Consider the following 57,671-nt stretch of genomic DNA (forward strand, 5'->3'; position numbering starts at 1 on the left):
AAAAGGGAATGTAAAAAAAGTCCGGATCGCAAAAACGCGAGTATAAAGGCGAACAAAGTTTGTGCAAACTCACGAGAAAGACACGAAATGAAGAAAACACGCAAAATTTTGCGCGTTTTCTTTTGATAAATGCGTTTTTGCTATGAACAAACTTCGCCTCTCGACGTACCTTTGTACGCCTTCGGGTAACCCCAAACCGCGATGCAACGCGGTTTGGTCTCAGTTTGTCCATTCCAAACATTTTTTCCTATTCCCTAAAAAAGGGCTGTAATAAATTTACAGCCCCTTTTCCGTTTTTTATATTATGCATATAATCTTGCTTCGTAAACACCGACAAATTTCTGACCGTTGGTTTTTAAGAATTCAACCTTTACTGCATCGGTTTCAACGCCTTCCAAATCAAGTGCGTTATAACGTTGGTGGTTGTCTCTTACCTCCATTACCTGCACAAACTCGCCGTCTGCATTTTTGCAGTATACATTGTAGTCGGTTACAAGCGCCTGCGCACTGCGCTCGGGACTTGTTGCAGTATTGCGGATACAAATATCCAGATCGCTGTCAAAAATGAGTACCATTTCACGAATATTCTTCTTTTCAGGAAGAGATAAAGTAAACCACTCGCCTTCTACCTGCTTGGACTGCCAGATATTGGTGCCGCCATAGGGACGCGCAAAGCCGTTTATAAGGTTTTCACCGGCAAACACCGCTTCATCGGTACCTGCTTCAAAGCAAAGCGTTTTGTGCAGTCTTGACCAACTTTCTTTCATCTTGTCAAGGGTGTCAATATCAATTAACACATCCGCATCATGGAACTCATGATAGCAGCAAACCACACCGGCAACTGTCTGCTCGGAGGTTGCAAAAATAATATCTTCGTTTTCTTTCATGCCGATAAACAGGTTGCAGGGTTTGGAAACCTTTACATCCAGCGGAAGTGTAATCCATTGAAAACCATCTGTTTTTTGAAGTTTTATGCTCTTCTCGGTAAGCAAAACAGCAGGATTGTAATTCTCGGGTTTTGCAGGCTCGGATGCGCTATAGAAAAGCTCTGTATCCTTTTTAACGCTCATAAGGAAGCGGACGGACTGCATTTCTTTTTTAACAGGGATAGACAAAGATAAACCCTTATCCATCTGAATCTCGCCATCCTTATCCGTCATGGAAAGACCTTTAACAGACGATACGGTAACAACAGCATCTTTTGCTAAGTTTTCTTTGTCATCATATTTCTTGCCTACGATATACTGGTCGTACTTAAGGAGTGTCTGCTGTAATTCCTCCAGATGATTTTCATAAACACCGCGGGGTGTGGTGTTGTATTTTTTACAAAGGTAAGACGCAACCGCGTTTGCCTGTCCTAAAGTTGCAAGGGTCGCCATAACGCGTGTTGTACCAAAGCCTACATGGGAAGTAGACATACATCTGCCCTCAATAAAGAGGTTTGAAATATCTTTCGAATACCCGCAACGGTACGGAATCTGATAAATACCTTTTAAGAATACATGCTTATTAACAGGCTCCTTAGCATAAAATCCACGGATGGCATGCAGGTCAATTGACCAGCCGCCATGTCCTACACTGTCCTCAAAATCCACCTGATTTACAATATCGCTTTCGGTTAAGATGTGGTCACCCATAATACGTCTCGATTCACGCTTACCCATAATAGGTGCTACAAATTCCAAATCATAGTTGTCTGCATCATATTCTCCGCTGTTTTTAATATAATCCCAGATGCCGTAAACTAAATTTCTGTGATGCTGAATGATGGTTTCGCTATCTTCTACATTATCCAGTTCACCGTCGATTTCGTAAAACCAATGGAATCTGCCGAAATTATTTTTGGGAATCACACGGTATTTCAAAACATCGGTTTTGGTAAGGTCGGTTGCAAACTTAGGCGCTTTGTATTCAACTTTATGTCCTACATCCTTTGCAAAGAAAGCCAGGGTGCTGGGGATAACAAACTGATCGGGTTCATCGGGTGCAATACGTTCGTTAAACTCCGCTTTTCCTTCTCTGCCATAGCGGTATTCCGCGCCCGCCATATAAGCCAAGAAACCATCGCCGGTATCATCTGCAAAAAGCGGTGCTTCAAAGGCAAAAATTTTGCCTGTTGTATTCTGGTCACCGTAAGCACGGATGATTTTGCCGTCTTCCACATCTGCTTTATACACATTGGTGTTTAGGAAAAGCTCAATATTTTCTTCGGCCAGAAGTGCATCCATCATAACGGCATCCCATATGTAACGGTTACCGTCGGGATTGCGATAAAGGTTTTCCAGCATCAACTCTTCCATAACGCCGGTTTCTCTTGCGAAATAGTTATACTTTTGTGTGCCCGTTGCACCGGATACACAAACGGTTACCTCTGCACTACCGTTGCCACCCACATAGCCACGGTTATTAATGAGCGCAACCTTTACGCCCATTCTTGCCGCCTGAATGGCATGTACAACACCGGGGATACCTGCGCCAACAATCACCAAGTCCTTTTGTACGCGTACTGCATTTGCTTCCATATTCATTTCCTCCTCTTTAGCTTTGCGTTTCAATCCAATGTAATGCACAACGGATGCCGTCTGCCGCGGCGGACATAATGCCTCCTGCATACCCTGCACCTTCACCGCAAGGATATAGACCCTTACAGGAAACAGACTCTAACGTCTCCTTGTCCCGTACAATGCGTATGGGAGAGGAGCTTCGGGTTTCGGGCGCGGTAAGCACCGCATCGTCCATTGCAAAGCTTTTTAATTTTTTATCTAAATTGAATATACCGCTTTTTAATTTTTCTGTAATACGTTCGGGCAGAAGCTTGTTCAAATCGCACTCTGCAACTCCGGGCTGATAAGTAGGCTTCACGCCCGAAAAAGATTTTGTAACATTACCTGCATAAAAATCAGATATGCATTGTGCCGGTGCATGATAGCTTTGGCTGATGTTATATGCCGTTTGTTCTATTTTCCGTTGATATGCAACGCCTGCAAACAAGTCATCACCAAAATCACGCGCATCTACATTTACTAAAAGTGCGCTGTTGGCATTTTCACCTGCCCGGTCGGAATAGCTCATGCCATTGGTGACGATGCCACCCGATTCACTCGCCGCCGCTACTACAAAACCACCGGGACACATACAAAAGGTGTAGCAATCATCCCAAAGCTTGTAATCTGCCGCTTTCAACGCAGGATGATTCCAAAACGAGCCATATTGTGCTCTGTTTATGATTTCCTGCGGATGTTCAATTCTGACGCCCACCGAGAACGGCTTTTGTTCCATGTATACCCCTTTTTGGTGAAGTAGTTCAAAGGTGTCTCTCGCGCTGTGCCCGATGGCTAAAATCACACAATCTGTTTCTATCCAGTCTTTTGCAAAAACTGCCGAAATTTTGCCGTTCTGCATTTTAAAATCGGATACCTGAGTATCAAAAAGATATGTCCCACCGAGATTCTCGATTTCAGAACGGATATTTTTCGCAATTCTTTTTAAAACATCAGTACCGATATGCGGTTTTGCATTCCGCAAAATGTCCTCATCTGCACCAAAACGTACATATTCTTTTAAAATATGGCGGATAAAAGGCGAATGAGTGCCGGTATTTAATTTTCCGTCCGAAAACGTGCCTGCGCCGCCCTCGCCGAACTGGACGTTGGAGTTTTCGTTTAAAGTATCGCCTTTAAAAAAAGCAGCTACGGTATTTGTTCTTTCTTCCACCGCTTGTCCGCGTTCAATAATAATGGGCTTTGCTCCTGCGTGGGCAAGCGTGAGCGCCGCAAAGGTCCCTGCAGGACCCGAGCCGATAATAACCGGTCTGCTTTCCGGTTCTTTTTTTAACTCCGGATAGGAAAATTCTGTTGTATCAAAGATTTTGGCATACTTAATGCGATGCAGAAGCATTTCCTCATTCTCTGCACCGATTAAAACCGAGCACACAAAATGTACATCCTGTTTTTTGCGTGCATCCGTTGCCTGCTTTAAAATATAAAATATATCAGTTACAATACGATAGGTACGCCGAAAGCGCATTTCGAACTCATAATCCGACTCGCTTAATTCTCTGCGGATGCCGTCAATTTTTATCATAGCGTACCTCCTGCGATGGAGATTGCCGCCACATATGCCGATGAAAACGCCCACTGCAGATTAAATCCGCCACAATCGCCGTCCACATCAAGCACCTCGCCTGCCACATACAGTCCCTTATGCTTTTTGGATTCCATCGTATGGGCATCAAAATCCCTTGTATCAATACCGCCTGCTGTCACCTGTGCGTTGTCAAAACCGTTGGTATCGGAGATTCTAAACTCCAGACCTTTAACAACAGACGCAATTGCCTTAATTTCGTGATTGGTAAGGCTGTCAACACCTCGGCTTAAAGGCTGAACGCCTGCACGTTTTAACACATACTGTCCGATTTTTTTATTTAATATTCCCGTAAACAGATTTTCAAGTGTCAAATGCTTTAAAGCTTTTCGCTCTGTCAGAATATCGGTAATTTCTTTAAAAGAAAGGTCGTTTTCTATATCTAATTTTAATGTTTCACCTTTTGCATCCCGGGAAACCTGTAAAACAGGCGGCCCTGATAAGCCGTAGGAGGTAAACAGCACTTCACCGAATTCTTTTCTGTCGCCAACCGTTACAAGTGCATCGGTCTTAATGCCTTCTAATGCTTTTGTGCCTTCACATTTCAGCTGGACAATGGCAGGCGCAAGAGGTGTGCAGACATATCCTAGATCGGTAAGCAAATTATAGCTTCCGCCGCCCGAAAGCTTATTAGAGGCTTTTCCGCCGGGACAAACCAGCACTTTTTCAAACCGCTTTTGTCCTTTGGATGTAGAAAGTAAAAACGCCCCTTTTTCTTTTTTGATGGAGTGTACTTCTGTTTCGGTCTGTGCTTCTCCGATATACAAACGAAGCATATCTAAAACCGAAGATGCCTGCAACGAACGCGGAAAGATTTTATCTCCCTCAGCGATACACAAAATGCCGATTTCACGCAAAAACTCCATCAGATTATACTGATTGAAAGTTTCCAGAGCAAACTCTGCAAAAGCGATATTCCCGTGATACCGGGAAAGGTTTAGCTCCATATTGCTTAAATTGCATCTGCCGTTTCCGGTAGCAAGCAGTTTTTTCCCAACTCTCGTTTCCCGTTCAAAAAGGGTAAACGGTACGCCGTTCTTCTTCAGCACACAGGCCGCAAACAAGCCTGCCGCACCGCCGCCAATAATTGCAACCGACATTTTCTTCTCACCTCCGTAACTGTATTGTATCATATTTCTATATAAAAGAACATGGACTTTTGTTTGGTATTGTATTTTTATAAATCCAGCTTTGCGCGGATGCTTTTCATATATTCACTCGGTGACTGACCGGCGTATTTTTTAAAGAATCTGCAAAAATAATGAATAGAATTAAAACCCAGTTTCTCTGAAATTTCTGTTTCTGAAAAGGATTCTTTGCGAAGCATGGCTTTTGCTTCTTTGATTTTCAGACGATGAATATACTCTAAAACAGTTTGTCCGTATTCATTTTTAAAGCTTCTGCAAAGAGACGTTTTGTTGGTGCTGAAAATAAAACATAGATTATCTAAAGCAAGCTTTTCGTTATAATGCTCTTCAATATACTGTTTAATTTCGGCAATTGGAATGTTCGTCTTTATTTCAAGCACTTCATCCGAAGCCGTCTGACTGTTACGCACCAGAGAAATCAAAAGCATTTCAAGCTTCATTTTAAGCATCTGCTCTGCTCCAAAGGGTATATTTTCACGCAAATGCATTTCTTCTGTACCGGGAATGTCGTAAGGCGGTGCGAACAGAACCGTTCCCTCCTGCATTACCTCAGAAAGCATTCTCTTTTGTTCCGCCGACAAAAGTACAGGTATTCTGGAATAAGGCTCAAGTGCTTGTGCATCACACCGAAAGCCCACAATGATTACGTTTGGTGCCACACTTTCAGTACAGGACAGAGAATGCACTTCGTTGGGTCGGTGGATGATAAGCTGATTGCACGAAAGGGTTCCTTTGTAATTTTTTGAACGCACCTCAACAGAGCCCTTGTCCACAAACAAAAGCTCGCAAAAATCGTGGTAATCGTTTTTGGTATGATACCGCCCGGTAAATTCAAAATAATGCAGATTCGCAATACCTTCTACCGTAATGGCACTTTTCATACTTTTCAACTTATATTCCATCCCACACCCACTTTTGAACAATATTATACAAACTTACTATTGTTTAAATTATACCACCCTGCAGATTTCATGTCAACACCCATTTAAAAAGCTTGTCTCAAAGACAGCACCGTAAGGCGCGAACGGTTAAGAAAAACAGTCCGGTGGACTGTTTTTTCAGTTCGTGGCGCCGCAACCAAAATTGCGCCGGCAGGAATAAGCAATTTTGTGTGTTGCAAGAGGAAAGCACACAACACTAAGTTTGTTTTTGTATGTTCGAACAAACTTGTCTCAAAGACAGCACCGTAAGGCTTAGAGGCAAGCTCCATATAATAGGCATTTTCAGACAGAACGGATAAATCAAGTATCTGTTCGGGCACCGTGTTGAACACAACGTCTGATTTTGCGATACAATCCTGCACATCAAGCATTGAAACAGCCTGAAACCCGCAAATTTTTGCAAGCAACAGACTATCTTTATGACGTGCCGCAACTGAAACAGAAGCGCCCATAGCCTTTAAATAATCCGAAAGAATCTTACCGATTCTGCCAAATCCTACAACCAAACAGCGGGAATTCCATAGCGAAAACGGAATTTTTTCCACCGCAAGAGAAATCGCGCCCTCTGCAGTAAGATACGCGTTTTGTTGCTGAAACCCCTCATCCCTTGCGTAATCAAAAGCCCGAACGCCTTTTTGTTCCGCAAGAACACATATGGATTCAGGCAACATACCACCTAAAAGCGTCTGTCCGCTGTACATGCAAGCCAAAATGTCACCAATATACGGTTTTTGTTTAAAAACACTATTCAGGTGTTTTCCGTCAGCTGTAGCCGGTACAGGAAGTACGATACAAGAATAGTTTTGGTAGACAGGCGTGCTGTCTCCGTCCTCTCCCCATCTGTCTGCTGTGCATCCTGCTTTTTTCAGCATTGCTTCAGTTGCCTGCATCCGTCTGTCCCCACCCGCAATCAAAAAATCCTTTACCATTTTCCGGCCTCCCTCTCTATAAACTATGCTCCGGCATTAAAATGGGTGAAAAAAAGAACCGCCAAGCGGTTCTTTATAATTTTTAGTTTTTAGGAACGATTTTGTCTTTTCCGCCCATGTACATACGAAGGGCTTCAGGAATCAGAACAGAACCGTCTGCCTGCAGATTGTTTTCCAAGAAAGCAATGAGCATTCTCGGCGGTGCAACTACGGTGTTATTGAGTGTATGCGCAAAATATTTATTACCACCTTCACCTGCGACCTTGATACCCAATCTTCTCGCCTGCGCATCACCTAAGTTAGAGCAGGAACCAACTTCAAAGTATTTCTGCTGACGTGGAGACCATGCTTCAACGTCGATAGATTTAACTTTAAGGTCTGCCAGGTCACCGGAACAGCATTCCAAAGTACGAACCGGAATATCTAAAGTGCGGAAGAAATCAACTGTATTGTTCCAGAGCACATCAAAATATTTCGGGCTTTCTTCCGGCTTACAAACCACAATCATTTCCTGCTTTTCGAACTGATGGATTCTGTATACGCCACGTTCTTCGATACCGTGTGCGCCCTTTTCCTTACGGAAGCAGGGAGAATAAGAGGTTAAGCATTTGGGAAGTTCCGCTTCAGGTGTGAAAGTATTGATAAATTTACCAATCATGGAATGTTCACTGGTACCGATTAAATAGAGATCCTCTCCCTCAATCTTATACATCATCGCATCCATTTCTTCAAAGCTCATAACGCCTTCTACCACACTTCTGCGAATCATATAAGGCGGAATGCAATAGGTAAAGCCTCTATCAATCATAAAATCTCTTGCATAAGAAAGAATTGCAGAATGTAATCTTGCAATATCACCCATCAGATAATAAAAACCGTTACCTGCAACAGAACCTGCGGCGTCTAAGTCAATACCGTCAAAGGTTTTCATGATATCGGTGTGATACGGCACTTCAAAATCGGGTGTAACCGGTTCGCCAAAACGTTCCACTTCAACATTTTTGCTATCGTCCTCGCCAATCGGAACGGAGGGGTCGATGATGTTCGGAATCATCATCATGATTTCTTTTACTTTTGCAGAAAGCTCACCTTCTAATTTTTCACATTCAGCAAGTCTTGCAGAATATTCGGACACCTTTGCCTTTTCAGCTTCAGCTTCTTCTTTTTTGCCCTGCGCCATGAAGTTACCGATATTCTTGGAAACCTTGTTGCGCATTGCACGCAAATTATCTGCTTCTGCTTTGTTTGCACGGTTCTGTTCATCCAAAGCGATTACTTCATCTACCAAAGGAAGCTTTTTATCCTGGAATTTTTTGCGGATATTTTCCTTTACCACTTCCGGGTTTTCTCTTAAGAATTTAATGTCTATCATTTCAACACCTCATTTATTCATTTCATAAAAGATATTTTAACATATTTATGAAAAAAATTCAAGTATTTCTTTAAATTTTAGCCAAAAACACGTTTTATTGCTTCCAGATAACCGTAGCCGTTCAAATCGTCAGGCTCTAAATAACTGCTCTCTGTCCACTCGTTCCAGCTGTTTACCGTAACCATCGGCACGTCATTTTGCTCCGCATATGCCTTTGCAAGCTTTAATGCCTGCTCAAAATTTTCAGGATTGCTTTCAGGCAGAACAGGTCCGTGGAAATTGATATATCGCGGATTGTTGTCCCACCCGATGGATACATGCGGAAAATACGGAATATGAAAATCTGATTTAATTTTGTCATACTCTTTTTCAAGGTCGGGCAAAAGTGTAGGATAGGGTTTTGTGACATTTAAAAAATGCACAAACTGATAATGTGTAAGGGACAAAAAGCCCATTTCCTCTGCCAATGCAGGAGTTACCTCTTTTACATAGCTGTCAACACCCGAAAGATTTAAGCTGTTCGTTCCCCACTTGACAAACTGAAAATGCACACCCTTAAAGCCACGCTTTTTTGCTTCTTCATTTAACCAAGCCATATTTTCCTTTGCTTTTTCCAATCCCCCAAGACCAGATATGAAATTTTGCATGTCATAGATGCTGATTAAAGGCCTTTCGTTTATGCAATAGTAGTTGGGCAACGCAAAATATTTTTCAAGCCAACGCTCACCGATTTTTTTAAATTGTGTTTCCGTTACTGCGCCCTGCCAGATAACCGTACCCGTACCCGAGTTACGAATATCCCAAGTATCATTGGCGTCATGGTTTGCCCACATCAGATAAAACTTCATTTTCTGATTGTTTTTGGCTTTTAAAAAGCCGTCATTCAAACAGTTTTCCAGAAACGGGCGGTCATCATACCAGTACCAGTCATAAATAAACACATTTACGTTATGGTCAAGTGCTGCTTCAATCTGCATTTCCATTACATAAGGGTCTGCTTCATTCACATATCCCCAGAGCGGTTTTCTGTCCCAGAAATAATCGCCCTTTGGCTTACTGTTTTTCACAGACTGCCATTCACCGATTCCCTCCTGCCAGAAAATGCGACTGCGGGGCTCATCCCCCGTGTATGCAGGCCAAATATATGCCGCAACATCTATGTTTTGCATATATTATTTCTCCCCTTCGTAAATTTTTATAATTCCTTTTGCGGTACAGGAAGAAACATCATTTTCGGAAAGTACCACAAGTTTTTTATCACAGCGCCTGTTTAAAATCAGAGCCATCGCTTCTTTAATTTGTGCTTTACCGCCAAGCACAATCGTTTCTGTATCCGCTTTATTAATTTCAACGAGTTCATCATGCAAAACAACACCAATAAAAAAGCTATACGTCTGCTTTGCAGTGCACCCATAAATATTTTTTAGGATTCTTGTTTTAAACAACGCTTTATTGACCCCTGCATTTTCACAGCAGTCATACCCTTTAAGCAGATATTCTGCATCTGTTTCAGAGATGGTTAAGTCCACCGCATCCTTTAAAATGGTGTTTTGCGAGAGGGATGCAATCATTTCGCCTGTCAGCATGGTGGAAAAATCAACGATTCTTCCCTGTGCATCGGTTTGGATGACTTTGGAATGGGATCCGGGCAGGATATAAATGCATTTGCCGTAATCAGGATTTATGATGCCCATCAGCTCTACCTCTTCCCCACGCATCATATCTGTGTCTCTGAAATCCGTGGCATCGGTTTTTACACCGCGGACAAACACAAACGGAACAGACGAAATTTCGGAGATAACCGTTTCGAACATACTGTCATGCAATTCTGTAAGTCCCGCAGGCGTTTGGATATGGTCAAGCTTACAAAGTCCGAATTCAGACGTAATCATGCCGGATGCCAGAATGCGCGTAATATCAGCTTCTGAAAGTGCGTGCTTTGTAAGCAAAGATTCTATCGCACCTTTCAGTTCTTTTTCCAAAAGACCCGGTTGTTCCATATTTGCACGGGCGCCCACACCGAGCTTTATTGTATCTTTCAATTGCATATCCTGCACAAGGCTGATTCTTGTCGTGGTTGTGCCGCCGTCTACCGTGATGTAATTTCTCATACCCCGACCGCCTTTACAAATTTTTCTGCCAGAGCGGTAATGCCTTCAAAATCATCACCATCAATGCATTGCTTATTCACAATTGAAGCACCAATACCAAAGCCCGAAGCACCTGCTTTCAAATAGGTTTTAATGTTTCCTTCGTCCACACCGCCCACTGCAAGCATTTTGATGTGTGAAAGCGGTGCTTTGACAGCCTTTAAATAGGAAGGTCCCAAATCAGATACCGGAAACAGCTTCACAAAGTCTGCGCCCGCTATATGTGCCGACTGAATTTCGGTAGGCGTCAATGCACCGGGCATAGAAACCAGTCCCAATTCTCTTGTTTTCCGAATAACCGACGCATTGGCATCCGGAGAAATAATGAACAATCCGCCGGCATTTTTTGTCAATTCCACCTGTTTTTCACTAAGGACGGTGCCTGCACCGATAAACATTCTTCCTTCAAAATGTGATGCCAGCATTTTAATATTTTCGGCAGTTTCTTCGTCTGGAACAATGCCTCTGGCATCGTATGTAACTTCAAGCAGGCGAATGCCGCCTTTATACATTGCTTCTGCAAGGGGTATCAGCTTTTCTTTTTGTACACCCCGGACAATAACAACCAATTTTTCACGCTCAACAGCCTCAATTACTTTATTACGCATACTTTCACCTTTCCTTTGCTGTTTTGTTTAAGTATAACATTTTAATTGCATACTGTCAAGAAATTCAGCTTTTCATAAGACTTAAAAAAGAAAAAAGCGACCGCCATATACGGTCGCCCAAAAAGGGAGTGTTTGAAATGAAAAACTTCATTGTAAAAGTGATTCCGGCAAGCACCCGCAGGGGGCAGTTCTGATTCAGAACTAAAGATTTGAGGAGTAATGCGAACACTTGCCGTAATTCCTTCTACACTCTTTATTATACATATCAATATGTAAATACCTTGTCGAAAATGTGAAATTTCTTTGAAATTATTCTTTTTCTTTTTTCGACAGCATTAAAATAGCAATCAAAATCATACCAATACCAAGGTAATTCAACGGCTCATCATATAGAAAAAAGCCGAAAAACGCCGCGGTAACAGGCTCAATACAAGCAAGCACCGCCGCTTTAGAGGCATTCACATATTTTAAGCCAATTGTGTAAAACGCAAAAGGTGCAACCGCCGTTATAAATCCAAACAAAAACACAACACCCGAAAGCTCCAGCAACTTTTCGGAGGCAGAAATGACTTCGATTATGCCAGGCAGATCTCCGATGCAAAAGGATACTACCGATGCAAATAAAAACGTATAACATGTAACCGTAAGCCCGCTGTTTTTCTGCAATGCAAAAGTACCGAAAATACTATAGGAGGCATAAAAAACGCCACTCAGTATACCAAGTAAAATGCCAATGAACGAGGTTTTAGTGTCCCCGCTCAACCCCGCAATGCAGGCACATCCCAAAAAAGCAATAACAGCTGCAACGGCTTTTTTTACAGTCAGTTTTTCTTTCAAAAACAGTACCGAAAAAATCATAACCCAGACGGGCGACATATACAGCAATACCGCCGCAACCGAAACTGATGTCATATCAATAGCGGATAAATACAAAGCGGACATACCGCCTACCGAAACTGCACCGCAAAGGATTAGCATGGGTAATTCTTTAAAAGATATTTTCAAGCTTTTTGGACTGAAGATTCCTGTAAAAACCCATAAAACAAGTGCAGCAGACCCAATTCTGAGTGCAGTACACTGTAGGGCTGAAAAACCAAAGGATTGTACCAACTTTAAAAACACGCCCATACTGCCCCAAAGCAAGCCCGAGAGCACAATCAGAAGCACGCCAAATTTTTTCACTTTTTCAAGCCTTCTTTCTTGCAAATGTCATTTAAAACACAAGTGTCACAATTTGCTTTTCGCGCTGTACAGCACGCTCTGCCGTGGTGTACAAGTCTGTGGCAGAAATTCATTTGTTCCTGCTCGGGCAGAATCTTCTTTAAATCCTGTTCAATTTTAACCGGGTCGCTGTTTTTAGTCAGTCCCATGCGGTTTGCAAGACGTGTACAATGAGTATCTACAACCACAGCCGGCTTACCGAATGCTTCGCCAAGCACTAAATTTGCGGTTTTTCTTCCAACGCCTGCCAAAGTCAGAAGTGCTTCCATGGTATCGGGCACTTCACCGTGAAAATCCCGAATCAGCGTTTCACAGCAAGCCTTTAAATTTTTCGCTTTATTTTTATAAAGTCCTAAAGATTTAATCATTTCTTCAATCTCCGGAACAGTTGCGTTTGCAAAATCGTAAACAGTTTTGTATTTTTTATAAAGCTCTTTGGTTACAATGTTAACCCGCTCGTCAGTACACTGTGCCGAAAGCTGAGTGGATATTAAAAGCTGCAGAGGATTTTCCGTTGTTAAGGTGCATTCTGCATCCGGGTACTCCGCTTTAAGCCGCGCAATCAACTCTGCAACATATTCTTTTTTTGTCATGGAAATCTCTCCTTTCCAAAAACAAAGTATACCACATTTCCGGTCAAAAGTAAAGACTAAAAGAAGCACTTTTATAAGTGCTTCTTTTAGTCTTCTGTTCATTCATTGTATGGTATGCTTACGCAGTACCTTTAAGCTCAATGCGCAAATTGTCCGCAATCATAGCAATGAACTCAGAATTGGTGGGTTTTCCCTTGCCCGAGGCGATGGTATACCCGAAATAATGATTTAAAGTATCCGGTTCGCCCCGGTCCCAGGCAACCTCAATGGCGTGCCGGATAGCGCGTTCCACTCTGGAGGGTGTGGTGTTATGATTTTTCGCTACGGTAGGATACAGCATTTTTGTAATGGAATTTATAATTTCAATATCGTTGACGGTCATGATAATGGAGTCGCGTAAATAGCGGTAACCCTTAATGTGCGCCGGAACTCCCACATCGTGAATAATTTTGGTTACCATCGCCTCCAAATCAGGTTTCATAGACTGTAACACCTTTCTGCTTTCCCGCTTTACCGCACTTCTGGTTTTATCCAGAATCACCTGCGGACTTACGGGCTTAACTGCATAATATGCCGCACCACTCTCGAAAATACGTGCCACAAGAATATCCGAAACAGGTGCTGACAGCACCACAAATTCGGGACGTTTCATGTAGCTGTTTTCCATAACCCCAATTGCATCGCATTTGGGTAAAAACAAATCCAGAACAGCCGCATCCGCTTTAAAGTTGTTGATGGCTTCGACAGCTGCCTCACCGTCCGAAACCACCGCCATGACCTTTACATCAGCCGCTTTATCCATAAATTCCTTTAACCGCATGCCATATTCCGCATCCGAAAACGCCAGCACAATCTTTAGTTTTTCCATTTTTCTTTTCTCTCCTTTCTTTTGATTCGACTTTACCATATTTTTCCATTTATGTCAATAATTTCCAAAATATTTGAAGTTTAGATTCCGTTTACGACAGCAAACACCCCTATTCATGCGGTTTTTCCGTCGGGAAATAATTTATTGCAAAAACGGTATTCCTGTGATATAATCATTTTTGTAATCAGCATTATTTAACTGTAAGGAGAAAAAGCATGGAAAAAAGAACTTTTATTTTAGACACCGACTGGTGGACAGACTGTGACGACATTGTGGCGGTCCGCTTGCTTTGTAATCTGCACAAAGCAGAGAAAATTAACTTTAAAGGTATTTGCATCAACACACGCATGGAGCACTCTGTATCTTCCCTTTCTGCGTTTTTGGTAAATGAAGACTTAGATTTACCCATCGGTATATCAAAAGCGCCCATTACACCCGATATGGATGAACCGCTTAAATACCAATACTTCATGAAAGATTTTCCGCATAAGCTCCAAAACGATGATTGTTTGGACGGCGTTTCTTTTTACAGAAAAATGCTGGCTGAATCTGAAACACAAATAGAAATTATCGAAATCGGTTTTCAAAACATTTTAGCCGATTTGCTGGATAGTCAGCCTGACCAATACTCCCCCTTAACCGGCATGGAACTGGTTAAGCAAAAGGTAAAAAAGCTCTGGGCGATGGCAGGCAAATGGGACGAAAACCCCGGCAGGGAATACAATTTCTACTGCTGTGCCGAGTCCAAAAAAGCAGGTGCTTATATGTGTGACAACTGGCCTACTCCCATTGCATTTTTGGGCTTTGAGGTTGGTTGGGAAGTTATCTCCGGTTCAAAACTTGAACCTTCGGATTTCTTAAAAAAATGTATGGTGGTACACGGTTCTCCCAATGGCAGACATTCCTGGGATCCCATGACCGCCCTCTATGCTTACATCGGAGATGCGGAAAAAGCCGGCTACAAAGAAGTGTTTGGCAAAGCAACCGTAAATCCCACAGATGGCTCCAACACATTTGTCGAAGACCAAAACGGTCCCCACAGCTATGTCATTCCACTCTTTGACAAAGCCTACTATGCAAATCAGATTGATGATTTACTGTAAAAAATAAGTTCCCGGTCGGGAACTTATTTTTTTATGCTTGAATGTGCTTGTAAACATCTTCAATAAAGTCAAGATAGCTTTGTGCGTTTTGGGGCATACGGTCAAAACGGATTGTGCCGAAGTGCTTTTCTGCGAGTTGTTTGGTTTCAGCTTTACCAATCTTTTTTTCTAAAAGAGACAAAAGACGAATATCGTTAAGTGCCTCTGCAAAAAGCTTTTGGCGTATCGACTGATACGCTGTTCCATCCATTGCAGGGTATACAAAATAAGAAGTGCCTGCCAGTGCGAAACCTCCCGAAGGATTTAAGGCAGGGTTAAACAGATACTGACTCTGAATTCCGTAATAATTGTTATATCCCCAATGTAAAAATCCTTTGATAGCAAAATAATACAGATGCATGCCCATTACGCGGTTTCTTTCTCTTTGAAGCGGAATGATGCGGTTTGCTTTTCCGCCGTTAACATCTCCGCCGATATAATATGCCCATAAATTTTTGCATTTACCGATAAAATCATGCACATGGCTCGTACCGGCAATCGGCATATCGCAAAGCCCCTGTTCGTAAAACGCCACACAACTCATGGCGTCGCTCACCAAGTAGCCTTTAAGCATATCTATAACACTTTGCCGTGCCGCTTTGTAGCTTTCAATATTTCCGTAATTCGGCTCATCCGAAATGTGAAACATCACTCTGTTGGTTAACTTTTCTCGTTCAAAGAAAGCTTTGACTGCTGTTAAATACTGTTTCAAAAACGCATGATACTTCTTCCCTGTTGCTTTGGTGTGCCACCCGAACATTTTCTTTTCTTTTCCGTTTTCGGTGACAATAATTTTCGGTGCCGCTGCAGCACCCCACTGGGTAAACAGATGTACATGCTCAAAATAACGAATGCCTGCTTTTTTACAGATATCTATAAACCGTTTCATTAAGCTGAAATCGAATGAATAGTTCGAACCGCTTTTTATAATCTGCACCAGCTGTACGGTCATCCGTTCTCCGCCGGGCGGTGTATCAAGCGGTGGTGTAAATGCAGGCAAAAGAATCATATTCATGCCGTTTCGTGCTGCCTTTTCCACATAGTCTTTCATAATTTCAAAATACCGATCTGAAAAAACGGGTACATTATATGTATCTGCCAAACAATCATGATGAAACCAGTTTGTATACATCAGTTTTTGTACGGGAAGCTTATCAACAAGCACCTCCACCGCAATTTTATCTTCCCCCACCTTCTCGTTTCTTATATCGTACAAAGCGAGCTTAATTTCATATTCCCCTGCCTTTAATGGCTTTTGAAATTCGTTTACACAAAACCATAACGCCTGCCAGCTGTCGTCATAGGCACGAAGAGAAACAGATTCTCCTTTTTCCGTATACATTTCCTGCTTTCCTGCATCCAAAAAACAAACCAAAACCGGATTTGTTTTTTTGGGAAGCAGAATATCGGGATACAACCCTGTTGGCATATCGGTATCCACCAAAGAGGTATTTAAAACAGGTACACAGTTTTGATAATACAGCGTAACAGGCAGTACCGAATCAACACGAATAAAGAAATCGGTGCTGTGACAACTGTTGTCAGTTATTTTGAAAGCCAACTGGAAATTAATGGCTTGGTTTTTACACATATAAAAGCGCCTCATTTGCTTGTCTGTCGGTTCCTTGTCCGGGAAAATCGCAGTCAGACTACTGAATATGCCGGTTTCAATCATAGTATTGTTTCTCCTTTCAACAGCACCTGCTGCACCATAAAATTCTTGTCCAGAAGAACCATATCGGCATCATAACCTTTTTTTATCTCGCCTTTATTATGAATGCCTAAAATTTTGGCAGGTGTTTTAGTCAGCATTTTAACAGCCACAGGTAAACTGATGCCGTAATAATTCACTGCACGTTCCAAAAGCATATCTGCAGTTACAATGCTTCCTGCAAAGGATGACCGGTCCGGAAGCTTTGCAACGCCATCTTCAATAATGATGCGGTTTTCGGGCATCTTTTCTCCCAAAAAGCTTTCGGTTACGTCGGTCCCTGCCGGACAAAGTGCATCGGTGACAAAAGCAACCTTATCAACGCCTTTTATTTTAAGTGCCAGCGCTATAGCTTCTTTTGCAACATGCTTGCCGTCTGCAATCAGCTCAACAGAAACTCTGTCATCTAAGTATGCCGCCTCGATAACACCGGCTTTAACCTCCTGCCCGATTTTTCGGATGCTCGGCGTTGCACTATACAGATGCGTGATATGCGAAAATCCCATATTGAATGCCGATAAAGCTGTTTCACAAGTTGCATCACTATGTCCGACCGAAAGCCAAACGCCATTTTCAATCATTCTTTTACAAAAATAGTCCATGCCTGCAAGTTCCGGTGCGGCGGTTATGCGTTTGATAATCCCTCTGCCCTGTTCTATAAGCATATCTGTTTCCCATTGCTCCGGCGCATGCAACAGATGTGCCTTATGCGCCCCCCTCTGATTGACCGAGATAAACGGACCTTCTAAGTGAACACCGTAAAAATTAGGACATTGGGATGCGTATTTTTTATAAGTCTGCAAAAGCTTCAAGACATCGGTAAAGGGCGCAGAGACCGTGGTGGGCAACATAGTTGTTGTCCCTTTTTGCAGATGTGTCCGCGAAATGGTTTCAAAAGCCGTTTCCGTGCAATCCATAAAATCATATCCACCGCCACCATGCAGATGTATATCAATAAATCCCGGTAAAACATATAGACCCGAGGCATCTATTACACTGCAATTTTCGGGAACCTCACCCTTAAAATCTGTATTTTCTATAATACCGTCCTTTAAAAGGATATCTTTCTTTTCAATTTTATCTCCGATAACAAGTCCGTTTTTTATAAGTATATATTTCATATTATTTGTTGTACACCCGAATTTCAGGAACAGGAGAAGCAAGTGCGACTTCCGTTGCATAAAGCATCGCATCCGGATGATTCTGAAACAGCGAACAAGGCACCTTTGCAGTAACTTCACCATGCAAAACCTTGCGAAGTGCTCCGGCATTCCAATCGCGGGGCATACACATACGCACTTTTTTTGCCATAAACATTTCTTTCATACCCACAGTAATGCAGTATCTCGGGATTGCATTCAAATCACCCCCACAATTCATAAAAGAATTGATGGTACGCGTTTCCCGTGAAACCTCTAAAACTCTTGTGGGACGGCTTAAAAACTCCTCGTTGCTAAACGGTTCATCCCCGTATGGCGGTTCGTTAAAGGCATAATGACCGTTGATACCGATACCGCCGAACACCATATCCAGCTTTCCGTATTTTTCGATTATCTCCAAGACCTTGTCGGGATTGTGCGGATCGGGAAAATATCGGTTTTCGTGAAGAACATTTAATTCTTCATCAATCTTCGAGTAAAATATACGATTCATACCTCCTCGGAAGGACAACGGGTCATTTTCATCTATGTATTCCTTATCATCGGTTAAATACTCGTCCATATTGATAAAAACACAGCTTCTTAGGCTTACTCTGTACTTGTTTACAAGATATACAAGTCGGCTGTATGGACCGATAGGTCCGTAAGGCACGACCATAACAGTCATCTCCCCTTTTTTATTGTTTTCGTCAATGGTTTCAAGCACTTCAATGGCAACCTTCCAGTACATATCCACCTCGGTATCGCAAACGTTTAACCGGATGTTGCTTCCTTTTCCCAAATCTTCCCTATTAATTCTGTTAATATCCATAAGTTTTACGCCTCCTTTTTTTAATTATAAAATAGTGCTTTAAAAAAGTATATATCATCTGTTGCTGAAAATTAGCACTTTTCTGCTATTGACATCCTCGCGCCTCTCATGTAAAATGTGTATGAGGTGGTTCAAATGCAAGCATTCAGTTCTGAAAGGGTTTCGGACAAATACCTGCTTTTAAACAGCTGCGGAATGCAGGACATATACGGATATGATGCAGGAAGTTTACGCGTAAACGGCAGAAGAGATTATCATCTTTTGTATATTGCCGAAGGTATGTGTTTTGTTCGTATCAACGGTGAAACACATAAGGCCCCAAAAGGCTCTGTGATTATATATCCGCCGGGGCAACGTCAGGAATATTTTTTTAAAAAAGAACATCCGTCCAAATCCTATTATATGCATTTTACAGGAAGCGCCTGCTCTGAAATTCTTACAGATTTAGGGTTGACAAACCCTATTTATTACACCGCAGGAAGTCTCGGTATCGTCAATCTTTACGACACGCTCATTGCAGAATTTTATGTAAAGGACGACTATTCAGAATACGCATGTCACAGCATTCTTTTACAATTGCTTACCACGATCGCAAGAGTCGTCAAAGAAAATGTGCCTGAAAAAACAGCTGCAAGAACACAGATTCAGGAAATTTGTAAGCACATTTACGCTTCTGCACGGCAAAACAAATCCATTGCGGATTACGCGAAAATATGTAATTTAAGCGAAAGCCGTTTTTCACATCTGTTCCACGAAATCACAGGCACAAGCCCTAAGCAGTATATCTTAAATGCTAAAATTGAAATTGCCAAGGAGCTTCTGAAAAATACCGAGCTTTCTGTCGCGCAAGTCGGCGAACAAATCGGTTTTTCGGATCAGAATTATTTCAGTCGTATTTTCAAGAAAAATGTTTTTCTGTCCCCTTCCGCCTATCGGCTTGTACAAAAAAAAGATTAAGTCTTGCGACTTAATCTTTTTTAGCCTTATATGTTAAGCAGTATAACCGATAAAACGCCACAGGCAAAGCCCCAGAGCTGTGCTTTGGTCAGGTGTTCTCTATAAATCAGTTTCGACACAAAAAATGTGATCACAATACCCCCTGCCGAAATAATCGGAAACATCAAAGATACAGGGAAATTTTTGCTGTTTAGCAGCATAACCAGCATATTGACAATGCCGTTTGCAATACCGCCTGCCAGAGCCATCCACCAGCCGTTTTGGGCAAAGCTTTTCCAATCTGACCGTTCGGTTACAAATGACCAGCTACAAAGTGTAAGCACTACAATTGCAAGAGCGATAATCATAAACTCGTTTTCAAAAACGTTTCCGTATACCACCTGATGCATCTTCTGCGTGGTAGAGCACATGCCGTTTCCGACAAGTGCCAAAAAAGCATAGATAAACCATTTAAAAGAAATAGTGGTATCTGCCGCTTTTTTATTAATTAAAAAAAGAGAAACAACCAAAAGCAACAGTCCGGGAATCAGACCGATGCTGACGGGGTCGTTCAAAAAAACAAGACCGTAAACAGTTGGAATCATCAGTGAATACGATACCATTAAAGCCGTTAAGGACAAGGGTCCGCAAGACACCGCAAGGGTTGAAAAAACATTTGCGGCTGCAAAAGACACTGCAAAACCCAGCGCATAAGGGAAAACGCCCGATTCCCATCGAAAGCCTTCGCTTAAAGCTACAAAAAAGAGCATCGCCACAAAGCTTAACAATGCTGCGTAAAAAATCGAGCCTTTTCCGTTTGTTTTATCCGAAAAAGCTTTTCTTGCAACATTCTGGATTGCTACACCCAGGACAACTATCGTTAAATAAAATGCATTCATAACTTCCCTCCTGCTTCTATTATACATAACTTCTCTTTATTTGCAATAAAAAATTTTCCCGTAATATTGCACTTTCTTCCCAAACGTGGTATGATAAGACAAACGAGGTGATCGGATGCACATCCAGTATAACATTCCAAAATTAGAGCAGATTATAAAAGATTTATCAGTTCTTACCGGAATCAGCATTTCATTTTTGGATGCCGACGGCAATCGCATTTGTAAAAGTATCAGCGAAAAAACTGATTTTTGTGAGCAAATTCAAGAAAGTAATAAAGATGCTTGCGCCTGCTCGGATCAAAGTATTATTGAGCGATGCAAAAAGAGTCTGCAGTTTGAAAGTCACATCTGCCATGCAGGACTGTGGGACGGTGCTATGCCCATTACCAAAAATGGTGTTGTTGCAGGTTTTGTATTGTTAGGTCGCATCCGTGCAACCAACTCCCCTTCTGTCCCCATTTGCAACGACGGTAACGCTCTTCTTTATCAGGATATCCCCTGTCTGCAGGATTCCCAGATAGAGAGCTTTAAGGCGCTTTTGCCCGATATCTTATTTGAAAGCGCCATCACCTTTGCTAAAAACTCCCTTGCAGATGAAGCAAAGGAATACATCACAAAAAATTTAGATTCCGATCTGAATCTAAAAGTATTATGCAGCGCACTAAACGTTTCCAAAAACAGCTTGTATCGGGTATTCCGTGAAGCTTTTGGAACAACAATCAACGAATACATTGTATTCGTTCGATTGCAAAAAGCAAAAGAGCTTTTAAAAAATTCATCTTTGCCAATATATCTGATTTGCGAAAAAGTCGGTATTCCGAACTACACCTACTTTTGTAAACTGTTTAAAAAACAGACCGGTCTTACGCCCACAGAATATAAAAAGATTTATTTTTCAAATAAAAAAACGCCCTAGGCGTTTTTTTAATTTAATGCTGAAATCAGTTTTTCAGCTTCATGCTTTACTTCCTCTTCTGTCCAGTCGGGGCTGATATGTACTATTACCGCACGAGAAAGGTAATCTAAGCTTTTAGGACACATATCCTCCGAATAAGAAAAATTCTTGTTGACTTCCATCTTAAAGGGATCCATCAAAGGATGTGCCGCACCCCTTCTCATTTTGATTGCCGCCCAGTCATTGTAAACATGCTTACCCATATTAGCAGGAATTCCCAAGCCGGCTTTTTCTGCATATTTTTTTGTTTCTTCCGCTGTCTTAAATCGCAGGAACAAAACCTGACCGCTATCTCCGTCCGGGTCGTTTACGGGCACAAAATCAAAATACGGTTTTAAATATTCCCGCATCAAAGCATTATTTTTCCTAAGGTCTGCCACAATACCATCAAGGCGCTTTAACTGCTCTCTTAAAATAGCAGCAGTAATTTCGTTGGTTCGAAACTCAGAACCGCAAAAAGGCTGTTCGGAAAAACCGTTCATCTGGTCGCCAAAGTATGCCACCGCACTGCTGTCGTGATAAATAAGCGCTTTTTCAAAAATTTCTTTGCTGTTGGTAAGCAATGCGCCGCCTTCGCCTGCGCTGATAATTTTGAAATAGTTAAACGAAAACGCACCTGCATCACCGATTGCACCCAGCATTTTCCCTTCAAAGGAAGTACCTGCAGCCTGGCAAGCATCCTCCAAAACTTTTAAATTGTGCTTTTTTGCAACATCCATTATGGCTTTCATATTGCAGGGATGTCCCTGCATATGAACCGGAACAATCGCCTTTGTTCTTTCATTGATTTTGTTTTCCACATCCAACGGGTCTAACATCAAAGACTCGTCAATTTCTGCAATAACAGGCATTGCGCCTGCGGAAACCACTGCAATCGCAGTTGCGATATAGGTATAAGCCGGAACAATTACCTCATCCCCGGGCCCGATACCCATACCGATTAAAGCAGAGGTCAGTGCTGCCATACCTGAGGTCATCAGTACTGCGTGTTCGGTGTTGAATTTTTCACGCATTTCTTTTTCGCAATTTGCGGTTTCCTGCAAAGCACCGCTGTTCACTTTAAACAGTTGCTTAGAATTTATAACTCTTGCGACCGCATCAATTTCTTCCTGTCCGATTCTATACATTTATGCGCCCTCTCTTTCTAATTTCCCAAGATTTTCTACAGTTGCCTTGATATAACGGAAATCCGCATCATCCGTAAACCGCTGTATATTACAGTTTATAAAATATCCTACTTCATAGCCACCACGGCAAAGCTCACTCTGGGTCGGAAAATACCCCTTGGTTCCATTTGCATTCGACATCAGATAAACGGTTAAATCCGGAACAGCATGATCAATGCGAAGGCCAATTTCGGAAAACATTTCAAAGGGTGATGCCACAAATGCAACATTACCGATTCTTAAAATCTTTTGCGGAATTTCTCTTTCCTGCTGCTGCACATAGTTTTCTTCGTAGGACTTTTTCACTTCCTGATAATGATTATTGGTTAAAGCTGTAAGATTTATGGCTTCTTGTCCTTTTATTTCTTCACATTTTTCACATGCCCATTCATAGCTTTCACGCGGTTGCAAGGGTAAAGACACCATGCCGTCAAAAAAGGAAACAGAGCCTTCTTTATATGTATCAATGGAATCGTAAATCCGAAGTGCATCCTTTGCCGCAACGGCACCCAATTCTTCCACATAAGTGATGTCACCTACAGTCTTACCGTTAGAAAGCCTGGGACCCGAATCACCAATGGTTCCGTTAAAAAATGCTGTTAACCCGCCGCTCTTTTGTTCTAAGGTATCGGTCATAACACCTGACCAGTCACGCGTAATTTCCTTGTTCTTGCCTGCCGCCGTACCATGACAACCATAAGCGATAATATTTCCCTTTACATTCCCTTCAGGAGTTTTGAAAGACAGAACCGTCATATTTAAGTTTACAGGTCCCCAGGAACTTTGACCCAATGTCACGGTATTGTTCATGGTTCGCTCTCTGCGGTTTACGGCAACCTTGCTTTCACCACTTGCAACGCCCATAAGCACAGGCTCTGCGTTGTTTACTGCCTCTACCGCCGCTTTCACCACGCCCGGAATAAAGATGTTTTCTGCATATTCTGTATCGAGACCGCCCCAGCCGATTTCACCACCACTTAAACACGGGCCAGAATGGGTGTGTGTTGCAGAAAGAATGATGTTCTCTTTTAAGAATCCCGTTTCTTTGCTGATTTTCTCAAAAATTTCTTCGCAAATTGTCTCCTTGATTGCACAAACGGTTGCCGAAATAAACAATGCTTTCAAATCACCCGATGTAAAAGCATACGCCGTAACTGTCAGGTCATCATGCTTGGATTCGGAATGCCAGTCAGGACAGTAACCATAAAGGCATCCACCGATTTCTGGACTGATTATTTCGCGCGCTGTGCCAAGATAAAGCTGTTTCTTCATAAAAATGCCTCCTTTGTCTTTATTGTACAATGCAAAGCAGATTTTTACAATCCTAATCCTTGCTGAAAAATTCGCAAAAATTCACTTTTTTTCTTGACATACAATTTAAGTATGCTATAATAATGCCGAGGTGAGAATATGCTGTACCAAACACTTTTGATGGGTGACCGTCCCTACTATGTTGCCTGCAATTCCTTTGAAAACGGCTTTGAAGAGCACCGACATCCCGAAATTGAATTGCATTACTGTATACAGGGTGAATACATTACCAAAATCAACAAAACCGAATACAAGGTCGCGGCAGGAGACATGGCTGTAATTGGCTCTATGACCTCACATGAGCTTCCTGCAAACCAATACGGATGCCGTGTGCTGGTTATAGAAGTGGGACCCATGCTTCTTTCGGATTATTTCGATGCCCTTTCACAAAAAACAATTTCAAATCCCATTCTGCATTTAAAGAATGACTCGTTAACGGCACTTTTAAACGAAACCGCAAAGTTCCGGTTATCTCCTACAGATTTTTCCGAGCTTCAGATTAGAGGGAATCTTTTTAAAATATGCGGACATCTTTTGAGTGAGATTGCAAACGATCAACAAACCGACCACACCTCAAAAGCACTCCGTTCAGTGGCAAGTATTGAAACGGCACTTGAAACAATTTACACCCGATACAGCGAAAACATTGACATAGAAACTGTTGCAACCCTTTGCGGGTACAGCAAAAGTAATTTCTGTAAAATTTTTAAAAATATTACGGGCGATACATTCCACAATCTTTTGAACAGTCACCGGATAAAGATTGCATGTAATCTAATTTCGGAAACAACAAACTCGATAGAAGAAATTGCCTTTAAGACCGGTTTTCCCGATTCCAAATCCTTTTGTCGGGTCTTTAAAAACATAAACAATGTCTCTCCGGGACAGTACAGAAAGCAAAAAAAGAACTGAACAGAAAAAATCCTGTTCAGTTCTTTTTTCATTCATAGAAATTACGACTTAACACCTCTTGTTGCCACTCGCGCGAAAGAGATGTGAATTTTGCAGAGAACCCGCACACGCGTACAATCAGATCCTGATAATTCTCAGGATGTTTTTGTGCATCCAAAAGCTGTTCTTTGGTGGTGCAATTCAGCTGCAGACTCTGTACGGCAGACTTTGCTGTTGCTCTTAAAAAGGCCTCACAGGTATCAAGATTCATTCGGTCAGAGGGCAAAATGATATTTACAACCGAGTTTGAACCAAGTGTAGACGCATCCAAAGCCGATAAGCTGTTTATCACGCTTGTTACAGACGGAATTTTTTTAAGTCGCGAGGGCGTTAACCCCTGCGAGAAAAACTCTCCGTTTCGTCTGCCATCAGGTGTTGCAAGGGTTTGTTCTGCCCAGAAACGGATTTCTGTATAAGTAAGATGCCCCATATGCACTTTTCTGCCAAAGCTTTCGCTCTGTCTTTCATAAATAGCAAAAAGGTCATTATTAAATCGGTTTGCAAAGGTGCAGGAAATTTCACTTCCGTCCCCCCAGCCGGGGCAAAGCAAAGCTTCACGGCGCATATTCTCTTCGCCTTCCCAGTTGTTTCTGACCGCTTCAAGCATCTCTTTTAAAGTATATTTCTTGGTATCAAACACTAAGGTTTTAATGGCAAGAAGAGAATCCACAATATTCGGAAAACCGACTAAAGTATGATATTCATCATGATATTTGCCACCGCACATGGTATAATCCTTATGCTGTTGCAAACAATTTACGAGAGTGGATGAAAAAATCGGAAATCTGTCTACCTTATGAAAAATCTGTCCCCCTTCTTTGGTTATCCATAAACGTTCGGCAACCAGCAGCTCGATATTTTCCAGAACGGTTTTGTACAATTCTTCGAAGCTTTTACAGGTATCAAACGTCTTAAAGCGCAAACCCGTCTTTTCCATTTTATCTTGTCGGTTGTGTAAGGCAAACTCAAAGGTTTTCAAAAGATTCATGTAGTTTGCGTGGTCATATTTTTCAAAATTATCCGCCATACCCCAGCAACCCGAAATGAAATAGTCGCGCGCTTCTTCTATCGTTCTGCCATTGCGACAAACCGCAGGAATCGTCGCCTCATCATTCTGATACAAAACGGTACTGGTACCTTTAATAACCGATTTATTGATTTCATCCAGATATTCTTTCGGAGAATCGGAAGCGAATCTGCACTTAATTTTGGGGAAAATGATTTTTTCTTCCCGGTTTGCCTGCAGAAAAAGCTTAGTGATGTCGTTGTACAACGGATTTCCGTCCTGGTCACAACCGCCCAAGGTATAGGTGTTTTCAAGCTCATGGTCGGCATATCCTGCCATCAGCATGTCATGGTCATAATGCATATCCCACAAAAGTAAAAACTTAGCCACTAAATCATAGGCAGATTCATAGGTCAGCACGCCTTTTTCCACATCCGCTTTGTAAAAGGGATATAAATCCACATCAATTCTGCCGAAGGTATTCGGGCCGATTCCCTCCAAAGAGCCAACCGCGACACGCATAAACGCAAGCACACAAAGTGCTTCATAGAAGCTCTGCGGTTTTTCCCAAGGAACACGCGATGCTGTTTCGGCAATAAGGGAAAGGTTGCTTTTGCACACTTCATTTGTTTCGTTTTCCAGCATTTTTTTAGCTTTTTCGCTAAATTTTTCCGCCATTTTCTTCAAGACAAGCATGCCGTGACAAACTGCATTCAAAAATTCGGTTTCTTCCGGTGCTTTGGCATTTTCAAGCTCTGCCTTTGCCTCTTCATATATACCCTTTAAGCCATGCTCTAAAATCGGACGGTTGTTGAAATTATAGTGTTGTGCTGTATCATTAAAGGGTCCGCAAATAAGATACAGTCGCTCATCGCATTGTGCTTGTCTTCGTTCGTTCAATTCTTCATTTTGTTCCCAAAAAAGATGCGCATTCCGCATATATACCCATCCGTTTGCCATGGTAAAACCATGGTTTTTTGCCCATCTTGCGCCATCGGATAAAGAGGTTAAGACACCCGTTTCATAATAAAAAGGACTGTTTTTAAACACAATCGGCTCAAACTCTTCGGCTATCACATCATACTGCAAAAGCTTCTGCTCGGTTACTGTCATATCATCTGTTGCTTTTTTGTCAAGTAAAGAAAAGCACTTTTCTGCAAAATCCTTAGAACGCTTTTCATCTCCCAACCAGTAAAACGACTTCAACTCATCGCGTAATTCCTGATAATTCATGCAATCATCTCCTTGTATTCATTATACAGTTTCCCTTACCAACTTTGCAATGGAATAAAAAGAAATTTGTAAAATACGGAAATTTTTATTGACAGCATTTAAAATTGATGCTACCATAAAATCAAGGAGGCGTTTTTTATGAATTTTCCGAAATTCAGGGTAAAAGATGTTTTGGGTGTTGTACGTTATATACCAACCACAAAGCAATGGCGTTCTGCCAACCTGCACCACATTGTCGGTATTAAGCTTAAAGGAAAGGCGCTTCACACCCTTAAAAATGACGAATTTATGTTAACCCAAAACTGCGTTTATTTTTTCAATCAAAAAGATGTATACCATGTTAAAGTATTAGAGCCAAGCGAAGCTTTTTCCATTCATTTTACAACTTTCGAGGACATTGAAACAGACAGTTTTTGCATTCCCCTTTCTGCGCCCGATACATTTGTGTCTGTTTTGCAAAAAGCGGAAACGGCACAAAAGAACGGAGAAGAACTACTGCTTGTTTCGCTATTATATCAATTTTTAGCAGAGCTTGAATCGGTGCACCGGAAAAAATATTTTCCAAAAGATAAGCGCATGACAGATGCTAAAAGCTATATAGATACGCATTTTACCGACTGTGATTGCCTGGAAAAAGCGATTGAAAACAGCCAAATCACTGCGCGACGTTTTGGCGAACTCTTCCGTGTCAATTTCGGTACAACACCCAACCGTTACATCACCTTTAAACGGATTGAATATGCCAAAAGCCTGCTTTTGACCAAAACCGTTTCGGTAAGCGATGTTGCAACCCTTTGCGGATACTCAGACATTTATTATTTCAGTAAGGTCTTTAAAAAAGAAACAGGGGTTTCGCCGATTAAATGGAACTAAGTATTCCGTGTGTTCGTTGACAAATAGCGCCTTTTATGTTATAGTAAATGAAAAGAGAGGCGACCTGAATGAAACAAGACCAAAAACTTGCTTTTATATACACACTGTTACATTTTTTAGTCGATTTTACCACTATTTTTCTGGTTTGCAAGGTATTAACCGGTCCGATTGTGGGATTAGCAAACCATTCCTTTGTATTTATTATATATAACCTCGTGGCATTTGCAGGACAGCTACCTATCGGTATCCTTTTGGATTTCCTGCAAAAGAACAGGCTTGTGGCAGCGGCCGGCTGTGCGCTTTCGGGCATTGCGTTCCCGCTATCCTTTGTTTTTCCGTGGCTTGCCTGCTTTATAGGTGCTTTGGGAAACGGTGCATTTCATATTGGTGCCGGTGCTGACATTTTGAAGATGAGTATGCCAAAAGCCGGGCTTTCAGGCATTTTTGTAAGCAGTGGCGCGCTTGGTGTGTGGCTTGCATACAAAGCCTCCGGCACATTTTTTCTTTATTTCTGTCCCTTTGTGATGTTTTTAGCTACTGCTTACCTTTTGCTTTCAAAAAACCTCGGGTCGGACAGAAAATTTGCGAAGATATATTTTACAAATCCAAAGCCCCTTGTTATAACCGCAGTTTTGTGTTTTAGTCTGACAATCATAATTCGCTCTTTTTTGGGTATGGTGATGTCTTTTTCATGGAAGGCAGTTCCGTATCTGTCTTTGCTGTCTGTTTTGGCTGTATTTGGCGGAAAAGCAGTGGGCGGCCTTCTTGGAGACGGACTCGGCTATACAAGGACCGCTGTTTTGTCCCTTGGCATTTCTTTTGTTACGTTCCTTTTCGCCTTTGAATTCCCCTTTATGGGTATTCTTGCCATTTTTTGCTTTAACATGACCATGCCGTTAACCCTTACAGCGATTGCCGGACTTTGCAGACAAAAATACGGGTTTGCGTTCGGACTTACCACCTTCGCGTTGGCGTTAGGCTTTATTCCGGTTGTTTTCGGAGCAGGCAATTTTTTCGGTATGCCTATGTTACTTCTTTGTGTAGGACTTTCATTGTTTCTTCTCGTTTTTGGCTACTTGCTTTTGGACAAAATGCAAGGAGTTGCTAAAAAATGATATGGATACTGCATATATTGCTTTTCAATTTAACAATTGTTCTTTTAACCGAGCTGACTCTTGGCTTTTTTCTGGGTGCAACATCACTTAAAAAACTGCTCACACTTGCTCTGGCTAATATCATAACCAATCCCGTTGTTGTATTGTCATCGCTTTCTCTGACGCTTTTTTTAAGTACATTTCACCCCATTGGTCTTTTGATTTTAGAGCTTCTTGCTTTTCTTACAGAAGGGTTTATATTTTCAAAGTGTCATGTTTCTAATACTAAAAATCCGTATATTATTTCACTCCTTCTAAATGTTGCCTCATTTGGAATTGGTGAAATTATAAATATTATCTTTTAAAAAGGAAGGACAAAAAATGAAGAAAACAGTATTACTTTTAGTTTTAGTTACTCTGCTTATTTCAGGGAATGTTATAAACATTCTGGCAGATGCAGTAGCCTATGATATGGATCCTGCCGGCTACTATGTATATGTCCTGACCCCTGACGGTGGCTTGAATATGCGAAGCGGTCCGGGCACCAATTATAACAAGGTGTTGGAATCCCCCATCCCTGACTATGAAAAGCTTTATATTGAATATACCTCAGGCAACTGGGGCTATACCTCTTATAATGGCACCCATGGTTGGGTTGCTCTGGTGCAGACAACCACCACACCTCCTGCTCCCCAGCCTGCGCCGCAACAACCGGTTGAAGCACCTGTAACAAAACCAGCTGAACCTACGACGCCCGATGAACCGGACGAGGTTATGCCGATAGCAGAACCGGAAACAGAACAACAGCAAAACGTTTCCGAAACCGCTGAGCCTGCCGGTGCAACAGAAAATATGCAATCTCCCCTTATGGGACAAATTCTTTTGATTGCCATCCTGGTTCTTCTGGTTGTAATCATTGCAATTTTGCTTATCATTATCATCAATATGAAATCCAAAAAATAAATTAGAAAAGACACCTTACGGTGTCTTTTTTTTGTGCTCTATTCTGAAATATATGTTGCCGGTTATCTGTTCGCCCAAAAGATACTTTCCGTACTTTGCATCCTCCACAAGCTTAAATCTTGTGTCAAAAATCGGTGTCGCATTCGCATCATTTAAACAAACCATAGCGTCGCAATCCTTTTCGCTGAAAAGTCTGACCGTTGCATCCTTTAATCCTCCGATGGAAATGCTTCTTCGGAATCTTGCATTTACAGGCGGTGCTTCACGGCAGGAAATTACGCCATCTTTCTGTTCCACATAAACGCGACATTCTCTGTGTTCGCTTCGTGAAAAACGATAGGTAGAAAATCCGTCCTTGATTTCAGTTTCCATTCCGCACAAAATCGGCGCACCTAATGGAAATTTAAAGCATGTCTCGGTTGTGGTATCTGGGTTATATGCCGAGAAAATCCATGCATTATCGCTTTTGGATATTGTCATAGCAGGAGGCTTTGGAGAAGAAGGCTTTAGGTTGAATTTTATGCTGTGACCAAAGGTTCCCCATGCCTGTTGTAGCGCAGACGGTACATCCGACACATCCACTTTAATCAGATTTTTAAAGTTGCTTACCGCCTCTAATTTTTGGGCTGTACCGTACAAAATCACACCAATACCTTTGTTCCCGAATTCAGCAAGCTTTTCAGCAACCGCACTGTTCAAGGGAACAGGTGTTATAAGTGTAGAGTTTTTATATAAATCTGTATCGTGATTTAAAAAGGAATCCGTAGAGGTTACACAACAAAGGGGAAAACCGTTATTTATTGCCGCCGATACAAAACGGTCGCCTTCGTTCATTTCCTTTAAAAGATTCTCATCTTCTGCCGTTGTAAATTCACGCATGGGATAGACCCAAACTAATGGTGCAATCGAATCGGGGGCATCCTTTTCAGCTTTTAAAATGTGCGGCAAGGGTTCATTTACACAGCAATCCGGCATATCGCCATAGGAATTGTCAATGGATAAAATATTGAATTTGTTTGCAGTTTCAATTGTCCCCTCTTTTGTAATTCTGGAGATTGCCATGGGCAGATAAATGTCATACGGCATTCCATCGTAGCGATCATACCAGGGAGAATTCACCCACCAGGGGTCATGCAAATAGTACCGGAACGGAAAGCTTTCGTTCGGAAGCTCACAGATTCTTGTCATGTGCCCCATGATTTCAAGGCCAAAATCATCGTTTAATGCCGCCCATGGTGAGTTAGGCGGTGCAGTAATATTGAGGTCAGCATTGTAAATATCGTAAAGCGGAACGCCATCACTGGCATAATCTATACCAACTGAATTATTTGTACCTCTCGTTTCCAACGGAATGTCGCAAGCATCCCGAAACAGCTTCCAGAATGCAAATACCTTTTCTTTGGTAGCCTGCAATTTTTCAGGATAATAAGTTTTCCCGTCAAAGATTTTACCCGTTTTCTTCCAGGGGTCTGCACTAAAGCCTAAGCCGTTTGACAGCCACAGATAATCAAAACCCATATCCTTTAAAAAGCAATTGGACTGCATTCCGAGAAATGTCCCAAAAGGCGTGCCTTGCGGAATGCCGTTCGGGTATGCTGCATAGTGAAAATTGTCTGCATTTAAGGTTGCGGTCGCATCCACAAACCCGAGTCTATCCACCGCGGATGCACCTAAACATTCTTTGTGACGATTATATTTAAAATCAGACACAGCAAATTCGGGACCGATATCAAAGGTTTCTCCCACACGGACTGTGGCATTCGGAAAAGCTTTGCGCCCCTCCTCCTTAAAGGAGGAAATAATTGTTTTTAAAATTCCATAGGTCATTTTTGGCGGATTTTTGATGTAATCCACCTTCCGTTCATGCAAAGAGGTTTCAAGGGGTGTATCTTGATCCTGATACGGCAGATTCGCAGTACCCATAAATTGGCACCACTCAAAGGGCGCATTTAAATCACCTGCATAATCTAAAATTTCACTACCGTCACCCACCCACAGCATAATGGAAATGATTTCTCTGTTTTTAAGGAGCGGTCTCCATTGCTCGAATACACCTGCGCACACTTTACGGATGAAAGCTTTGTCCGTCTGTTTAAAGGGTTTTAAGCTTATTTCAAGAGTTACATTTTTAAACATATTCTTCACCTTACTTCAACCAATTCTATACCGCTGATTTTTGCAAATTTTCGTAAAGTTTCCATATGATGGCCGATACCTAGTGCCAGATGATGTGTAGGCCCTGCCTCGCACCAACGGGATAAAAACGTACCAATCGGACAATTAAAGCTTACACGGGTATTGGTGTTGCCGGTTTGCGGAATTTCGCCCGGTAAAGATTCGCCCTCTGCCGCAATCATACGGAATTTACCATTTCTGTCAAGAGAAATGCTCAGGAGCGTAACAGGACCTGATTGAATGGAAAATTCCACACCGATACCGCTGCCTGACTTTCCATGGTATTTTTTTAATTTCCGAAGTCTTGGCTTGCCTTCTGCGATAGCCGTATTGTGCGGACCGTCATGCCCGATTAAAACCACATCACTTTCGGTATCAAAGGGATGAATTTCGGCAAAGGAACCGCCACCGCCAATGTTTTTCATAATCAGCATTGCCGCTGCGGTTTTAAGGTCGGCCTCGCCCGCTAAAGGAACGCCTGACGAGGTAAGAAGAGTGTTTCCGATAATTAAGTTTGCGGCAATTTGTTCGTAAGGGTTTCCGGGTTCACTCTTGTAGTAGTACGCAAGGGCAGAAAGCTTATTTGTATTCACCAGTTTTTTAAGCGCAACAGCTTGTCTTGCAGAAAATGCAAAGTCTTCTTTTTGAACATAATCGGTCAACGGGTCCACGGACGGGTCGCAAATTTCAAAAATACTTTTGATTTCTTCAATCTGTTCATCAATTTCCGATTCGGTTGCCGCCTCTGAAAGTTTAACAAGCTCGCACATTTCAAGCATTTTCACATGTGCGCCAAAGGTTGCGGTAAATGCTGTAGGATCGGTGTGCATATCATACATACCCTCGTAAGTGTGTCCTAAATAGCCAATGGTTTCATACTTAAAGCCTGCCATGGCAACTGCCGCAAGCACCCACCCTTTTACCTGTTCTTTAATATATTCTTCCTGCGAAGAAGAAGCCACTATGCACGGCGGAATGTCTCTGCCCATTCTCTCATAAACCCCTGCAATTTCAGGCATAGCACAAACATCGTCGTTTGCAAGTTGCATGTAAGTGGTTGTATGAGAGTAGTCCAAATGTGTCAGAGGTTGAATACCCACAAGTACCTGCGGAATATCCAGATATCTTGCAAAGGGTGCGCAAACTGCAGAGGGTACATAGGTAGAAAGCAGAACAAACAATAAGTCCGCATCCTCTTTTTTTAGTGCCCTTACCGCATCAAATGCCCCTTCTGCACAATCAATGTAACCTATGTCCACCACCTCGCATACACGCGCATCTAAATATTTTTTAAAATGCGTTGTCTTTTGCATCAGTTCTTCTTTCAAACCCTCAAACTGCTGAAAATAGATATAATGACCTAAAGAAACAACTGCAATCTTTGCTTTTTTCATACCACATACCTCCTAGTTTATATTCGTATGTTAGCACAAAACGCAACAAGAATCAATGGAATTTCATGATGTTTATAGCACAATATGTCCATCATTTATTGACATTTGTTTCGCGTTTTGCTACAATGAGAACGGGGGTGAAATTATGAAAAGCACGGAAAATTTTTATTTTGACATCAAACGAATCAATGTTGCACATGAATTTGTGCTCAATCAAAAAGATAAATGCGAATATTTAAACAGTCGAAAGTTTTATGGTGTTATTTACGCCCTTTCCGGAGAAGCGGAATACCGTTTTTCAGACGGCAATCGTCTTACAATCAGAGAAGGCGAAGTCCTTCTGCTCTCACCAAAAGCTACGTACGCCATTGTCACCACAAAACCTTTTAAACATTTCACCGTCAATTTTGAACTGCATATATCTACTTCCAATCTTTCTTTTTTTACAGATGATTTTTGTTTGTTGCACACCGAAAACAGCGAATGGTATCGCCACACCTTTAAAGAACTGGTTACCCACTGGCAAAACAGAAAATCAAGTTATGAAATGCGTGCAACGGCATCCCTTTATCATCTTCTAGCGTTCTTGTGTACGGAAATTCATGAACAAAAATACAACACCGCCTCACACTTAAGACTCCGCCCCGTAAAAGAATACATTGAGCAGAACTTTAACCGTAATATTTCTCTTAATCTGCTTGCAAATTACGCCAGCATGAGCACAACCCATTTCAGACGCGAATGGACAAAAATATATGGCACATCACCCCTGCAATACAGAGATACTTTACGTTTAAGCTATGCCAAAGAATATCTTTTAACCGGCTATTATTCGGTAACCGAGGTGGCAGAAAAATGCGGATTTGAGGATACAAACTACTTTATCCGTTTTTTCAAAAAACACACAGGAATTACACCAAAACTCTTCAGCAAACTATAAAAATCCGTCCGTTTGGGCGGATTTTTTATGCCAGATTATCCTGAATGTCCTTTACCCGAATTTCGCGAAGCGGTTTGTTTTGCTTTACAGAAAGCGCCGCTGCAACACCTGCCGCTTCCCCGATGCCCATACATATCGGCATCGCACGGAAATTAGAGTGCGCCATATGTGTTCCCGAAATATTTCTGCCCGAAAGCAACAGTCCGTCTGTTTCAACCGGAACTAAGCATCCGTAGGGAATGGTATAGCCATTCTTCTGGTTAAAATGATCCTGGCATCCGGTTTTATCAAGTCCTGCACCTGTGATGTTATGCACATCGAAATTAAAATGTGCGTCATAAACCACCGCATCGGGATGCTGTATCGCTTCTAAAATTTCTTGTTCTGTAATGGTTTTTATCCCTTTAAAATGACGGGTTTCACGCACACCCATCAAAGATGCACTGCCGACAACATAGCAGTTTTCATAGCCGGGCACATATTCTCTTAAGAAATTAACAATCTCGGGCATTTGCTTACGACACACAATTTCTGCGTACGTAAGGCTTTCTGCACTTGTTCCGTCAATATCTGTTACGTTGGTCATATTGCAGGTTACAATGCCGGGAATTGTGGATTTGTAGAGCAATACATGTCCTGCAGGTGCAGGCAATTTTTCTTTCGCAAGTGCTTGCAACTCCCCTTTTTCAGTATGCACAAGAGTTTCAAAGGAACGCGGGAAAACAGCCCTTTCCATATCCACACCGCCCACCTTGAACATCAGGGTCGCCGGCTGCATTTTATGGTCTGTTTCTCTGCCTAAAATATACTCCGCACCACATTTATATGCCACATCACCGTCACCGGTCGCATCCACAACCGCCTTTGCATAAAATGCCGAAAAACCGTCCTTGTTCAAACATACAACACCTTTTAAGCATTTGCCTTCCATGATTACATCACAAACGGTTGTGTACAGTAATATGTCCACATCGGCTTCTTCCAGCATTTCGATATAGGTTAAAGTTAAATATTCAGGGTCAATAACGATGGTTTTTACACCTTGCTCAAAAAGATTCTTTTGAGCTGCTCTTTCTAAAGTCTCGTGATACAGACGGTTGCCCACGTTTCCGGTAAAATGGCTCATCATACCGGCTGTGGAAATACCGCCGACTCTGCCACAGCTTTCAATCAGCAAGGTTTTTGCTCCACACCTGCCTGCCATAACAGCCGCCGCAATTCCCGCAGGTCCCGAGCCTGCCACAATCACATCATAAGTTTTTTCATTCTGAATTTTAACTTCATACTGCATATCAAACACCTCCTAGTCTATTTTTGATTATAGAGGATTCATCTTAAATTGTCAAGCAAAAAAGACATCCTCTGCCCGAGAATGCCTTTAGCACAAAATTATATAACAATCGTAACGGTTTTGGTGTTTTTATCAAAAGAAACTTTATTTTCGAAAATGGTTTTATTTTCCGTTTCTATCTCAATATCGTATTCACCGTAAAAGCCCGAAAACCGAACCGTTCCTTCAACGGTATTTTGCAAAACAGAAGTGTTCCATTCCCGTTTAATCAAATTTTCTAACGCGTAGTAAGATTTCTTTTTACGCACATTTTCGTCAATCAGACAGCCCCTGCAGTTGCCCTCGCTTTCCCAGGCATCACCGTCTTTGGGATTCCAGTAGACAATGCCCTGCATATTCGGAATGCTGAACCACAATCTGTAAAGCTTATCTAAAATTTCTGCCTGTATTTCTTCGCCGACTTCCCTGCTCATATTTTCATAAACAGTCGGAATGGTGATTTCGGTAATGTACATAGGAAGATGAAGGGACGACATCTTTTGATATGTGTTGTAGATATTCTGCGGTATTGCTTCGCCTAAAAGCAGTCGCTCTTTGCAGGATTTCCCGTCAAAAAAATGGAACTGGAAGCCGATGGAATCCAGACGTATTCCTTGCTCTAAAAGCTTTTTGTTTTCGCTATAATACCTAAGCGCCTCTTTACCGTAGTTAACCTGCGTCGCTTCATTTCTTTCTAAGACACACTTGTCTGAAAAAATCTCACCTGCATTTTTAAGCATCCAGCTCACAAAATCCTCAATCGGCTCGGGAAACCAATCCATGTTGCTCCAGCTTCCGTTTTGTTCGTAGGATTCATTCACCACATCAAATACACCAAATTTTCCGTCATACCTCTCAGCGACCGCGTGTACATATTTAAGCCACCGCTCTTTCAGAATTTTAGCATCTTTGGGTAACCAATCGGGACACCAGCGGCCGCAAAAAAGCGGTTGTCCTTTGGCTTTCATGCCGTTCTCTTCCGCAAACCGAAGTACGCGGTCAGAGGGCGGTCTTCGATAAATCTCTTCACTTCCCTCTTCAAAACGGAATTTGCCGGGCTTAGTTTCCATCACACCCCAACAAAAGGTTGTGGTCACGAAATTAAAAAGATTTGTGATTGCATCCCGATACGCCTGCTCTTTTTCGCCCATGTTTCCAAGCATCAGCACGCTTGTGCCAAAGTCAAAGGCGTGTTTTTCCTGTTTGGCATAAAGCTTTGCCCGAACAGGATTCCCGTCCTTATCCACCACACGGATTTCGAATTTTCCCTTACGATATTTTTCGATATTTGCATCTATTTCAGGCTTTAACACCTCGAAAGATTTACGAAAATTTTCCAATGCTTCTTTCATCCTCTTCACCACCCACTTATTTCACCTTTATTATAAAGATTTTAGAAATGAATGTCAAGTATTTGAAGATGTGAACAGGTTTCTCAAATCTTCAATTTTATTTATGTCCGGCACTTTAAATTCTTCTGCTTTTTTGTCAAGTGCAGAATATTTATGTGTTCCCATGGCATGATATGGAAGCAATTCGATTTTCTCAGGATATCCGTTTACATCAAAAAAAGCTTTGACAGTTTTCATTTCTTCTTCCGTATCATTTACACCGGGAATAATCGGAATTCTGACCCAAACCGAAGCTTTTGCTTTTAAAAGTCCCGAAAGATTTTCTAAAATCCGTTCATTCCCTGTGCCTGTGTATTCTTCATGGATTTTAGACTCCATGGCCTTAATGTCATACAAAAAAACATCGGTATATGGCAGTATCTTTTCAAAATATGTCCACGGGACATGTCCTGCGGTATCAACCGCTGTATGTATTCCGTTTTCTTTGCATTTTTTGAGAATTTCAGCCAAAAAATCAATCTGCAGCATGCATTCTCCGCCCGAAAGTGTAACGCCACCGCCTGAATTTTCGTAAAAAGGTTTATCTTTTATTACCTCTTCCAACACTTCATCGACACGATATTCTTTCCCGCAGATTTCCTTTGCATCGTTTAAACAGAAAAAGTTTGCATCAGCTATTGTTAAATCTTTGCATCTGCCACAGCCTGAGCACTTATCTTTATAAAACAGTATTTCTTTTTTGGCACTTTGGCTTTCGGGATTGTGGCACCATTTACATTTTAGATTGCAACCCTTGAAAAATACAGTTGTACGTATTCCCGGACCGTCCACAAAGGAATTCCGTTCTATGTCAAAAATCAATGCTTTCATTCCATTACCTCTCGTACCGCTGAATGATAGAATCCTGTATACACGCATTTAATTTTGTGAAATAATCAGAGTATCCGGTCACTCTTACTTTAAGATGCTTATATTCATCCGGAACAGCTTTGGCGTTTAGCAATTCTTCTTTTGTTACATAATTAAGCTGGAATTGCATACCGCCTTTTTTAAGAAATGTTTCGAGCATCAAAGCAGTCTTTTCAAACACCTCATCATTTTCTAAATATGCGTAATCGAGATTAAAATTGGTAACCGTTGCGCTTGAAATTCCGTGTGGGTCAAATTTAGATATGGAATTCATCAATGCAGAAAGTCCGTTTCTGTCTTTTCCGCCGATCTGGAAAATTCCATAACTTAAAGGTGTGCCTGCATATCTACCGTCAGGCGTTGCTTTGGTATCTTCGCCAAACCATTTAAAATGAAATTGATATCCGGTATGGTCACCCAATAACACGGGATATCCGAAGACTGTTTTTTTATCTTTGATGTACTTATAAAGTGTATCATAGAAAAGCTTTGCCACATAATTTGAAATTTCGCAGTCGTTTCCGAAAAAATCTCCTTTTTTCAAAATTTCAAATCGTAACGCTTCAAAGCCGTCCCAGTTTGCACAAAGTGCGTCCAAAAGCTCCTGCATTTTGATTCTTTTTTCATCAAAAACAAATTGTTTTATGATGGCAAGACTGTCAATTACTGTCACATTTCCAAGAAACATAATGGTCGAGATTGCATAATCTGCACCACCCTGTGTTGTACTTTTTCCATTTTTAATACTGCTGTTCATCAGCAAACAGCTTACATAGTTTATATCTCTGCTTCGTCCGAGGTTATACAAATCATCTAAGTGATATATTCTATCTAAATCCTTATAAAGCTGGTCTTTGAATACAGCATAAAATTCTTCAAAAGTTTTTGCGTGTACAATTTCTGCACTGCGGTCATGCAGAACGGTCTCTACCGAATGGGCAAGATTTGCGTGCGATGTGCTGGCACACATTCCGCCTAAAAGTGCAGGTTCATTGCAACCGACCAATGTGTAGTTGATTGCTTCAGAATACGGCAATCCGCATACTTTTGTATATGCTTGTATTCTTTTATCATCATTTGTAAAAGCAATTCGCTTGTGCTTATCGTTTCGTTCGCACTGTAGCACATATTTTAAAACTTCTGTTGGTGTATCATTTGTCCATCTGAGTGTTACCTCCGGAATATCGGTCGGAAGCTCCATCAAACTATCTACAATGAGCTTTGACACCTCATTATAACAGTCCTTTTTATCAATATCGCGTCCGCCAATACAAAAATGAGATTGTCCGCCACGACTAAAGCCGTAAGACTCAATCGGCGTTACCGCCTGTACCATCAAAAGCAACTCCTGAATATATACTTTTGCTTCCGTTTCGGTAAGTATCCCCTTTTCAATGTCGCGGAAATAAAAGCTTGAGAGATATCTGTCTAAAGTTCCTAAGCTATCGGGAATTAAACTGAAGCACACATAAATGGCAAGCACCGCTTCATAAAAGGTTTTAGGTGCTCCGTTTGCTATGTTTAAAAGAGCACCGGAAAGCTTTTTAAGATTTTCCCGATATTCCTTTTCTTCTACGGTCTTAGAAAATTCCTCAACCAGACCCGAGCATTTCTTTATCCACAAAATAAAGGTTTCTGCTATTTTTTTTAGGTCTTGTAAAAAAAGAATTCTGTCCGGCTCTGTATGTGACTCAATGGACTTTTCGATTTCTTTCATTACACCGGTCATGCCGCCGGACAAAACCGTTCTGTAGTCTGCAGTACCGTGCTGCCAGTCCATAGAGGAAAGATTGTCAACCTTTTTACAGTAAAATTCATGTAAGACTTTATCCGTATACGGATGCCCACCTCGATGGAAAATATTTCCGATAACCGAAGCATCAAAATTGAAAAAGCCTGTTAACGCTGAGTACTTTGTTATTTTCGGTTGCTGATTCAGAATAAATTCACATATTCTTTTTACATCCTTTTCGTGTTCGGGCAACAGTAAATCCATTCTGTCATAATCCGTTTTAACCGGATTGACATACATTTGTCCGCTTAAGGTAAGCTCCGCAAGCTTTTGAATTCTTTTATCCATAACAAAACACCTCTTAACTTATGATATCTACCTTATATTAACATATTTATAAAAGAATTGTAAATACACATTATTTTCCTTTTGTCCTTTTTAAAACTTTATCTTCTTGACATTTTCAAGAAAATATGTTTAAATAAATTTGTAATAAGGTTATAAAAGGGGAAAACATATGTTCAACTGCGAAAGAATTTCGATTAAAGATATTGTTTACATAAATAATTTCAAAGATGAACCACCCGGAAGCCATGCTGTTTATCCGACCGATTCTGCCTACTATTATCAGCTTTTATACAAATCAGACGGCATGGATTATGTTACATTCAACGGCAAAACCGTGTGTGAAAAGCAAGGTGATATCCGATTTTTGCCCAATCCTGCACTATTCAAACCTGCACCCGAGTATTATGTTGATTTTTGCGAGATGGGTGAATGCATCAATATAGCCTTCACCTCCGATTCCCCGCTTCCCTCTGAATTACTTGTAAAAAACTACGGCACGCATCCCGATTTTAAAATATTATTTTCAAAAATTCAGAAAATCTGGTATTACAAGCACAGCGGCTGGTATGTAAAATGTATGTCTCTGCTGTACGAGATTTTGTGCAAAATACAAACAGCTGAAACGGAATATTTGTCTTCAAACACAAACAGCATTATTACCCCTGCAACCGACTACATCGATGCGCATTTTACAGAAGTGAATATCGATTGCAGACACTTAGCAAAGCTCTGCAATGTAAGCTACACATATATGTCCAAAATATTTGTTAAACGCTTTGGTGTTACGCCGAACAAATATATTATGATGAAAAAAATTGATTATTCCTGCGATTTATTAAACGCTCAATGCTACTCCATCGGAAAAATAGCAGAAATGAGCGGTTTTGTAAACACCTACTATTTCAGCAGAGTGTTTAAAAAACTGATTGGTGTGTCTCCTACCCAATATGCAAAAAACTTTCATCCAAAAGCATAACGAAAAATATGTAAAAGCATCCTGCAAACAGCAGGATGCTTTTACTGTTATTTACACACTTCTGCTCCGAGAACATATTTTCAATAAATATGCCCTATCCCACAGCCCGGTGTCAACGAGCGGCAACAATATTTTCTGCTTTTTGTATTTCCTCTCCGCCTGGTAATTCTAAAGGCAAACGATTTTCCATATCCAATGCCTCATATTTTGAGCCTGCATAGTTATGGTATGGTAATACGCGAACCTTTGTCACATTTTCAAGGTCTTTTAAAAAATCAGCAATCAGATTCATTTGATTATCATTATAATTTGGCACATAAGGTATCCGTACCTCTATTGATTTGCTGAAAGAATCTATATATTTTAAATTATCTAAAATCAGTCTGTTGCTTTGTCCTGTACATTTAACATGTACATCTTCATCAATGGCTTTTATATCATATAAAAATGTATCGGTATACGGCAACACCTTATCAATGCTTTCTTTTGCTGCAAAGCCGCATGTATCTACCGCTGTGTTAATACCTTCTTCTTTTAGACATTTTAACAGATTTGCACAAAAATCTGCCTGCATAAGACATTCTCCGCCCGAGAGTGTTACCCCTCCGCCGCTTGTTTTATAAAAGTCCTTATCCTCAAGCAATAGCGGCAAAAGTTCGTCAACGGTCATTTCTTTTCCGTAAAATTTCAGTGCTTCACCGAGACAAACACTTTCGCATTTTCCGCAAGCAACACATAAGTCTCTTTCAAAACTATGACCTTCTTGTATGATTTTGTGTGCTCCCGACGGACACACAGAAACACATTCACCGCAATCAATACACTTATTATCGTAGAACGCCAGTTGCGGTTTAAAATCAATGCTTTCGGGGTTGTGACACCATACACATTTTAGCGGACAGCCTTTGAAAAATACCGTTGTTCTTATTCCGTCACCATCGTGTACCGCAAAACGTTTTATATCAGAAATCATTGCTTTCATTGTATATTCTCCGCTCTCAAAATATAGGCATCCTGCTCTTTTTTGCTCATATTATTCCAAAGTGTATTCCATCCGCAAACACGCACCTGCAAATTCTGATATTTTTCAGGATTTTTTTGTGCATCACGCAAAGTGTCTATATTAAAAATATTAAACTGAATCGACTGACCGCCTTTATTAAGATAGGTCATAAGAACAGCTTTTAGAACCTTTAATCCATCCTCGCCTTCAACTGCACTCGGATGAAGCATAACATCAACACAAAACGATTCATGATAATCAGACGGAATAAGATTGGTTGCTGATTCTATTAAAGCCGTAATACCGTTTTTATCCATACCAACTACCGGACTTGCATTTTTAGACAATTCTTCGCCTTTTAATCTTCCGTCCGGTAAGGCACCTGTCTTTTCGCCCTGCCGTATAAAAGCACGAGCTGAATGAAAAATAGCTTTATAAACACCGCCTCTACCATTGGGCACATTATTTACTTTATCGGCAAAATAGCTTGCCATTGCACCGGCATAGGTATCAGTAAGCTTATCGGTGTTTCCGTATTTATGGTTGCTTTTTTTGATTTTTAATCGCAAATTTTCATACCCAACCCAGTTGTTTTTAAGAACATTTGTCAATTCTTCAAGAGAAAGCTCTTTTTTGTCAAACACAAATTCTTTTACAGCCATAACACTGTCAACCGCACTGGCAAAACCACAGTTAAGCATAGCGTTATTATTGAACTTAACACCACCACCGTATCCGTCTTTGCCGTTTTTCAAAGAAGTTTCAATCGTTGCAGAGTACATAGAAGAAGGATTAACAAATGCCAAGAATCTTTCGGCATCATTAGTGATTTTCATGCTTTGCTCAATGAGATATTCCCATTGCTTTAAAAAGGCAAAATAAAAATCATCAAATGTTTTGATTTCAGATATTTCTCCAGTTTTTATGCCAACCTGTTTTTTAATTCCATCATCATAGCCATTCGTGAACACAAATTCAACCGCTTTTGCTGCATTGACATAGCCTGATGTAGAGCAAACTTCATTTGCTCTGACTCCTGTTTCATAGCATCCTCGAATATCATAATTTATTGCTTCCTCAAACGTTGCCCCATAACCCATAACAGCTTTTATCATGGTAGGTTCACAGCAAAATACAATGCTTGCGTTTTTTCGGCGAATCATATCAAAAGCCTTATTTAAGATTTTTTCGGGTGTATTTCTATTTATCTTTAACTGTATTTTCGGATTGTATATTTCGAGCTTGTCATACACATCAAGTATTTCATAGGACAGCTCGTTGTACTTTGTGTTGCCGTTTAAATCGGTGCCACCCATATAAAAGGGCTGGCCCCAATAGTTGCCTATGGCAGACCACTGCATAAAAAAGTAAGATAAATAATTTCTTATATCCTCTTTTGTGCATTTCCCCGACTCCAGATCATTGTTATAAAATCCGTACAACGTATTATCAAGACCGTTGCCTAGAGAACGAACCTGATAACTGTCTATTGATTCAGATATTATAAAAAATATATAAATAAGCTGTAATGCCTCATAAAAACAAGTTGGATGTCCATCACGAAGATTTTTTAAACACTCAGCTATTTGAGGTGCCTTTTCAAAGGTAAATTTGCAAGCAGTACGATACATTCTGTCAATCAAATCAATGATTGCTGTATACTGAATTTCAATGCCATCGAAAAATGCCTCGGTTTCTTCGGTCATAGTTTTTTTAATGTGCATTTTACGGTATTCTCTTGCTCTTTCACGAATGCCAACAAACCCTAATTCCATTAAAGATTTCCAGTCAGGAACAACATGATCATAGTCTGTCCATATTGTTACTGCACCTGAATTGTTAAAATCATTGGCGCGCTCAATAGTTTCGGAATTTCTTAAGGCGCGTGATTCTTCTCCCCATTTTTCAAAGGTGCTTTTATTCGCTAAACGATTGAGTGAATAAAGACCCACAAAATAATCGTGTTCATTGATATATAACCGTTCATTTTCAAGAACATATTTAATGGCTTTTGCTCTTGCAATCGGGTGAGGTAAGCCTTCGTTCTCCCTTGAAAGCTGTTCAAGCCCTTTCAATAATTCTTCATCACAAAGACCGCTTTCTTTTATATATCCCGTTCCGTGATATGCCATACGGGCAAAAGCATCGAACGCTTTTTCAGGATCGTGATATTTTCGCTCAATAAAATATCTGTCTGCAGAATTAATCATACAATCTCCACCTTTCAAGTACATTTTAGAACAAAAAGAAAGAAAAAACAATGAAGAAAAAGAAAAACTTGACTTTTTAGAAACTAAAATATATAATAAAAATGGTGATTATATGATTCATTTTATGAAACAGGATTTTATTATTGATAAAATTGAACTTGCATGTTTGGTAAAAGCCGGAAAAGGTTCAATGATTCACAAAAACAGAGCAAGTCATGGATTGGCTCTGTTTTTAGGGGGTGAGAGAACCTTCTGTTTTGATGAAAAAATTTTTAAGGTTACCAAAAACACAATCGTGTATTTTCCAAAAGGTTCAAACTACACAATTAAAGAAAAGGAGACTTCCGATTGCTATGCAATCAACTTTCAAATGCCTGTTAATATGAAATTTGAGCCATTTGTATTTAAAATAAAAAATCTTAACACATATTTGGAAAGCTTTAAAAACAGCCGAAAAATATGGAATAAAAAATCTACGGGTTATTTTTCAAAAGTTAAAGCAGAGCTTTACAACATAATTTACAATATGCAAGCAGAATATGTTATTCCATACAGCAATTCTTCCGTCATTCAGCCTGCTGTTGAGTATATCCACGAAAACTATTATAAAGAAAATATAAGTGTTGTGCATCTGGCTTCACTCTGCAATATTAGTGTTGTGCATTTAAGGAACTGCTTTATTAAGAGTTTTGCCGTATCGCCCGTTAAATATATAAATTCACTTAAGTTAACGCGTGCAAAAGAGCTAATTGAGTCAGGAATGTATACCGTTGGCGATGTTTGCTTCTTATCCGGCTATAATGATGAAAGCTATTTTTCCCGTGAATTTAAAAAGTCTTTTAAAAAATCACCAAAAGAATATGCAAAAGCATCCCGCAAATAGCAGGATGCTTTTGTTGTTATTTGATTTTCTCTGCCTCACCCAACATATTCTCTATAAATATCCCATAACCTCTCGTCGGGTCGTTGACAAAAACGTGGGTAACTGCACCTATCAGTTTGCCGTTTTGAACTAAAGGCGAACCCGACATGAGTGATGTCAATGAGGGACAACAAATTTTATGCCTTGGTTACAGATGTACTTGTTTTTGAGGCAATATAATCAATTATTTCATTGATTTGTCCATCTGTTTGCATTGGAATTTCAAGCGGTTGTTTTCCTAATGCCAAGTACTTATTTTCGCCAAAAGCGTGATAAGACTCTATTTCTATTCCGATAATTGATGTAAGAGTATTTGCTAGTTCACATATTTTGTCATAGTTTTCTTTTCTGTCATTATACCACGGAATTACAGGACAGCGAAGAATTATATCTTTTTTCAACTCATTTAGTAAAGATAAGTTTTTCTGTATCAGTATATTATTTGCTCCGGTATAAGATTTATGTAACTTTGGATTACTTTCCTTAAAATCAAACAGAAACAAATCGGTGTATTCTGCAATTTATTTTATTTTATCGCTATCGGCAAAGCCACAGGTTTCTATAGCAGTATGCAGATTGTGTTCTTTTGCTTGACTTTCGGGATTATGACACCATTCACAACGCAGAGGACACCCTTTAAAAAGCACGGTTGTACGTATGCCCGGTCCGTCATTTACGCAAAATTTCTGAATATTGAATATTTCTCCTGAATTATGATTCTTCATATTCTACTCTTTCTATAAATTCCTGCTTTGTTTTTTCTGAAAATCTGTTGAAATAATTACTATATCCACCGATACGGACAATGAGATTTTCGTGGTTCTGTGGGTTTTTAACAGCGTCTTTTAACATCTTTGAATTTAGTGAATTTACCTGCATTTGCAATCCCCCATTAAAAAGGTAAACCTTTATAAGTTCAGCAATTTCTTTTTTATTGTTTTTTACCATACTTGTGCTGAAATTTATATCCAGAGGCTGACCGCCGTAAAATGTGTGCTGAGGAAGTTTGGATGCCGACAAAATCAAAGAGGTAGGCTCTTTTTTTCTTACACTGTTTGATGCACCTGCGTTTTTGGCAAAAGGTGTACCGGAAAGTCTACCGTCAAAGCCTGCACCCCAACAATTCCCGTAACTAACATTTGCATCAAGTGTATGCAATGACGGACAAAATACTATGTTGTCGTGATTTTTGCTTCTGATTACTTTCTGAAGTATTTCCGCAATTTTTACCGCATACAAATCCGCTTCTGAATTCTGACCGAATTTGGGGCATTTAAGTATATCTTCTCTTATATTTTCATATCCGTTAAAATTATTTTTAATAGCTTCGCATAATTCAGACAGTGTATATTTTTTCTCCTGAAACACCAACTTGTCAATAGCACAAATACCATCGGAAACATTTATCATGCCCATACACTCAACAGTTACATTATGATATTTTGCTCCGAATACTCTATCGCAATGCTTTTCTATACATCCTTTTGTTAGAATGGACACAAATGGATCAGGGTCTGTTTTTTCGCTAAACGATGCTTTAGCTTCATATGATTTCACACAAATATCAAACAAGTATTTTGTTGATTTCTCAAAGAATGCATATAACTCATCTATATTTTTAATGTTGGAAATACCGGGTACAGTAAAATCTTTATGTACAATTTTTCCGCAATTGACCGTTGCCTCCAAAACTGCAGAAACAGAAAATACGCACCCCCACATACTGTTAAACTCTTCTCCGGCCAAGCTTATTCCCATACAGCTGTTATTTGAAAATTCTTTTGCTATATCATGCGATATTCCTTTTTCTTCAAGAGCATTTATGCAGGAATTCACACCATAAAATGTGGGTTGTCCCATGGAAAACAGCTTTTCGTCAATAAGCATATTCCAAATGTTTTCAGAAATGTTCTCTGATATCTTTGCACCAAGAATAGGTCCCGGCATCGAAAATTCTTTCTGACACTCTATGATAAGTTCAGAAAGTTCGTTATATTCAGCACCGACATTCAAAAGGCAGGCACCGTCTGCATAGTTGTTCAGGAGCTGATAAAAGTTATAAAGTATTTGCTGTGCCTCTTTTTTTGTCATTCCATTTGACATGGATTTTATATAGTACGGATATACATATTGGTCAAATTTTCCCAGCGAAATACTGTACCATGCATTTTCAGCAAGTGGTAGCAAAAAGTGTATGATCCATATTGATTGAATTGCTTCTCTGAAATTACGAGCAGGATAAAAGGGAACCTGCAAAAGAGCATTTTTTATGATGCTTGCGTTTTTTAAATTTTCATTTTTCTCTGCCACAAATATCATTTTTTCCACAAATAATTTTGTAGATTTCAAAACATCATTCATTGCTGAAAGATATTCATTATCGGGTGAATTTTTCAACTCATTCTCTATTTTTTCCTGATATGCCGAAAGTCCGTTGTTAAGAATGTATTCATAATCCACAAGAGTATGACCTTTATCTACATTAGTTGAGCTTCCGTAGAGCCTGGGAGCGTCAATAATTTTTTTGACATCTTCATTTAGTATGCTGTCAGAAAACTGTTTGTTTTCGTAATTGTTAGTGTTATTGAATTTAAACCACCCGAAAATCTCATCATCATCCGTCAGCTCGAAAGACAGATTTTCTGTTTCCAGTCTGAATATTTCAGATGCTCTTTTTACGGGTGATAAATTGTTTAAATAGTCATAGTGTTGGTTTGTTACATAATTGTATATAGAATAATCACATAAACTCAATATTAAATCATTCCTTTCGTTTCTCAGTTCACCCGTTCGATTACAGCATCTTGTATTGTTTCGTCAAGCCTTGTAAACTGCGTACTGTAACCGCTGATTTTGACTAAAAGTTCTTTATGCTCCGACGGATTTTCTTTCGCTTTTTTCAGTAAGTGTGAATTTACTGTATTTATTGCAATATGATACCCTCCTGCTTTAAAAAATGTTTTAATCAATGTAGCAAGTATATTTTCTTTTTCAACTTCTTTTTTATTCAAGCTAATCATAACGGGACACCCATTAGGAAAATATTGTACAGCTACATTTGCACACGATAACAAAACCTCTGTTAAAGTATCGGTGTGAGGTGTAGCACATGGCATAATACCATATGACAACAGTTCTCCCTTTTTTCTTCCGTTAATTGTTCCGCAGTAATCTCTCTGCCATATATCAGCAGTAAACCAAAATAATGCCGGCAAAGAAACAATATTATCGCCCAAGGGATGCTTTTGAATTACATTTCCAATAAATTCAGAGATATCCTTTGTCAGTAAATTGCTCTCATCACTGTTAGAACCGTAGTGATTTTCCAAGCCCACTATTCTGTTATATAAAGAATCATCTTCAAAATTTTTTTCGGCTTGTTCGATAAGATAATGAATAGTTGTATAATCCTCATCAAACACAAGCTTTTTTATGGTGTATAGACTGTCAATCAGGATACCGATTCCTAAAATATTTATTCCAAATAAATATTTTTCACGGTTTAACACACAACTTGCAAACGGAGATACTCTATTCATATCATAATTTGCAGTATTCTTAAATTTGGGCAGCAAAGTGTTTGCATAATAATCTGTAAAATAGTTTTTGAACGAATCAAGAAAGTCTTTGAATGAAGAGTAAATACTTTTTTCCTCCAAAAACTTATTGAATGAATCATACAAGTTAAATGCAGTTGCAACTGTGTTGGAAAATACACCTTGTGGAGTTGCTTCATAACAACCTACAATTCCGTAATTTGTTGCTGTTTCATCATCAACCCCCAACATTTTCAATCCTTCAATGATAACAGCATCGTTAAAATACGCCGGCATACCTCCGCCTTTTAAAACAAGCTCGGTCGCTTTATCAATAATATCGGTACTTGTTGTTTTTGACACCCTTAAGGCAATGGAAGGCTGACGCATATAAATTTGAGTCTGTGCCTCTATAAATAATGCAGTCAATTCGTTTTCAATATTACCGCCTACGGTCAACATGGTTGATTCATCACCCTCAGAAACTTTTATATAAAATGCCATTATAAGTTCTTTTGCTTCTTCAGGAGTGAGAATAGAATTCTCTATGTCTCTTTTATAATACGAATGCAGGTAAGAATCCATTCTGCCAAATGATATTGCTGCACTGCCTGCTTCTGTTTCCAGAAAACACTGAATAAACCAAACGAATTGCAAAGCCTGGCGAAAGCTTACAGGTGGATTTTCTGATATATATTCACAATCGCTTGCAATGGTTAAAAGTCTTTCTTTGTCATCACACTGTGATGATTCGGCGGATTGCCTTGCGATTTTTGCGTATGATTTTATGTATTCCGCAAAAGCATTTAATGTTGTTTTTATGCTACGTTTATCTGTACTTGTACAAACTTCTTTCAATTTTCCTTTGATGCCCTTTTTTAAAAAATCTTGAAAATCAGCTATAAAATGTCCTGCATTTCGGGGGGTGACAGTATTTGGTATATTTGACTGCCACCTCCAATGCCAGTTTGTCCCAACGATACATTCTTTTTCGTATATTTCAGCCGGAAAAGATTTTGCAAAATAAAGATAAAAATTACTATATAAACTCCACTTGTTTTCCTTATCAATTTCTTTATCAGAGATATATTCCTTATAAAGATTGCAGACTAACTCCTTGTGTAACATTCTTTTTTGATCAAACATACACAAATGTTGATTTTTTAAAAAATCCAATTTATTCACAAATAGCACCTGCCTTTTCTGAATTTCCTAAATTTGCCGAAACTTCATCAGCAATATTTTTTAAATGCTTAAATTTTTCCCGGATTAAAGAGTCGATACCATCATAAAGCGTCAGGCTTGAAATACCAATAGTTGCTACTACATTTCCTGCGTAATCAAAAACAGGTACTGCAATACAAATTATGCCTTTGGCAAACTCTTCATTATCAATAGCAAAACCTGCTTTTTTTATCTTATCAGCTTCAATAATAAAACTATCAAAATCCGTAATGGTATTTGTTGTTCTTTTGTCAACCGGAATATTAAAGTAATTCTTTATCTCATCTGTATCGGAATAGCTTAGAAGGATTTTACCGGGGGCAGAACAGTTAAGTGGGTATTCTCCACCTATACACCCATTAATTCTGACTTCCTTTGTGGAATCATAATGTAAAAGATAAAGGACGTTTCTTTCGTTTTTAACCCCAAGATAGACAGAATCACCAAGCTCATTATTTAACTGTTCTATGTAAGGAGTTGCAATTTTTGCAATGCTGTTATTATTAACATAACCTGATATAAGTGAAAAGGGACGGAGCGTTAATCTGTATTTTTTTTGAGTATTATCACTCATATAAATCCAATTTTTCTCGAGCAAAGCTTCCAACACCCTTGAAACAGCATTTTTATTTATATTAAGAGCATTGCTAATATCAGCAATACCGATTTCATGGTTTTTCTTTGAGAAAAATTCTATTATTTCCAAAGCGTAATCTACAGCAGGAGCTTTAGACAACTTTATCACCTCGTAATATATTTATTCTACAATTATAAGTATATCACATAAAGATATATATGTCAACAAAAATGCTCACTTATATAAAACAAGTGAGCATTTATCTTATTTGTTTTTCTCTGCTTCAGTTAACATATTCTCAATAAATATCCCATATCCCTTGGTCGGGTCGTTGACAAAAACGTGAGTAACTGCACCTATCAGTTTGCCGTTTTGAACTAAAGGCGAACCCGACATACCACAAACGATACCGCCGGTCTGTTTTAAAAGCGACGGGTCTGTGACCTCTAAAATCATACCTTTTGTGGTATAGAGACTGCTTTTGATGACTTTTTTGATATTTACGGTGTAAGGCTTTACTTCATCGCCTGAGACGGTGGAATAGATAACCGCCTCCCCTTCCTGCACCTCTTGGTGTGTGGCAACGGGAATTTCCAAGCCCTCAAAACGTAAAAACTCAAAATAAGCCCCTGTTTTGCTGTTGGAAAGCATTTCACCGAGATAGCCGTTTTCGTCTGCAAAACTGCCGTTTAAAGCCCCGGCTTTGCCGTTTTTACCTTTATCCACAGATGTAACGTATGCTTTATATGCGCGCCCCCTTGCAGGTATAAGCATAAGTCCTGTTTCTGTGTCTGTAATGCCGTGTCCCAAGGCTACGGCATGATTGGTTGCAGGATCAAAGCATGTTACTGTACCGAGTCCTGCAATGGAATCTCTAACCCATATACCTGCTCTGTAAATACCGTCTTTTCCTACAGCAGGTTCTAATCGGATATTTAAGGATTCCTTGCCCCGACTGACCGAAAGCATCACTTCTGTTTTGCCCTGCAGGCAATCTGCAAACTGTTCATAGGCTGTAATATACTTACCGTCCACATGCGTGATATAGTCCCCAACCTTAAGACCTGCTTTTTTAGCAGGTTCTTTTTTACCGTCCGTGGTTTCAACGTCAGACAATTTCAGCACATGTATGCCTTTTGTATACAGCTTTACACCAATTACCTGCCCGCCTAAAACAACCGTTTTGTTTTCGACTGACGAGACCTGCTCAGCAGCCGAAACTACAAAGAGGCGGGCAACTGCTGCAGCAAGAACAGCGCAAGTAAAAATTTTAACCGACTGTTTTTTCATTTTCCCACCTCACGCTATTATCTTAAGCAGAGGCGCACAAAAAATGCTGAAATTTTTTACGCCTTAAAACAGTTTTTTGAATTTATTCCAAAGCTCAACGCTTTTAAACTTATAAACTACTTTTGAAGAATCGGATGTAACCAGTTCGTATTCTTCTTTAGATAGCACTTTTTTCATTTTATCCCGATTGGTTTCGGTGCTTAAATCAGAAAAACAAAGAGGCGGATACATCACACACCACCAGTTTTGTCCTTTTGCGTTTCCGATTTTTATTTTTAACGCAACATACTCACCTGCAGGAAAAGTAATACCGTCATATTCCTTTGTCGGGAAGTTTTCTTCACAAAGTTCGGCTTTAACATCCGTTTTAAAGGTATGTCTGATGTCTGATTCAATTTGGGGAATATTCCGAAACACTTCTTCTAACGCTTCTGTTCTGTTTTCTGCCGACAACACTTCCCCATAATTTTTCAAAACAAAATCACGAATTTGTAATTTTTGTGCCTGATCTTCTTTAGAATCGCTGTTTGCGATTATATGCAGACGCACTATAGAATCCTTCAGACCGCCGTGCACGGTTTCTAAATGCATAACACTCAAAAAAATAACCAAAATAAAAACAGCAACCCGGACTTTCTTCATTTTATCACCTCAGAAAGTAGGATTGCCGTTATTTTTTACTTTTATACTATTGTATTTTTAAAATCTCGTTTTGGTCACTTCTGCATAGCGGACAATTTTACGCAAAGCATTTCTGGCTTTATACGCGTCCTTCATATTTTCAAAAATACCAAAAACGGTCGGACCGCTTCCGCTCATAACCGCGTTAATAGCACCGCACTCTTTCATGATACCTTTGATTTCATTAATGATGGGATGCTTGTTTGCCGTAACCAACTCCAGAACGTTAGAAAGTTTAGATGCAATGCACGGAATATCTTCGTTTTCAATAGCGGAAATCATCCCGCTCGTGTCCGGATGCTCTATAATTTCCATAGCATCAATTTCCCTGTACACCTCAGGCGTGCTTACACTGAAATTCGGCTTTGCCAGCACAAGAATCATGCGTGGCAGGTTTGCAATGCGTTCCAAATCACAGCCAATGCCTCTCGCAACCGCAGTGCCACCTAAAATACAGTACGGCACATCTGCACCGATTTTTTCACCGATTGCCATCAGTTTTCTTTTGCCCACATTGGTTTCGGTAAGCTTGTTCAGTGCTTTCAAAACACCTGCTGCGTTACAGCTTCCACCTGCTATTCCTGCTGCCACCGGCAGATTTTTTTTGATATGAATCTCTACCCCACACTTTTTACGGGGAAACGCCTCAAAAAAGCACTGTGCTGCCTTATAGGCGGTATTCCGGTTATCGCAAGGCACATAAAATTTATCCGATGTCAAACGAATTTCATCATGGTCATCCGTTATGGTAACGGTAACCTCATCAAACAAAGAAACCGTCTGCATAATCATTTCCACTTCATGATATCCGTCCTCGCGCACACCCAGAACATCTAACGTCAAATTGATTTTCGGATATGTGCGCACCGTCATGCTTTTCATGCTTTCAACTCCCTTAAAATGCGGTTTTTGGATTTTGTAACTTCGTAAACAGCCTTTTCTATATCCAATGTTTTATATTCACCGTTTTCATAAACAACTGCACCGTCTATCATGGTTAAGATTACATCTTTTCCGCTTCCGGCATACACCACATTGTTTAAAACATCATGTACCGGTTGCATAGAAGGTGTACTTAAATCAAGAACAATCAGGTCAGCTTTGTTACCCACCTTTAAAGCACCGCAATCGGTACGTTTTTGTGCAAGTGCACCGTTTAAGGTTGCATATTTCAAAACTTCTTTGGCAGGGGTTACGGTGGGATTGTATCTGACGCCTTTATTCAAAATAGCACAGAGCTTGATTTCTTCAAACATATCTAAATTATTATTGGAAGAACAACCGTCTGTACCTAAAGTAATGCGTATACCTTTTTCCTGCATTTTGGGAATGTCAGCAACACCGCTTGCAAGTTTTAAATTGCTTACGGGATTGTGTGCCGCAAATACACCACAGGAAGATAAGATATCCATATCCTCCTCTGACAGCCATACACAATGTGCCGCAACGGTATGATTTTCAAACATGCCCGCTTCATAAAAATAACGAACGGGAGACACACCGTATTTTGCCACACATTCATCCACTTCCGTTTTGGTTTCACTTAAATGAATATGCACCGAACAGTTGTTTTCTTTGGCAAATTCCGCAACGGCTTTTACAATATTTTGGTTGCTGGTATACACCGCGTGTACACTTTTTTCCACCTGAATTCTGCCACCGTTTGCACCGTTAAACTTTTCAGACATTTCCATCTCTTCCAGATGATTGCGGTTTTTCTCAAAGGGTGTATCATCAAATGCCATTAAGCCGTTGGAAAGATTCACTTTAAAACCCGTATCCAAATGGGCAGACAGTACGGCATTCATGTGCCCGTACATATCTGTTACCGAAACAGTACCTGTACGCATCATTTCCGCATCTGCCAAAACAGTGCCCCAGTAACAGTCATTATCGGTCAACTTGCCTTCAAAGGGAAAAATATGGTTATTAAGCCATTCCTGCAAATTCATATCCTCGGCATATCCGCGCAAGAGGGTCATAGGCGAATGTCCGTGCCCGTTGAACAAGCCATTCATCAAAAGCTTATTCTTTCCGTCGTACACTCTGCCGAAATCAGATGCGTTTTGGGGCATACTTTCCCCGATATAGGTGATTTTTTCATTTTGCACACCCACATACATATTTTCTTTTCCGTTTAACGCATCATCTATGATGGTAATGTTTTTGAATAACATAAAACGCTCCTTTAAAATTCAAGCAAAAATATATTGCCCGCACCGTCGCCGTAATGGCAATCATCACCTATAAAATCAATCATTTCCGGCTCGTAGATATACCCCATCTCCAGCAAATTCACATATAAAATCTGCTCTTTTTTGCCGGGATCAATCACGCGGATTGCAGGTATTCTTTCCTTGTTACTTTCAAAACCCTCTGTAGAATAAATCAACCCCTTGTGGCAGGTTGCACCCTGAATAAACTGATGATATGGACAGTCAAAATAATCCAAAATATCTTCTTTAGTTAAAACCACTTCGGGAATGTTTAATTTTTCGTCTGTTGCACCGTCAGTCACAGCAGGAAGTCGGAATGAAAAATAGCGGGTTGTTCTTGTTTGGTCACGCATTACAAACGCGTGCAAAATATTCTTTTCGGTATCTATTACAAAGTTCCCGTAAGGTCGAAGGTCCTTTTCGGTCATCCAAAGTTCTGTGTCGGTCACAAACCCCACTCTTATTTTCTGCACAAGTGTGGTTTTAAATTCGTTGCCGTCCCTTTGCAGACGGTACACAAGACAAACACCTTCCATACGGTCTGCCTCATCCCGACAATTATTATACATATTGGTGTAAAGGAGCGGAAATTCGTCTCCATCTTCAAAATATGTATTACTAAACATTACCGCGTTGTTGTGCGGCTTGATTTCATCACATCTGTCCAGGAAAAATTCGGAAACTTTTTCAATTTTGCCGTCTGAAAGATTTGTTGCATCATATACTACACAACGACTGCTTGCAAAAAAGTCAAACAAAAAACCATTATAAAATACGCCGTCCTGACGGCCTTTTTCCACCTGCACAAGTTTTGTAATTTTCATTTTGTATTCCTTCCTTAGATTCAGCAAGTAATCTTGCCCGGATTTAATATATTCTTTTCATCAAACACCTTTTTAATGCCCTGCATCAATGCAATCGGTGTGTTGCCGTACAAATCTTTCAGGTATTCTTTTTTAGCATAGCCGATACCATGCTCGCCGGAAACCAATCCTCCAAGTTCTTTTGCCTTTTCATACATACGGTCAAACGCAACGGTAAGCACCTTTTCCCAATCCGACTGCTCCAAAGCATCGCGGCAGATATAGATATGTAAATTTCCGTCGCCTGCATGACCAAAGCTCGGGATACGGACATTCAATTCTTCTGCAAGCTTGTGGGTAAATTTAATAAATTCATCCACTTTATTTACGGGGACAACTACATCGCATTCGTCCATTTCGGTGGTAGATGCTTTAATTGCTTCCAAGAAAGCACCGCGCGCCGACCAAACAGCTTTTTTCCGCTCTTCGGTATCTACAATGTACACATCCAGTGCACCGATTTCCAGACACAAATCCGCAACGCATTTCATGTCTGCTTCCACCTGCTCATCGGTATTGCCGTCAAAGGTCAGCAAGATATAGGCATCATTTTTTGTATCAGGAAATTTTTTACCCAGATAGCTTTCGGAAAATAAAATGGTGTCGCGGGACATGTATTCAATTGCTGTGGGTGTTACCTTGGTGCGGATAATTTTCGGGACCGCTTCAATGGCACTTTTCATATCCGGGAACGGAACCAAAAGACTTACCGAAACCTTTGGCAACGGCACAAGCTTTAATACCGCTTCTGCGATAATGCAAAGGGTACCCTCCGAGCCGATTACCAAATCCTTTAAGCTGTAGCCAGAGCTGTTTTTGGCAACCTTACCGCCCAAAACAACAATTTCACCGTTGGGCATAACAACTGTCAATGTGCGCACGTAATCACGAGTAACTCCGTATTTTACCGCACGCATCCCGCCTGCATTCGTGGAGATGTTTCCACCGATGGTAGCAGATTTCTCACCCGGATCAGGCGGATATAGAAAATCATTTTCCTCTGCAAAAGCCGCAAGCTCCATTAAAAGCACACCGGGCTGTACGGTAACAGTCATGTTTTCGGTATCTAACTCCAAAATTTTATTCATCTGTGTGGTTTCCAGCAAAATTCCGCCTTCCACAGGCACTGCTGCCCCTACAAGACCGGTACCGCTTCCACGCACCGTTACAGGAATGCTTCTTTCAAAGGCGAGCTTCATAACAGCGGAAATCTCTTCGGTAGAATGCACACGAACCAACACTTCGGGCATTTTTTCAATACTACCCAATTCATCATGAGCATAGTCGGGACTGATAGCATCTCCGTAAAGCACATTTTCTGTACCTAAAACAGCACTAAGCTTTTGAATATCTTCGGTCGTGACCTTATTATACATTTCCCTGCACCTCCTTAATCTTTGCAATCAATTGCGGTACGATTTCGTTTACATCCCCCACAATTGCATAGTGTGCCACGTCAAATATCGGGGCGGATTTATCGCTGTTAATCGCAACAATACATTCTGAGGATTTCATACCTGCAGCAAACTGTACCGCACCCGAAATACCAAGACAAATAATAAATTTAGCATTTACCGTTCTGCCCGATAACCCAATCTGGTGCTTTGCATCAAAGATATTGCTTTCAACCAACGGTCTGCTGCAGGCAACTACACCACCAAGCAAAGAGGCAAGCTCTTCTGCCATTTTGCGCATGCCTTCACCCGATGCACCTCTGCCGATTGCAACCACCACATCCGCTTCGGAAATATCAATGTCGGTGGGCTTGTTTTCGGAAGATAGAACTTTGATTGCAGAGATCAGTTTTTC

General features: G+C 40.5%; 50 protein-coding genes and 1 pseudogene (1 of these 51 running past the window's edge). 11 read left to right on the forward strand and 40 right to left on the reverse strand.

Features of this window, described 5'->3' with window-relative positions:
• Nucleotides 1–302: 302 nt before the first annotated feature.
• From IJE10_03690 to spo0A, 12 genes are all read right to left on the reverse strand, one after another.
• Nucleotides 303–2,522 (reverse strand): FAD-dependent oxidoreductase, encoded by a 2,220-nt coding sequence (locus IJE10_03690; protein MBQ2967209.1) that lies wholly within the window; start codon nt 2,520–2,522, stop codon nt 303–305.
• 16 nt (nt 2,523–2,538) lie between these two features.
• Nucleotides 2,539–4,083 carry an FAD-binding protein gene (locus tag IJE10_03695; protein ID MBQ2967210.1) on the reverse strand — a complete coding sequence of 515 codons (1,545 nt, stop codon included), beginning with the start codon at nt 4,081–4,083 and terminating at the stop codon, nt 2,539–2,541.
• Complete coding sequence (locus IJE10_03700; GenBank protein MBQ2967211.1) at nt 4,080–5,243, reverse strand: aminoacetone oxidase family FAD-binding enzyme; 1,164 nt, start codon at nt 5,241–5,243, stop codon at nt 4,080–4,082. Before IJE10_03700 ends, IJE10_03695 begins: the two co-directional genes overlap by 4 nt.
• 77 nt (nt 5,244–5,320) lie before the next feature.
• The gene (locus IJE10_03705; protein ID MBQ2967212.1) at nt 5,321–6,193 is read right to left on the reverse strand and encodes a helix-turn-helix transcriptional regulator; all 873 of its coding nucleotides are present in this window, start codon (nt 6,191–6,193) and stop codon (nt 5,321–5,323) included.
• 83 nt (nt 6,194–6,276) lie between these two features.
• The gene (locus tag IJE10_03710; GenBank protein MBQ2967213.1) at nt 6,277–7,161 is read right to left on the reverse strand and encodes a hypothetical protein; all 885 of its coding nucleotides are present in this window, start codon (nt 7,159–7,161) and stop codon (nt 6,277–6,279) included.
• A gap of 82 nt (nt 7,162–7,243) precedes the next feature.
• Complete coding sequence (serS, locus tag IJE10_03715; GenBank protein ID MBQ2967214.1) at nt 7,244–8,533, reverse strand: serine--tRNA ligase; 1,290 nt, start codon at nt 8,531–8,533, stop codon at nt 7,244–7,246.
• A gap of 77 nt (nt 8,534–8,610) precedes the next feature.
• Nucleotides 8,611–9,702, reverse strand: coding sequence for a glycoside hydrolase family 99-like domain-containing protein (locus IJE10_03720; protein ID MBQ2967215.1), 1,092 nt, complete (start codon nt 9,700–9,702; stop codon nt 8,611–8,613).
• Nucleotides 9,703–9,705: 3 nt separating this feature from the next.
• Nucleotides 9,706–10,644, reverse strand: coding sequence for a 2-dehydro-3-deoxygalactonokinase (locus IJE10_03725; protein MBQ2967216.1), 939 nt, complete (start codon nt 10,642–10,644; stop codon nt 9,706–9,708).
• Nucleotides 10,641–11,291, reverse strand: a complete 651-nt coding sequence (locus tag IJE10_03730) for a bifunctional 4-hydroxy-2-oxoglutarate aldolase/2-dehydro-3-deoxy-phosphogluconate aldolase (GenBank protein MBQ2967217.1) — start codon at nt 11,289–11,291, stop codon at nt 10,641–10,643. Before IJE10_03730 ends, IJE10_03725 begins: the two co-directional genes overlap by 4 nt.
• Before the next feature lie 309 nt (nt 11,292–11,600).
• Nucleotides 11,601–12,473 carry an EamA family transporter gene (locus IJE10_03735; GenBank protein MBQ2967218.1) on the reverse strand — a complete coding sequence of 291 codons (873 nt, stop codon included), beginning with the start codon at nt 12,471–12,473 and terminating at the stop codon, nt 11,601–11,603.
• Complete coding sequence (nth, locus tag IJE10_03740; protein MBQ2967219.1) at nt 12,470–13,105, reverse strand: endonuclease III; 636 nt, start codon at nt 13,103–13,105, stop codon at nt 12,470–12,472. Before nth ends, IJE10_03735 begins: the two co-directional genes overlap by 4 nt.
• Nucleotides 13,106–13,223: 118 nt before the next feature.
• A complete protein-coding gene (spo0A, locus tag IJE10_03745; GenBank protein MBQ2967220.1) occupies nt 13,224–13,973 on the reverse strand; it encodes a sporulation transcription factor Spo0A in 750 nt (249 codons plus the stop codon).
• 215 nt (nt 13,974–14,188) lie between these two features.
• Between spo0A and IJE10_03750 the strand changes: the two genes are divergently transcribed.
• Nucleotides 14,189–15,076 carry a hypothetical protein gene (locus IJE10_03750; protein MBQ2967221.1) on the forward strand — a complete coding sequence of 296 codons (888 nt, stop codon included), beginning with the start codon at nt 14,189–14,191 and terminating at the stop codon, nt 15,074–15,076.
• A 31-nt stretch (nt 15,077–15,107) separates the two neighbouring features.
• On the opposite strand, the gene IJE10_03755 is transcribed toward IJE10_03750, so the two are convergent.
• Genes IJE10_03755 through IJE10_03765 form a run of 3 tightly spaced genes read right to left on the reverse strand, consistent with a single transcriptional unit; the run spans nt 15,108 to nt 18,797 of the window.
• The gene (locus IJE10_03755) at nt 15,108–16,790 is read right to left on the reverse strand and encodes a DUF4091 domain-containing protein (GenBank protein ID MBQ2967222.1); all 1,683 of its coding nucleotides are present in this window, start codon (nt 16,788–16,790) and stop codon (nt 15,108–15,110) included.
• Nucleotides 16,787–17,947, reverse strand: a complete 1,161-nt coding sequence (gene nagA, locus IJE10_03760; protein MBQ2967223.1) for an N-acetylglucosamine-6-phosphate deacetylase — start codon at nt 17,945–17,947, stop codon at nt 16,787–16,789. Before nagA ends, IJE10_03755 begins: the two co-directional genes overlap by 4 nt.
• A 1-nt stretch (nt 17,948) precedes the next feature.
• Nucleotides 17,949–18,797, reverse strand: coding sequence for a glucosamine-6-phosphate isomerase (locus tag IJE10_03765; protein ID MBQ2967224.1), 849 nt, complete (start codon nt 18,795–18,797; stop codon nt 17,949–17,951).
• Between the two features lie 135 nt (nt 18,798–18,932).
• On the opposite strand from IJE10_03765, the gene IJE10_03770 reads away from it, so the two are divergent.
• Nucleotides 18,933–19,754 (forward strand): AraC family transcriptional regulator, encoded by an 822-nt coding sequence (locus IJE10_03770; GenBank protein MBQ2967225.1) that lies wholly within the window; start codon nt 18,933–18,935, stop codon nt 19,752–19,754.
• Between the two features lie 26 nt (nt 19,755–19,780).
• On the opposite strand, the gene IJE10_03775 is transcribed toward IJE10_03770, so the two are convergent.
• Entirely contained in the window at nt 19,781–20,632 is an 852-nt protein-coding gene (locus IJE10_03775) for a hypothetical protein (GenBank protein MBQ2967226.1), read from the reverse strand.
• 115 nt (nt 20,633–20,747) lie between these two features.
• On the opposite strand from IJE10_03775, the gene IJE10_03780 reads away from it, so the two are divergent.
• Entirely contained in the window at nt 20,748–21,548 is an 801-nt protein-coding gene (locus IJE10_03780; GenBank protein ID MBQ2967227.1) for a helix-turn-helix domain-containing protein, read from the forward strand.
• A gap of 8 nt (nt 21,549–21,556) precedes the next feature.
• Here IJE10_03780 and IJE10_03785 read toward each other — a convergent pair whose 3' ends face one another.
• Both IJE10_03785 and IJE10_03790 read right to left on the reverse strand, forming a co-directional pair.
• Nucleotides 21,557–22,714, reverse strand: coding sequence for a DegT/DnrJ/EryC1/StrS family aminotransferase (locus IJE10_03785; GenBank protein MBQ2967228.1), 1,158 nt, complete (start codon nt 22,712–22,714; stop codon nt 21,557–21,559).
• Nucleotides 22,715–24,025: a neutral/alkaline non-lysosomal ceramidase N-terminal domain-containing protein gene (locus IJE10_03790; GenBank protein ID MBQ2967229.1), complete on the reverse strand. Its 1,311-nt coding sequence runs from the start codon at nt 24,023–24,025 to the stop codon at nt 22,715–22,717.
• A 138-nt stretch (nt 24,026–24,163) separates the two neighbouring features.
• Here IJE10_03790 and IJE10_03795 point away from each other — a divergent pair, with 138 nt between their 5' ends.
• Complete coding sequence (locus IJE10_03795) at nt 24,164–24,976, forward strand: helix-turn-helix transcriptional regulator (protein ID MBQ2967230.1); 813 nt, start codon at nt 24,164–24,166, stop codon at nt 24,974–24,976.
• A 28-nt stretch (nt 24,977–25,004) separates the two neighbouring features.
• Here IJE10_03795 and IJE10_03800 read toward each other — a convergent pair whose 3' ends face one another.
• The gene (locus IJE10_03800) at nt 25,005–27,254 is read right to left on the reverse strand and encodes a hypothetical protein (GenBank protein ID MBQ2967231.1); all 2,250 of its coding nucleotides are present in this window, start codon (nt 27,252–27,254) and stop codon (nt 25,005–25,007) included.
• A gap of 138 nt (nt 27,255–27,392) precedes the next feature.
• Between IJE10_03800 and IJE10_03805 the strand changes: the two genes are divergently transcribed.
• The 4 genes from IJE10_03805 (at nt 27,393) to IJE10_03820 (ending at nt 30,184) form a co-directional block, all read left to right on the forward strand.
• Nucleotides 27,393–28,127: a helix-turn-helix transcriptional regulator gene (locus IJE10_03805; GenBank protein ID MBQ2967232.1), complete on the forward strand. Its 735-nt coding sequence runs from the start codon at nt 27,393–27,395 to the stop codon at nt 28,125–28,127.
• Nucleotides 28,128–28,195: 68 nt separating this feature from the next.
• Nucleotides 28,196–29,242, forward strand: a complete 1,047-nt coding sequence (locus IJE10_03810) for a hypothetical protein (GenBank protein MBQ2967233.1) — start codon at nt 28,196–28,198, stop codon at nt 29,240–29,242.
• On the forward strand, nt 29,239–29,586 hold the full coding sequence (locus IJE10_03815) for a hypothetical protein (GenBank protein MBQ2967234.1): 348 nt from the start codon (nt 29,239–29,241) through the stop codon (nt 29,584–29,586). Before IJE10_03810 ends, IJE10_03815 begins: the two co-directional genes overlap by 4 nt.
• A 16-nt stretch (nt 29,587–29,602) precedes the next feature.
• Complete coding sequence (locus IJE10_03820) at nt 29,603–30,184, forward strand: hypothetical protein (GenBank protein MBQ2967235.1); 582 nt, start codon at nt 29,603–29,605, stop codon at nt 30,182–30,184.
• 15 nt (nt 30,185–30,199) lie between these two features.
• Here IJE10_03820 and IJE10_03825 read toward each other — a convergent pair whose 3' ends face one another.
• Complete coding sequence (locus tag IJE10_03825) at nt 30,200–32,320, reverse strand: hypothetical protein (protein ID MBQ2967236.1); 2,121 nt, start codon at nt 32,318–32,320, stop codon at nt 30,200–30,202.
• A gap of 5 nt (nt 32,321–32,325) precedes the next feature.
• The gene (locus IJE10_03830; protein MBQ2967237.1) at nt 32,326–33,753 is read right to left on the reverse strand and encodes an L-fucose/L-arabinose isomerase family protein; all 1,428 of its coding nucleotides are present in this window, start codon (nt 33,751–33,753) and stop codon (nt 32,326–32,328) included.
• 145 nt (nt 33,754–33,898) lie between these two features.
• Between IJE10_03830 and IJE10_03835 the strand changes: the two genes are divergently transcribed.
• Entirely contained in the window at nt 33,899–34,693 is a 795-nt protein-coding gene (locus tag IJE10_03835; protein ID MBQ2967238.1) for a helix-turn-helix transcriptional regulator, read from the forward strand.
• Between the two features lie 25 nt (nt 34,694–34,718).
• Here the strand turns inward: IJE10_03835 and IJE10_03840 are convergent, their stop codons facing one another.
• The 4 genes from IJE10_03840 to IJE10_03855 all read right to left on the reverse strand — a co-directional run bounded on the left by IJE10_03840 (nt 34,719) and on the right by IJE10_03855 (nt 40,364).
• The gene (locus IJE10_03840; GenBank protein ID MBQ2967239.1) at nt 34,719–35,984 is read right to left on the reverse strand and encodes an FAD-dependent oxidoreductase; all 1,266 of its coding nucleotides are present in this window, start codon (nt 35,982–35,984) and stop codon (nt 34,719–34,721) included.
• Between the two features lie 98 nt (nt 35,985–36,082).
• Complete coding sequence (locus IJE10_03845; protein MBQ2967240.1) at nt 36,083–37,375, reverse strand: endo-1,4-beta-xylanase; 1,293 nt, start codon at nt 37,373–37,375, stop codon at nt 36,083–36,085.
• Nucleotides 37,376–37,429: 54 nt separating this feature from the next.
• The gene (locus IJE10_03850; protein MBQ2967241.1) at nt 37,430–38,245 is read right to left on the reverse strand and encodes a glycyl-radical enzyme activating protein; all 816 of its coding nucleotides are present in this window, start codon (nt 38,243–38,245) and stop codon (nt 37,430–37,432) included.
• Nucleotides 38,246–38,249: 4 nt separating this feature from the next.
• Nucleotides 38,250–40,364, reverse strand: coding sequence for a hypothetical protein (locus IJE10_03855; GenBank protein ID MBQ2967242.1), 2,115 nt, complete (start codon nt 40,362–40,364; stop codon nt 38,250–38,252).
• A gap of 169 nt (nt 40,365–40,533) precedes the next feature.
• On the opposite strand from IJE10_03855, the gene IJE10_03860 reads away from it, so the two are divergent.
• A complete protein-coding gene (locus IJE10_03860) occupies nt 40,534–41,340 on the forward strand; it encodes a helix-turn-helix transcriptional regulator (GenBank protein ID MBQ2967243.1) in 807 nt (268 codons plus the stop codon).
• Between the two features lie 112 nt (nt 41,341–41,452).
• On the opposite strand, the gene IJE10_03865 is transcribed toward IJE10_03860, so the two are convergent.
• Both IJE10_03865 and IJE10_03870 read right to left on the reverse strand, forming a co-directional pair.
• A complete protein-coding gene (locus IJE10_03865) occupies nt 41,453–42,322 on the reverse strand; it encodes a glycyl-radical enzyme activating protein (protein ID MBQ2967244.1) in 870 nt (289 codons plus the stop codon).
• Nucleotides 42,319–44,553, reverse strand: coding sequence for a hypothetical protein (locus IJE10_03870; protein ID MBQ2967245.1), 2,235 nt, complete (start codon nt 44,551–44,553; stop codon nt 42,319–42,321). Before IJE10_03870 ends, IJE10_03865 begins: the two co-directional genes overlap by 4 nt.
• A 124-nt stretch (nt 44,554–44,677) precedes the next feature.
• Between IJE10_03870 and IJE10_03875 the strand changes: the two genes are divergently transcribed.
• Nucleotides 44,678–45,436 carry a helix-turn-helix transcriptional regulator gene (locus IJE10_03875; GenBank protein MBQ2967246.1) on the forward strand — a complete coding sequence of 253 codons (759 nt, stop codon included), beginning with the start codon at nt 44,678–44,680 and terminating at the stop codon, nt 45,434–45,436.
• A 16-nt stretch (nt 45,437–45,452) separates the two neighbouring features.
• Here IJE10_03875 and IJE10_03880 read toward each other — a convergent pair.
• The 13 genes and pseudogenes from IJE10_03880 to IJE10_03940 form a co-directional block, all read right to left on the reverse strand.
• Nucleotides 45,453–45,584, reverse strand: a pseudogene (locus tag IJE10_03880) (SpoIVB peptidase).
• 28 nt (nt 45,585–45,612) lie between these two features.
• The gene (locus IJE10_03885) at nt 45,613–45,978 is read right to left on the reverse strand and encodes a hypothetical protein (GenBank protein MBQ2967247.1); all 366 of its coding nucleotides are present in this window, start codon (nt 45,976–45,978) and stop codon (nt 45,613–45,615) included.
• 18 nt (nt 45,979–45,996) lie between these two features.
• Complete coding sequence (locus IJE10_03890; protein ID MBQ2967248.1) at nt 45,997–46,200, reverse strand: 4Fe-4S cluster-binding domain-containing protein; 204 nt, start codon at nt 46,198–46,200, stop codon at nt 45,997–45,999.
• Nucleotides 46,187–48,229, reverse strand: coding sequence for a DUF3029 family protein (locus IJE10_03895; GenBank protein MBQ2967249.1), 2,043 nt, complete (start codon nt 48,227–48,229; stop codon nt 46,187–46,189). Before IJE10_03895 ends, IJE10_03890 begins: the two co-directional genes overlap by 14 nt.
• 23 nt (nt 48,230–48,252) lie before the next feature.
• Nucleotides 48,253–50,196, reverse strand: coding sequence for a hypothetical protein (locus IJE10_03900; GenBank protein MBQ2967250.1), 1,944 nt, complete (start codon nt 50,194–50,196; stop codon nt 48,253–48,255).
• On the reverse strand, nt 50,189–50,971 hold the full coding sequence (locus IJE10_03905) for an IclR family transcriptional regulator (protein ID MBQ2967251.1): 783 nt from the start codon (nt 50,969–50,971) through the stop codon (nt 50,189–50,191). The genes IJE10_03900 and IJE10_03905 overlap by 8 nt, the downstream gene beginning before the upstream one ends.
• A gap of 105 nt (nt 50,972–51,076) precedes the next feature.
• Nucleotides 51,077–52,102 carry a SpoIVB peptidase gene (gene spoIVB / locus IJE10_03910; GenBank protein MBQ2967252.1) on the reverse strand — a complete coding sequence of 342 codons (1,026 nt, stop codon included), beginning with the start codon at nt 52,100–52,102 and terminating at the stop codon, nt 51,077–51,079.
• 63 nt (nt 52,103–52,165) lie between these two features.
• Entirely contained in the window at nt 52,166–52,744 is a 579-nt protein-coding gene (locus tag IJE10_03915) for a stage II sporulation protein R (GenBank protein ID MBQ2967253.1), read from the reverse strand.
• A 57-nt stretch (nt 52,745–52,801) separates the two neighbouring features.
• Nucleotides 52,802–53,665 (reverse strand): 4-(cytidine 5'-diphospho)-2-C-methyl-D-erythritol kinase, encoded by an 864-nt coding sequence (locus tag IJE10_03920; GenBank protein ID MBQ2967254.1) that lies wholly within the window; start codon nt 53,663–53,665, stop codon nt 52,802–52,804.
• Nucleotides 53,662–54,960: an amidohydrolase gene (locus IJE10_03925; protein ID MBQ2967255.1), complete on the reverse strand. Its 1,299-nt coding sequence runs from the start codon at nt 54,958–54,960 to the stop codon at nt 53,662–53,664. The genes IJE10_03920 and IJE10_03925 overlap by 4 nt, the downstream gene beginning before the upstream one ends.
• An 11-nt stretch (nt 54,961–54,971) precedes the next feature.
• Nucleotides 54,972–55,823, reverse strand: coding sequence for a hypothetical protein (locus tag IJE10_03930; GenBank protein ID MBQ2967256.1), 852 nt, complete (start codon nt 55,821–55,823; stop codon nt 54,972–54,974).
• A 20-nt stretch (nt 55,824–55,843) separates the two neighbouring features.
• The gene (locus tag IJE10_03935; protein ID MBQ2967257.1) at nt 55,844–57,238 is read right to left on the reverse strand and encodes an FAD-binding oxidoreductase; all 1,395 of its coding nucleotides are present in this window, start codon (nt 57,236–57,238) and stop codon (nt 55,844–55,846) included.
• Nucleotides 57,231–57,671 carry the 3' portion of an electron transfer flavoprotein subunit alpha/FixB family protein gene (locus IJE10_03940; GenBank protein MBQ2967258.1) on the reverse strand. Its footprint extends 756 nt past the window's final position, so only the last 441 of its 1,197 coding nucleotides appear in the window; its start codon lies off the right edge, out of view; its stop codon occupies nt 57,231–57,233. Before IJE10_03940 ends, IJE10_03935 begins: the two co-directional genes overlap by 8 nt.

The sequence above is a fragment of the Clostridia bacterium genome, from assembly GCA_017410375.1.
GTDB lineage: Bacteria > Bacillota > Clostridia > RGIG6154 > RGIG6154 > RGIG6154.

Excerpts from the sequence above, each read along its gene's own strand:
- IJE10_03865 (MBQ2967244.1), bottom strand. The coding sequence starts at position 42,322 with ATGAAAGCAATGATTTCTGATATAAAACGTTTTGCGGTACACGATGGT.
- IJE10_03915 (MBQ2967253.1), bottom strand. The coding sequence starts at position 52,744 with ATGAAGAAAGTCCGGGTTGCTGTTTTTATTTTGGTTATTTTTTTGAGT.
- IJE10_03875 (MBQ2967246.1), top strand. The coding sequence starts at position 44,678 with ATGAAACAGGATTTTATTATTGATAAAATTGAACTTGCATGTTTGGTA.
- IJE10_03765 (MBQ2967224.1), bottom strand. The coding sequence starts at position 18,797 with ATGGATATTAACAGAATTAATAGGGAAGATTTGGGAAAAGGAAGCAAC.
- IJE10_03820 (MBQ2967235.1), top strand. The coding sequence starts at position 29,603 with ATGAAGAAAACAGTATTACTTTTAGTTTTAGTTACTCTGCTTATTTCA.
- IJE10_03785 (MBQ2967228.1), bottom strand. The coding sequence starts at position 22,714 with ATGTATAGAATCGGACAGGAAGAAATTGATGCGGTCGCAAGAGTTATA.
- IJE10_03855 (MBQ2967242.1), bottom strand. The coding sequence starts at position 40,364 with ATGGATAAAAGAATTCAAAAGCTTGCGGAGCTTACCTTAAGCGGACAA.
- IJE10_03835 (MBQ2967238.1), top strand. The coding sequence starts at position 33,899 with ATGAAAAGCACGGAAAATTTTTATTTTGACATCAAACGAATCAATGTT.
- IJE10_03775 (MBQ2967226.1), bottom strand. The coding sequence starts at position 20,632 with ATGAATGCATTTTATTTAACGATAGTTGTCCTGGGTGTAGCAATCCAG.
- IJE10_03720 (MBQ2967215.1), bottom strand. The coding sequence starts at position 9,702 with ATGCAAAACATAGATGTTGCGGCATATATTTGGCCTGCATACACGGGG.
- IJE10_03830 (MBQ2967237.1), bottom strand. The coding sequence starts at position 33,753 with ATGAAAAAAGCAAAGATTGCAGTTGTTTCTTTAGGTCATTATATCTAT.
- IJE10_03790 (MBQ2967229.1), bottom strand. The coding sequence starts at position 24,025 with ATGAAGAAACAGCTTTATCTTGGCACAGCGCGCGAAATAATCAGTCCA.
- IJE10_03805 (MBQ2967232.1), top strand. The coding sequence starts at position 27,393 with ATGAATTTTCCGAAATTCAGGGTAAAAGATGTTTTGGGTGTTGTACGT.
- IJE10_03690 (MBQ2967209.1), bottom strand. The coding sequence starts at position 2,522 with ATGGAAGCAAATGCAGTACGCGTACAAAAGGACTTGGTGATTGTTGGC.
- IJE10_03850 (MBQ2967241.1), bottom strand. The coding sequence starts at position 38,245 with ATGAAAGCATTGATTTTTGACATAGAACGGAATTCCTTTGTGGACGGT.
- IJE10_03795 (MBQ2967230.1), top strand. The coding sequence starts at position 24,164 with ATGCTGTACCAAACACTTTTGATGGGTGACCGTCCCTACTATGTTGCC.
- IJE10_03845 (MBQ2967240.1), bottom strand. The coding sequence starts at position 37,375 with ATGAAAGAAGCATTGGAAAATTTTCGTAAATCTTTCGAGGTGTTAAAG.
- IJE10_03770 (MBQ2967225.1), top strand. The coding sequence starts at position 18,933 with ATGCAAGCATTCAGTTCTGAAAGGGTTTCGGACAAATACCTGCTTTTA.
- IJE10_03695 (MBQ2967210.1), bottom strand. The coding sequence starts at position 4,083 with ATGATAAAAATTGACGGCATCCGCAGAGAATTAAGCGAGTCGGATTAT.
- IJE10_03700 (MBQ2967211.1), bottom strand. The coding sequence starts at position 5,243 with ATGTCGGTTGCAATTATTGGCGGCGGTGCGGCAGGCTTGTTTGCGGCC.
- IJE10_03920 (MBQ2967254.1), bottom strand. The coding sequence starts at position 53,665 with ATGAAAAGCATGACGGTGCGCACATATCCGAAAATCAATTTGACGTTA.
- IJE10_03780 (MBQ2967227.1), top strand. The coding sequence starts at position 20,748 with ATGCACATCCAGTATAACATTCCAAAATTAGAGCAGATTATAAAAGAT.
- IJE10_03755 (MBQ2967222.1), bottom strand. The coding sequence starts at position 16,790 with ATGATTGAAACCGGCATATTCAGTAGTCTGACTGCGATTTTCCCGGAC.
- IJE10_03825 (MBQ2967236.1), bottom strand. The coding sequence starts at position 32,320 with ATGTTTAAAAATGTAACTCTTGAAATAAGCTTAAAACCCTTTAAACAG.
- IJE10_03730 (MBQ2967217.1), bottom strand. The coding sequence starts at position 11,291 with ATGCGTAATAAAGTAATTGAGGCTGTTGAGCGTGAAAAATTGGTTGTT.
- spo0A (MBQ2967220.1), bottom strand. The coding sequence starts at position 13,973 with ATGGAAAAACTAAAGATTGTGCTGGCGTTTTCGGATGCGGAATATGGC.
- spoIVB (MBQ2967252.1), bottom strand. The coding sequence starts at position 52,102 with ATGAAAAAACAGTCGGTTAAAATTTTTACTTGCGCTGTTCTTGCTGCA.
- IJE10_03815 (MBQ2967234.1), top strand. The coding sequence starts at position 29,239 with ATGATATGGATACTGCATATATTGCTTTTCAATTTAACAATTGTTCTT.
- IJE10_03890 (MBQ2967248.1), bottom strand. The coding sequence starts at position 46,200 with ATGAAGAATCATAATTCAGGAGAAATATTCAATATTCAGAAATTTTGC.
- nth (MBQ2967219.1), bottom strand. The coding sequence starts at position 13,105 with ATGACAAAAAAAGAATATGTTGCAGAGTTGATTGCGCGGCTTAAAGCG.
- IJE10_03800 (MBQ2967231.1), bottom strand. The coding sequence starts at position 27,254 with ATGAATTATCAGGAATTACGCGATGAGTTGAAGTCGTTTTACTGGTTG.
- IJE10_03870 (MBQ2967245.1), bottom strand. The coding sequence starts at position 44,553 with ATGATTAATTCTGCAGACAGATATTTTATTGAGCGAAAATATCACGAT.
- IJE10_03860 (MBQ2967243.1), top strand. The coding sequence starts at position 40,534 with ATGTTCAACTGCGAAAGAATTTCGATTAAAGATATTGTTTACATAAAT.
- IJE10_03705 (MBQ2967212.1), bottom strand. The coding sequence starts at position 6,193 with ATGGAATATAAGTTGAAAAGTATGAAAAGTGCCATTACGGTAGAAGGT.
- IJE10_03925 (MBQ2967255.1), bottom strand. The coding sequence starts at position 54,960 with ATGTTATTCAAAAACATTACCATCATAGATGATGCGTTAAACGGAAAA.
- IJE10_03810 (MBQ2967233.1), top strand. The coding sequence starts at position 28,196 with ATGAAACAAGACCAAAAACTTGCTTTTATATACACACTGTTACATTTT.
- nagA (MBQ2967223.1), bottom strand. The coding sequence starts at position 17,947 with ATGAAATATATACTTATAAAAAACGGACTTGTTATCGGAGATAAAATT.
- serS (MBQ2967214.1), bottom strand. The coding sequence starts at position 8,533 with ATGATAGACATTAAATTCTTAAGAGAAAACCCGGAAGTGGTAAAGGAA.
- IJE10_03930 (MBQ2967256.1), bottom strand. The coding sequence starts at position 55,823 with ATGAAAATTACAAAACTTGTGCAGGTGGAAAAAGGCCGTCAGGACGGC.
- IJE10_03725 (MBQ2967216.1), bottom strand. The coding sequence starts at position 10,644 with ATGAGAAATTACATCACGGTAGACGGCGGCACAACCACGACAAGAATC.
- IJE10_03840 (MBQ2967239.1), bottom strand. The coding sequence starts at position 35,984 with ATGCAGTATGAAGTTAAAATTCAGAATGAAAAAACTTATGATGTGATT.
- IJE10_03750 (MBQ2967221.1), top strand. The coding sequence starts at position 14,189 with ATGGAAAAAAGAACTTTTATTTTAGACACCGACTGGTGGACAGACTGT.
- IJE10_03935 (MBQ2967257.1), bottom strand. The coding sequence starts at position 57,238 with ATGTATAATAAGGTCACGACCGAAGATATTCAAAAGCTTAGTGCTGTT.
- IJE10_03710 (MBQ2967213.1), bottom strand. The coding sequence starts at position 7,161 with ATGGTAAAGGATTTTTTGATTGCGGGTGGGGACAGACGGATGCAGGCA.